This window comes from Cellulosimicrobium sp. G4 BAM 1002 (genome assembly GCF_057126935.1).
Window position 1 is genome coordinate 1,939,378 of sequence record NZ_CP182109.1, and the last position, 57,671, is coordinate 1,997,048.

At 74.6% G+C, this 57,671-nt stretch carries 50 protein-coding genes and 1 pseudogene (2 of these 51 only partly in view); 32 read left to right on the forward strand and 19 right to left on the reverse strand.

Annotated elements, in window-relative coordinates; translation table 11 throughout:
- Positions 1-404, forward strand: the end of a protein-coding gene (locus ACMXGY_RS08715) for a GNAT family N-acetyltransferase (protein WP_483776445.1). Its footprint begins 550 nt before the window's first position; the window shows 404 of its 954 coding nt (coding positions 551-954); the start codon falls outside the window, past its left edge; the stop codon is at positions 402-404.
- Between the two features lie 18 nt (positions 405-422).
- On the opposite strand, the gene ACMXGY_RS08720 is transcribed toward ACMXGY_RS08715, so the two are convergent.
- A complete protein-coding gene (locus ACMXGY_RS08720; protein WP_483776446.1) occupies positions 423-1,358 on the reverse strand; it encodes an Fpg/Nei family DNA glycosylase in 936 nt (311 codons plus the stop codon).
- A 33-nt stretch (positions 1,359-1,391) separates the two neighbouring features.
- Between ACMXGY_RS08720 and ACMXGY_RS08725 the strand changes: the two genes are divergently transcribed.
- Positions 1,392-3,266 carry a proline--tRNA ligase gene (locus ACMXGY_RS08725; protein ID WP_483776447.1) on the forward strand — a complete coding sequence of 625 codons (1,875 nt, stop codon included), beginning with the start codon at positions 1,392-1,394 and terminating at the stop codon, positions 3,264-3,266.
- A 28-nt stretch (positions 3,267-3,294) separates the two neighbouring features.
- Here the strand turns inward: ACMXGY_RS08725 and ACMXGY_RS08730 are convergent, their stop codons facing one another.
- The gene (locus ACMXGY_RS08730) at positions 3,295-4,422 is read right to left on the reverse strand and encodes a DUF4439 domain-containing protein (RefSeq protein WP_483776448.1); all 1,128 of its coding nucleotides are present in this window, start codon (positions 4,420-4,422) and stop codon (positions 3,295-3,297) included.
- Between the two features lie 148 nt (positions 4,423-4,570).
- Between ACMXGY_RS08730 and rimP the strand changes: the two genes are divergently transcribed.
- The 5 genes from rimP to rbfA all read left to right on the forward strand — a co-directional run bounded on the left by rimP (position 4,571) and on the right by rbfA (position 10,433).
- Positions 4,571-5,164, forward strand: coding sequence for a ribosome maturation factor RimP (gene rimP, locus ACMXGY_RS08735; RefSeq protein ID WP_483776449.1), 594 nt, complete (start codon positions 4,571-4,573; stop codon positions 5,162-5,164).
- Positions 5,164-6,228, forward strand: a complete 1,065-nt coding sequence (gene nusA / locus ACMXGY_RS08740) for a transcription termination factor NusA (RefSeq protein ID WP_483776450.1) — start codon at positions 5,164-5,166, stop codon at positions 6,226-6,228. Before rimP ends, nusA begins: the two co-directional genes overlap by 1 nt.
- Positions 6,229-6,321: 93 nt before the next feature.
- Positions 6,322-6,633 (forward strand): YlxR family protein, encoded by a 312-nt coding sequence (locus ACMXGY_RS08745; RefSeq protein ID WP_483776451.1) that lies wholly within the window; start codon positions 6,322-6,324, stop codon positions 6,631-6,633.
- Positions 6,634-6,794: 161 nt separating this feature from the next.
- Entirely contained in the window at positions 6,795-9,668 is a 2,874-nt protein-coding gene (gene infB / locus ACMXGY_RS08750) for a translation initiation factor IF-2 (RefSeq protein WP_483776452.1), read from the forward strand.
- Positions 9,669-9,962: 294 nt separating this feature from the next.
- On the forward strand, positions 9,963-10,433 hold the full coding sequence (rbfA, locus tag ACMXGY_RS08755) for a 30S ribosome-binding factor RbfA (protein WP_483776453.1): 471 nt from the start codon (positions 9,963-9,965) through the stop codon (positions 10,431-10,433).
- 73 nt (positions 10,434-10,506) lie between these two features.
- Here the strand turns inward: rbfA and ACMXGY_RS08760 are convergent, their stop codons facing one another.
- A complete protein-coding gene (locus tag ACMXGY_RS08760; RefSeq protein ID WP_483776454.1) occupies positions 10,507-11,979 on the reverse strand; it encodes a DHA2 family efflux MFS transporter permease subunit in 1,473 nt (490 codons plus the stop codon).
- 75 nt (positions 11,980-12,054) lie between these two features.
- Between ACMXGY_RS08760 and ACMXGY_RS08765 the strand changes: the two genes are divergently transcribed.
- The 5 genes from ACMXGY_RS08765 (at position 12,055) to ACMXGY_RS08785 (ending at position 17,024) form a co-directional block, all read left to right on the forward strand.
- Entirely contained in the window at positions 12,055-12,651 is a 597-nt protein-coding gene (locus ACMXGY_RS08765) for a TetR/AcrR family transcriptional regulator (protein WP_483776455.1), read from the forward strand.
- Complete coding sequence (truB, locus tag ACMXGY_RS08770) at positions 12,648-13,634, forward strand: tRNA pseudouridine(55) synthase TruB (RefSeq protein ID WP_483776456.1); 987 nt, start codon at positions 12,648-12,650, stop codon at positions 13,632-13,634. The genes ACMXGY_RS08765 and truB overlap by 4 nt, the downstream gene beginning before the upstream one ends.
- A 135-nt stretch (positions 13,635-13,769) precedes the next feature.
- Positions 13,770-14,801: a bifunctional riboflavin kinase/FAD synthetase gene (locus tag ACMXGY_RS08775; protein WP_483776457.1), complete on the forward strand. Its 1,032-nt coding sequence runs from the start codon at positions 13,770-13,772 to the stop codon at positions 14,799-14,801.
- Between the two features lie 3 nt (positions 14,802-14,804).
- The gene (locus ACMXGY_RS08780) at positions 14,805-15,497 is read left to right on the forward strand and encodes an ABC transporter ATP-binding protein (protein ID WP_483776458.1); all 693 of its coding nucleotides are present in this window, start codon (positions 14,805-14,807) and stop codon (positions 15,495-15,497) included.
- Complete coding sequence (locus tag ACMXGY_RS08785; RefSeq protein WP_483776459.1) at positions 15,498-17,024, forward strand: DUF6297 family protein; 1,527 nt, start codon at positions 15,498-15,500, stop codon at positions 17,022-17,024.
- Between the two features lie 15 nt (positions 17,025-17,039).
- Here ACMXGY_RS08785 and ACMXGY_RS08790 read toward each other — a convergent pair whose 3' ends face one another.
- Positions 17,040-17,783 carry an ABC transporter ATP-binding protein gene (locus ACMXGY_RS08790; protein ID WP_483776460.1) on the reverse strand — a complete coding sequence of 248 codons (744 nt, stop codon included), beginning with the start codon at positions 17,781-17,783 and terminating at the stop codon, positions 17,040-17,042.
- Positions 17,784-17,884: 101 nt separating this feature from the next.
- Positions 17,885-19,003, reverse strand: coding sequence for an ABC transporter permease (locus ACMXGY_RS08795; protein WP_483776461.1), 1,119 nt, complete (start codon positions 19,001-19,003; stop codon positions 17,885-17,887).
- 174 nt (positions 19,004-19,177) lie between these two features.
- On the opposite strand from ACMXGY_RS08795, the gene ACMXGY_RS08800 reads away from it, so the two are divergent.
- From ACMXGY_RS08800 to ACMXGY_RS08835, 8 genes are all read left to right on the forward strand, one after another.
- The gene (locus ACMXGY_RS08800; protein WP_483776462.1) at positions 19,178-20,455 is read left to right on the forward strand and encodes a sensor histidine kinase; all 1,278 of its coding nucleotides are present in this window, start codon (positions 19,178-19,180) and stop codon (positions 20,453-20,455) included.
- Entirely contained in the window at positions 20,452-21,090 is a 639-nt protein-coding gene (locus ACMXGY_RS08805) for a response regulator transcription factor (RefSeq protein ID WP_483776463.1), read from the forward strand. Before ACMXGY_RS08800 ends, ACMXGY_RS08805 begins: the two co-directional genes overlap by 4 nt.
- A 209-nt stretch (positions 21,091-21,299) precedes the next feature.
- Positions 21,300-23,255 (forward strand): peroxidase family protein, encoded by a 1,956-nt coding sequence (locus ACMXGY_RS08810; RefSeq protein ID WP_483776464.1) that lies wholly within the window; start codon positions 21,300-21,302, stop codon positions 23,253-23,255.
- A 163-nt stretch (positions 23,256-23,418) separates the two neighbouring features.
- Positions 23,419-23,688 carry a 30S ribosomal protein S15 gene (rpsO, locus tag ACMXGY_RS08815; protein ID WP_483776465.1) on the forward strand — a complete coding sequence of 90 codons (270 nt, stop codon included), beginning with the start codon at positions 23,419-23,421 and terminating at the stop codon, positions 23,686-23,688.
- Between the two features lie 297 nt (positions 23,689-23,985).
- A complete protein-coding gene (locus ACMXGY_RS08820; RefSeq protein ID WP_483776466.1) occupies positions 23,986-26,232 on the forward strand; it encodes a polyribonucleotide nucleotidyltransferase in 2,247 nt (748 codons plus the stop codon).
- Position 26,233: 1 nt separating this feature from the next.
- A complete protein-coding gene (locus ACMXGY_RS08825) occupies positions 26,234-27,565 on the forward strand; it encodes a M16 family metallopeptidase (RefSeq protein WP_483776467.1) in 1,332 nt (443 codons plus the stop codon).
- Between the two features lie 161 nt (positions 27,566-27,726).
- Entirely contained in the window at positions 27,727-28,470 is a 744-nt protein-coding gene (gene dapB / locus ACMXGY_RS08830) for a 4-hydroxy-tetrahydrodipicolinate reductase (RefSeq protein ID WP_483776825.1), read from the forward strand.
- Positions 28,467-28,973 carry a hypothetical protein gene (locus ACMXGY_RS08835; RefSeq protein WP_483776468.1) on the forward strand — a complete coding sequence of 169 codons (507 nt, stop codon included), beginning with the start codon at positions 28,467-28,469 and terminating at the stop codon, positions 28,971-28,973. The genes dapB and ACMXGY_RS08835 overlap by 4 nt, the downstream gene beginning before the upstream one ends.
- A 49-nt stretch (positions 28,974-29,022) precedes the next feature.
- Here the strand turns inward: ACMXGY_RS08835 and ACMXGY_RS08840 are convergent, their stop codons facing one another.
- The 6 genes from ACMXGY_RS08840 to ACMXGY_RS08865 all read right to left on the reverse strand — a co-directional run bounded on the left by ACMXGY_RS08840 (position 29,023) and on the right by ACMXGY_RS08865 (position 33,537).
- Positions 29,023-29,481: a hypothetical protein gene (locus ACMXGY_RS08840; RefSeq protein ID WP_483776469.1), complete on the reverse strand. Its 459-nt coding sequence runs from the start codon at positions 29,479-29,481 to the stop codon at positions 29,023-29,025.
- 120 nt (positions 29,482-29,601) lie between these two features.
- The gene (locus ACMXGY_RS08845; protein WP_483776470.1) at positions 29,602-30,111 is read right to left on the reverse strand and encodes an N-acetyltransferase family protein; all 510 of its coding nucleotides are present in this window, start codon (positions 30,109-30,111) and stop codon (positions 29,602-29,604) included.
- A gap of 57 nt (positions 30,112-30,168) precedes the next feature.
- Positions 30,169-30,489 carry an AzlD domain-containing protein gene (locus ACMXGY_RS08850; RefSeq protein WP_483776471.1) on the reverse strand — a complete coding sequence of 107 codons (321 nt, stop codon included), beginning with the start codon at positions 30,487-30,489 and terminating at the stop codon, positions 30,169-30,171.
- Entirely contained in the window at positions 30,489-31,307 is an 819-nt protein-coding gene (locus tag ACMXGY_RS08855) for an AzlC family ABC transporter permease (protein ID WP_483776472.1), read from the reverse strand. The genes ACMXGY_RS08850 and ACMXGY_RS08855 overlap by 1 nt, the downstream gene beginning before the upstream one ends.
- Positions 31,304-31,957 carry a TIGR00645 family protein gene (locus tag ACMXGY_RS08860; RefSeq protein WP_483776473.1) on the reverse strand — a complete coding sequence of 218 codons (654 nt, stop codon included), beginning with the start codon at positions 31,955-31,957 and terminating at the stop codon, positions 31,304-31,306. Before ACMXGY_RS08860 ends, ACMXGY_RS08855 begins: the two co-directional genes overlap by 4 nt.
- 95 nt (positions 31,958-32,052) lie before the next feature.
- On the reverse strand, positions 32,053-33,537 hold the full coding sequence (locus ACMXGY_RS08865) for an NAD-dependent succinate-semialdehyde dehydrogenase (protein ID WP_483776474.1): 1,485 nt from the start codon (positions 33,535-33,537) through the stop codon (positions 32,053-32,055).
- 96 nt (positions 33,538-33,633) lie between these two features.
- Here ACMXGY_RS08865 and dapA point away from each other — a divergent pair, with 96 nt between their 5' ends.
- Together dapA and ACMXGY_RS08875 are read left to right on the forward strand one after the other, a co-directional pair.
- The gene (dapA, locus tag ACMXGY_RS08870) at positions 33,634-34,566 is read left to right on the forward strand and encodes a 4-hydroxy-tetrahydrodipicolinate synthase (RefSeq protein ID WP_483776475.1); all 933 of its coding nucleotides are present in this window, start codon (positions 33,634-33,636) and stop codon (positions 34,564-34,566) included.
- 50 nt (positions 34,567-34,616) lie between these two features.
- The gene (locus ACMXGY_RS08875) at positions 34,617-36,302 is read left to right on the forward strand and encodes a ribonuclease J (RefSeq protein WP_483776476.1); all 1,686 of its coding nucleotides are present in this window, start codon (positions 34,617-34,619) and stop codon (positions 36,300-36,302) included.
- 56 nt (positions 36,303-36,358) lie between these two features.
- On the opposite strand, the gene ACMXGY_RS08880 is transcribed toward ACMXGY_RS08875, so the two are convergent.
- Positions 36,359-36,943, reverse strand: a complete 585-nt coding sequence (locus ACMXGY_RS08880; RefSeq protein WP_483776477.1) for a TetR/AcrR family transcriptional regulator — start codon at positions 36,941-36,943, stop codon at positions 36,359-36,361.
- A gap of 111 nt (positions 36,944-37,054) precedes the next feature.
- Here ACMXGY_RS08880 and ACMXGY_RS08885 point away from each other — a divergent pair, with 111 nt between their 5' ends.
- Positions 37,055-37,465 (forward strand): hypothetical protein, encoded by a 411-nt coding sequence (locus ACMXGY_RS08885; protein WP_483776478.1) that lies wholly within the window; start codon positions 37,055-37,057, stop codon positions 37,463-37,465.
- A 56-nt stretch (positions 37,466-37,521) separates the two neighbouring features.
- Here ACMXGY_RS08885 and ACMXGY_RS08890 read toward each other — a convergent pair whose 3' ends face one another.
- Positions 37,522-38,403 (reverse strand): MBL fold metallo-hydrolase, encoded by an 882-nt coding sequence (locus ACMXGY_RS08890; protein WP_483776479.1) that lies wholly within the window; start codon positions 38,401-38,403, stop codon positions 37,522-37,524.
- 141 nt (positions 38,404-38,544) lie between these two features.
- Here ACMXGY_RS08890 and ACMXGY_RS08895 point away from each other — a divergent pair, with 141 nt between their 5' ends.
- Positions 38,545-41,379: an FtsK/SpoIIIE family DNA translocase gene (locus ACMXGY_RS08895; RefSeq protein WP_483776480.1), complete on the forward strand. Its 2,835-nt coding sequence runs from the start codon at positions 38,545-38,547 to the stop codon at positions 41,377-41,379.
- 403 nt (positions 41,380-41,782) lie between these two features.
- On the opposite strand, the pseudogene ACMXGY_RS08900 reads toward ACMXGY_RS08895, so the two are convergent.
- Positions 41,783-42,205 (reverse strand): annotated as a pseudogene (locus tag ACMXGY_RS08900) (CapA family protein); the annotation flags it as partial.
- A gap of 26 nt (positions 42,206-42,231) precedes the next feature.
- Here ACMXGY_RS08900 and pgsA point away from each other — a divergent pair.
- From pgsA to ACMXGY_RS08915, 3 genes are all read left to right on the forward strand, one after another.
- Complete coding sequence (gene pgsA, locus ACMXGY_RS08905; protein WP_483776481.1) at positions 42,232-42,861, forward strand: CDP-diacylglycerol--glycerol-3-phosphate 3-phosphatidyltransferase; 630 nt, start codon at positions 42,232-42,234, stop codon at positions 42,859-42,861.
- Entirely contained in the window at positions 42,858-43,358 is a 501-nt protein-coding gene (locus tag ACMXGY_RS08910) for a CinA family protein (RefSeq protein ID WP_483776482.1), read from the forward strand. Before pgsA ends, ACMXGY_RS08910 begins: the two co-directional genes overlap by 4 nt.
- A gap of 377 nt (positions 43,359-43,735) precedes the next feature.
- A complete protein-coding gene (locus tag ACMXGY_RS08915; RefSeq protein WP_483776483.1) occupies positions 43,736-44,077 on the forward strand; it encodes a helix-turn-helix domain-containing protein in 342 nt (113 codons plus the stop codon).
- A gap of 34 nt (positions 44,078-44,111) precedes the next feature.
- Here the strand turns inward: ACMXGY_RS08915 and ACMXGY_RS08920 are convergent, their stop codons facing one another.
- Together ACMXGY_RS08920 and ACMXGY_RS08925 are read right to left on the reverse strand one after the other, a co-directional pair.
- Positions 44,112-44,951, reverse strand: coding sequence for a DNA-formamidopyrimidine glycosylase family protein (locus ACMXGY_RS08920; protein ID WP_483776484.1), 840 nt, complete (start codon positions 44,949-44,951; stop codon positions 44,112-44,114).
- A gap of 41 nt (positions 44,952-44,992) precedes the next feature.
- Positions 44,993-49,957, reverse strand: a complete 4,965-nt coding sequence (locus ACMXGY_RS08925; RefSeq protein ID WP_483776485.1) for an Lhr family helicase — start codon at positions 49,955-49,957, stop codon at positions 44,993-44,995.
- A 130-nt stretch (positions 49,958-50,087) separates the two neighbouring features.
- On the opposite strand from ACMXGY_RS08925, the gene ACMXGY_RS08930 reads away from it, so the two are divergent.
- The 5 genes from ACMXGY_RS08930 (at position 50,088) to ACMXGY_RS08950 (ending at position 55,354) form a co-directional block, all read left to right on the forward strand.
- Positions 50,088-50,321, forward strand: coding sequence for a DUF3046 domain-containing protein (locus ACMXGY_RS08930; protein ID WP_483776486.1), 234 nt, complete (start codon positions 50,088-50,090; stop codon positions 50,319-50,321).
- A 28-nt stretch (positions 50,322-50,349) separates the two neighbouring features.
- Complete coding sequence (locus ACMXGY_RS08935; RefSeq protein WP_483776487.1) at positions 50,350-52,512, forward strand: alkaline phosphatase family protein; 2,163 nt, start codon at positions 50,350-50,352, stop codon at positions 52,510-52,512.
- On the forward strand, positions 52,509-53,375 hold the full coding sequence (locus tag ACMXGY_RS08940; RefSeq protein WP_483776488.1) for an MBL fold metallo-hydrolase: 867 nt from the start codon (positions 52,509-52,511) through the stop codon (positions 53,373-53,375). The genes ACMXGY_RS08935 and ACMXGY_RS08940 overlap by 4 nt, the downstream gene beginning before the upstream one ends.
- Before the next feature lie 231 nt (positions 53,376-53,606).
- Positions 53,607-54,728, forward strand: coding sequence for a recombinase RecA (gene recA, locus ACMXGY_RS08945; protein WP_483776489.1), 1,122 nt, complete (start codon positions 53,607-53,609; stop codon positions 54,726-54,728).
- Positions 54,729-54,907: 179 nt separating this feature from the next.
- The gene (locus tag ACMXGY_RS08950; protein WP_483776826.1) at positions 54,908-55,354 is read left to right on the forward strand and encodes a regulatory protein RecX; all 447 of its coding nucleotides are present in this window, start codon (positions 54,908-54,910) and stop codon (positions 55,352-55,354) included.
- Positions 55,355-55,358: 4 nt separating this feature from the next.
- On the opposite strand, the gene ACMXGY_RS08955 is transcribed toward ACMXGY_RS08950, so the two are convergent.
- From ACMXGY_RS08955 to ACMXGY_RS08965, 3 genes are all read right to left on the reverse strand, one after another.
- Positions 55,359-56,246 carry an amino acid ABC transporter permease gene (locus tag ACMXGY_RS08955; RefSeq protein ID WP_483776490.1) on the reverse strand — a complete coding sequence of 296 codons (888 nt, stop codon included), beginning with the start codon at positions 56,244-56,246 and terminating at the stop codon, positions 55,359-55,361.
- Positions 56,243-56,932: an amino acid ABC transporter permease gene (locus ACMXGY_RS08960; protein ID WP_483776491.1), complete on the reverse strand. Its 690-nt coding sequence runs from the start codon at positions 56,930-56,932 to the stop codon at positions 56,243-56,245. Before ACMXGY_RS08960 ends, ACMXGY_RS08955 begins: the two co-directional genes overlap by 4 nt.
- 95 nt (positions 56,933-57,027) lie before the next feature.
- On the reverse strand, positions 57,028-57,671 hold the 3' portion of the coding sequence (locus ACMXGY_RS08965; RefSeq protein ID WP_483776492.1) for a glutamate ABC transporter substrate-binding protein. Its footprint extends 229 nt past the window's final position; the window shows 644 of its 873 coding nt (coding positions 230-873); its start codon lies beyond the right edge, outside the window; the stop codon is at positions 57,028-57,030.

Genomic DNA, 57,671 nt, shown 5'->3' on the forward strand with positions numbered 1-57,671 from the left:
TCACCGAGGAGGTCGGCTACTCACCGGTGGAGGGCGGAGGGCGCGCGTACGAGGAGCGCGTCCGGTCCCTCGTCCTGGCGGGCCGCTCGTTCGTCCGTCTGGCGGGCGAGCGTGACGGCGCGCCGCACGTCGTCTTCAAGGCCGAGCTCGGCGCGGTCACACCGCTCGTGGCGCAGGTGCAGGGTGTGTGGGTGGACCCGCGCTATCGCGGTCGGGGTCTCGCCGCACCGGGCATGGCCGCCGTCGTGCAGCTCGCACGCGCGGGGGTGCCGACCGAGGCGGGACGGCGACCCGCGCCGCCCGTCGTCTCGCTCTACGTCAACGACTACAACACGCGGGCGCTCGCGACGTACCGCCGCGTCGGGTTCGAGCAGGTCGGGACGTACGCCACGGTGCTCTTCTGACGGTCGTCCCGACGCGCGTCACTTGAGCAGGCGCGACATCCGGCGGTCGGCGAGCACCTGCCCGCCCGTCTGGCACGTCGCGCAGTACTGCAGGCTCCGGTCGGCGAAGCTCACCTCGCGCACCGTGTCGCCGCACACGGGGCACGGCAGGCCGGTGCGGCCGTGCACGCGCATGCCCGAGCGCTTGGCGTCCTTGAGCTCGGCGGCAGGCCTGCCCGACGACGCGGCGACCGCCTCGGCGAGCACCTCGCCGACGGCGGCGTGCACCCGGGCGACCTCGTCCGGCGTGAACGAGCGCGTGAGCTTGAACGGGCTCGTGCGCGCGGCGTGCAGGATCTCGTCCGAGTAGGCGTTGCCGATCCCCGCGATCGACGACTGGTCGCGCAGGAGCCCCTTGACCTGCTGGTTGCGCGCGGCCATGAGGTCGGCGAGCACGGCGGGCGTGAAGGCGGGGTCGAGCGGCTCGACGCCGAGCGTCTCGATCGCCCGGACCTCCGCGGGGTCGCGCACGACGTGCACCGCGAGCCGCTTGCGCGTCCCCGCCTCGGTGAGGTCGAACCCGGAGCCGTCGTCGAAGCGCACGCGCAGCGCGAGCACGGCGATCCGCCCGCCCCCGCTGCCCCCGAGCCGCGGCTTGACGGGCGTCGTCGGCGCCTTCTCCGACCACCGCAGCCACCCCGCGCGGGCGAGGTGGAACACGAGGTGCAGCTCGGCGTCGTCGGGACCGCCCGGCACGGCGTCCATGCCGGCGCCCGACGGGCGGGCAAGCACCAGGTCGAGCCACTTGCCGTGGCGTCGTGCCCCCGCGACCTCGCGGCCGACGAGCGCCGTGACGGGCGGGTCGAACGTCTTGAGCGCGGAGATCTGGGCCACGTCCGCGGCGACGACCGTGCGGCCCGTCGTGCGGTCGTCGAGGAACCGCACGAGGGCCTCGACCTCGGGGAGCTCGGGCATGGGGACATCCTCCCCGCCGGTAAGGTGTGCCGCATGTCTTCCGTCACGTCCGGCGCGCGCGCCGCGGGCTCTGCCCGCGTCCGGGGCGCCGACCTCCTGCGCCTGTCCACCCTGTTCGTCCGGACGCTGCGCGAGGACCCGGCCGACGCCGAGGTCGCGAGCCACCGGCTCCTCGTGCGGGCCGGGTACATCCGCCGCGCGGCGCCCGGCATCTACACGTGGCTCCCGCTCGGCCTGCGCGTGCTGCGCAAGGTCGAGGCCGTGGTCCGTGAGGAGATGGCCTCCGCGGGCGCGCAGGAGGTGCACTTCCCGGCGCTGCTGCCCAAGGAGCCGTACGAGGCGACGGGCCGCTGGACGGAGTACGGCCCCAACATCTTCCGGCTCAAGGACCGCAAGGACGGCGACTACCTCCTCGCGCCGACGCACGAGGAGATGTTCACCCTCCTCGTCAAGGACCTGTACTCGTCGTACAAGGACCTGCCGCTGACGATCTACCAGATCCAGACGAAGTACCGCGACGAGGCGCGCCCGCGCGCCGGGCTCATCCGCGGTCGCGAGTTCGTCATGAAGGACGCCTACTCCTTCGACACGACGGACGAGGGTCTCGCGCGCTCGTACGAGGCGCAGCGCGCGGCCTACCAGCGCATCTTCGACCGGCTCGGGCTCGAGTACGTCGTCGTCGCCGCGACGTCGGGTGCGATGGGCGGGTCGCGGTCGGAGGAGTTCCTCACCCCGACGGCTATCGGCGAGGACACCTTCGTGCGCTCGCCCGGCGGGTACGCGGCGAACGTCGAGGCGGTCGTCACGCCGGTCCCGGAGGCGCTGGACTACGCCGACGCCCCGGCCGCGCACGTCGAGGACACCCCCGACACCCCGACGATCGCGACCCTCGTGGACGTCGCGAACGCGCGCTTCCCGCGGCCCGACCGGTCGTGGACGGCGGCGGACACGCTGAAGAACGTCGTGCTCGCCCTGACGCACCCGGACGGGCGGCGCGAGGTCGTCGTCGTCGGGCTGCCGGGCGACCGCGAGGTCGACCTCAAGCGCGTCGGCGCTGCCTTCGAGCCTGCCGAGGTCGAGCCCGCGACCGAGGCCGACATCGCGGCGCACCCCGAGCTCGTCAAGGGGTACATCGGCCCCCAGGTCCTCGGACCGAACGCGCGTCGGGAGGCACCGGTCGACCCGGCCGCGGAGGACGCGGCCGAGCCCGAGCGGCACTCGGTGCGCTACCTGCTCGACCCGCGCGTCGTCGCCGGCACGCGCTGGATCACGGGCGCGAACGAGCAGGGCAAGCACGTGTTCGACCTCGTCGCCGAGCGCGACTTCTCGGCGGACGGGACGGTCGAGGCCGCCGAGGTGCGCGCGGGCGACCCCGCGCCCGACGGCTCCGGCCCGCTCGAGCTCGCGCGCGGCATCGAGATCGGCCACATCTTCGCCCTCGGCCGCAAGTACGCGCAGGCCCTGGGCCTCACCGTGCTCGACGAGAACGGCAAGCAGGTCGTCGTGACGATGGGCTCGTACGGCATCGGCGTCACGCGCGTGCTCGCGGCGCTCGCGGAGGCGAACCACGACGACGCCGGCCTCGCATGGCCGGCGCACGTCGCGCCCGCGCACGTGCACGTCGTCGCGACGGGCAAGGACGCGGCGGTGTTCGAGGAGGCGGAGCGTCTCGCGACCGAGCTGACCGCCCGGGGCGTCGAGGTGATCTACGACGACCGTCCCAAGGTGTCGCCCGGCGTGAAGTTCAAGGACGCCGAGCTGCTAGGGGTGCCGCTGCTGCTCGTCGTTGGCCGCGGTCTCGCCGACGGCGTCGTCGAGGTGCGCCCGCGCACCGGCGAGGCGGTCCAGGTCGCCGTGGCGGACGCCGTCGAGCAGGTCGCAGCCCGGGTCGCCGACCTGCTGGGCTGAGGGCGCGGGACCTGCGGAGCGGGCCGCCTCAGCCGGCGGCCTGCTCCGGCAGCCCGGGGAAGGCGACGGGCGGCTCGCCCCACGCGACGGCGCTCGCCCACGAGTCCGTGAGGTGGGCGATCGCCGGCGCGCGCGACGACGGGGCGGCGGTCGCGACCAGGCTCGCGTACGACCGGGCGAGCTCGGACTCGAGGCGACGCGCGAGCGTCGGCACGTCCGCGTCGTCGGGCAGGACGTACGCCGCGCGGCGCGGGTCCTGGTCCGTGCCGTCCGTCCCGGCGGCGAGCGCCCACGCCTGCGCGCGGTCGCGGTGCTGCGCGGCGCGCGCGACGGCCGCCGTGCGGACGTCGCCCTCGGACCGCGCCGCACCGACCTCGTACGCGTAGCCCGCCGCATCCTCGGCCTCCACGAGCGTCGCGAGGTCGGCCGCGCCGACGCCGGACGGTGCCTGCTCGACCGGGGACGCCGTCGTCGTGAGACCGGCGGCTGCGGCCGAGCCGGTGGCTGCCGCGAGGCGCTGCGCCGAGAGGTTCTCGGAGACGGCGACGGAGGCGAGGAGCCGGGCCAGGGGCGCGTCGGGGGAGACGTCGGCCGAGGCGCTCGTGCGCTGCGAGGCGGCGACGAGCGCCGCGACCACGTCCTCGGTCGTCGCAGGTGCCGACGGGTCGTCGAGCGGGTCGTCCGCGCCGGTGGTCGGCGTCGGGTCGCCGTCGCCGGTCTCGCCCGCGTCACCTGCGGCGTCCTCCGTGACGGCTCCCTCACCGGGCGGCTGCGTGGTGACCGTCACGTCGGGAGCCGGGGTGGCCGGGTCCGGGAGCCCGGAGTCGTAGACGCCGCCGAGCTCCTCCACGTGGCGGACGGCGAACGCACCCGCCTCGTCGAGGACCGCGAGCGTAGCCAGGTCGGTGACCGTCGGAGTGACCTCCGCCACGAGGTCGGCGACCTGGAGCGCGTCGTCCACGGCGCGCGACCGCAGGATCTCGACCGTGTCGGGCGACGGTTCTGTGGGTGGCGGCGTCTCGAGGCGCACCCCGCACCCCGCGGCGACGGCGCACGCAGCGAGCACGGCGACCACCGCGCGCGCACGGTGCGGGACCGTGCGTGCGCGCGCTGAGCCGGGGGCCGCGGTGGCCGGCGCGGTCGCGTGGGGAGTCATCGGGGGCGATGATGTCACGTCCGGGGCGCCCGAGTCGTTAGGCTGGTCCTCGGTCGAACGTCCCGACGGCCAGATCGTCGGGTCCACCAGCACAACAACACACCGGTCGTCTCCGTACCCGGCGTGGGATGCGGACAGGAGCTGAGTCATGGCAGGGCAGACAGGCGGTCAGTCCGGCGGCACGGGGGCGCTCCAGGAGAGCGTCCGGCAGGGCATCGAGCCCGTCGTCCGGGACGCCGGCTTGTACCTCGAGGACGTCACGGTGTCGCGCGCGGGTGCGCGCTCGGTCGTGCGGGTCGTGCTCGACCTCCCGGAGGACGCGGAGGGCAGCCTCGACCTCGACACGGTGGCCGAGGCCTCGCGGTCGGTGTCGACGGCGCTGGACGCGGTGGACGCCCTGCACGGCGCCTACACCCTCGAGGTCTCGACGCCGGGTACCGACCGTCCGCTCACCGAGCCGCGCCACTTCAAGCGCGCCCGCGGCCGTGTCGTGCGCCTCGTGCTCGCCGACGGCGGGACCGTCGAGGGGCGCCTGCGCGCCGTCGACGACGCGCTCCACCTGGACGTGCAGGGGCCGCGTGGCGCGACGCAGGAGCGCAGCGTGCCCCTCGCCGACGTGGTGCGCGGTCAGGTGCAGGTCGAGCTGAAGCGCGCCCTCGAGGCCGACCTGCCGGAGCTCGACGACGCGGGTTCGACCGACGACCAGACCGGCGGCACGGCCGCCCACGACGAGGAGGACTGATGGACGTCGACATGAGCGCGCTGCGGCTGCTGGAGCGCGAGAAGGACATCAGCCTCGACGTCCTCGTCGCCGCGATCGAGCAGGCGCTGCTCTCCGCCTACCACCGCACCCCCGACGCGTACACGAAGGCGCGCGTCGAGCTCGACCGCAAGACGGGGCACGTCACCGTCTGGGCGCGCGAGGAGCTGCCGGCACCGGAGACCGACGACGAGGACGCCCCGCGCGGACCCGTCGAGCACGGCCCGGAGTTCGACCACACGCCCGCGGACTTCGGACGCATCGCGACCTCGACCGCGCGTCAGGTCATCGTCCAGCGCCTGCGCGACGCCGAGGACGACCAGATCCTCGGCACGTTCCGCGGCAAGGAGGGCGAGGTCCTCGCGGGGGTCATCCAGCAGGGCCGCGACCCACGCGTCGTGCTCGTGGACGTCGGCGGCACCGAGGCCGTGCTCCCGCCGCACGAGCAGGTTCCCACCGAGGAGTACGTCCACGGCGAGCGGCTGCGCGCCTACGTGCTCGAGGTCGCCCGGGGAATGAAGGGCGCCCAGATCACGTTGAGCCGGACGCACCCGAACCTCGTGCGCAAGCTCTTCGAGCTCGAGGTCCCGGAGGTCGCGGACGGTTCCGTGGAGATCACCGCCATCGCCCGCGAGGCGGGGCACCGCACGAAGGTCGCGGTCCGGTCGACCGTCCCGGGGCTCGGCGCGAAGGGTGCGTGCATCGGCCCGATGGGATCGCGCGTGCGCGCCGTGATGGCCGAGCTGCACGGGGAGAAGATCGACATCGTCGACCACAGCGACGACCCCGCCCGGCTCGTGGCCAACGCCCTCTCGCCGGCCCGGGTGTCGTCCGTCACGATCGTGGACCCGGACGCGCGCGCCGCGCGCGTCGTGGTCCCCGACTTCCAGCTGTCGCTCGCCATCGGCAAGGAGGGGCAGAACGCCCGCCTCGCCGCCAAGCTCACGGGCTGGCGCATCGACATCCGCTCGGACGAGGGCGGGGAGCCCGCCCCTCGCCCCGAGGACGACGGCGCGTCGGCAGGTCGGCGTCCTGCCGAGAGCTGAGGTCGGCGCGTGGGACGGTCACGCACGACGGGCCAGCACGGTAGACTGTCCCCGACTGGGCCGCGAGCCCGCGTCTCGACCATGCCCCCGGACATGACGACCCGCCCCGATCCCTCGGAAGCGGGTCCGGTCCGCACGTGCGTCGGGTGCCGGGAGCGCGACCTCAGGTCCGTCCTCCTCCGTCTGGTCGTCGACCGGTCCGGCACGAGCACCGACGAGCCCCGGCTCGTGCTCGACGTCGGGCGGTCGCTGCCGGGCCGTGGCGCCTGGCTCCACGCGGCACCGCGGTGTCTCGAGGCGGCGGAACGTCGGCGGTCGATACCGCGGGCACTGCACGTCGCAGGCCCGTTCGACCTCGCCGAGGTCCGCGCCGCGATCGAGGCCCGGCAGGAACCGCACGCATGAGCCACGCATGACGACCCCGTGCCCGCACGGAGTCGCACCAGCACGACACGTCGACAAGGAAGCGGGTTAGAAGCCGATGGGCACCCGATGAGTACCCAGCGATGAGCACCCAGCACTAACGACGGTCCTCCCTGTCCGGGGCGGGCCGAGACAGGAGAGTTGTGGCAAAGGTCCGCGTCTACGAGCTCGCGAAGGAGCTCGGGGTGGAGAGCAAGACCATCATGACCAAGCTGACGGAGCTCGGTGAGTTCGTCCGCTCGGCATCCTCGACCATCGAGCCACCGGTGGTCCGCAAGCTGCGCGACGCCTTCCCCGCCGGGGGCGGCGGCGCGAGCAAGCCCGCCGCGGCGCCGAGCGCCGCGCGTCCGGCAGCACCGAAGCCGGCACCCAAGCCGGCCACCGCGCCGGAGGCCGCGGCCGCCCCGGCGGCCGAGGCTGCGCCGTCCGCACCGCAGCCGGCCGCTCCCGCGGCCGAGCCGAAGGCAGCCGCGCCCGCACCGAAGGCGGCCGCACCTGCGCCGAAGGCACCGGCACCGAAGGCCCCCGCGCCCTCGCCGGCACCCGCGCAGAAGCCGACCGCCTCGCCCAAGCCGAGCGGCGGCACCAACGCGCCCGCGCCCCGGCCCGGTGGCCAGGGCGCTCGTCCCGGCGCGTCGCGTCCGGGAAACAACCCGTTCGCCCCGAGCCAGGGCATGCCGCGCCAGGGCGGTCCTCGCCCCGGCGCCCCGCGCCCCGGCAACAACCCGTTCGCCCCGAGCCAGGGCATGCCCCGGCCGGGCTCGCGTCCCGAGCGCACCGACGGCGCCCCCGCGGCGGCGTCGGGCGAGCGCCCGGGCGGCCCCCGTCCCGGCGGGCCGCGTCCGGCACCGCGTCCGGGCGGGCCTCGTCCCAACCCGGGCATGATGCCCGGCCGCACCTCGATCGGTCGTCCCGGTGAGCGTCCCGCCCCGGGCGGTGGTCGTCCCGGTGGCGGCGGTGGTCGCGGTGGTGGCGGCGGGTTCGCCGGTCGCCCCGGTGGCGGCGGCGGTGCACCCGGTGGTGGCGGCGGCTTCGCCGGTCGCCCTGGTGGCGGCGGTCGTGGTGGTGCCGGTCGTGGTTCGACGCAGGGCGCCTTCGGGCGCGCCGGCGGCCGTCCCGTCCGGGGGCGCAAGTCGAAGCGCGCGAAGCGCCAGGAGTTCGAGCAGATGCAGGCGCCGTCGCTCGGCGGCGTGCAGGTTCCCCGCGGGAACGGCTCGACCGTCGTGCGGCTGCGTCACGGCTCGTCCCTGAACGACTTCGCCGACAAGATCGACGCGAACCCCGCGAGCCTCGTCACGGTGCTCTTCCACCTCGGTGAGATGGCGACCGCGACGCAGTCCCTCGACGAGGACACGTTCGGCACGCTCGCGTCGGAGCTCGGCTACGTCATCGAGATGGTCTCGGCCGAGGAGGAGGACCGCGAGCTGCTCGGGTCCTTCGACATCGACCTGGACGCCGAGCTCGAGGGCGAGGGCGACGACGAGCTGCAGGCCCGTCCGCCGGTCGTCACCGTCATGGGTCACGTCGACCACGGAAAGACCAAGCTGCTCGACGCCATCCGCCAGACGGACGTCGTCGCGGGCGAGGCCGGCGGCATCACCCAGCACATCGGTGCCTACCAGGTGCGCCACGAGCACGAGGGCAACGACCGCGCCATCACCTTCATCGACACCCCGGGTCACGAGGCGTTCACCGCCATGCGTGCCCGTGGTGCCCAGGTGACGGACATCGCGATCCTCGTCGTGGCCGCCGACGACGGCGTCATGCCGCAGACCATCGAGGCGCTCAACCACGCCCAGGCGGCCAACGTGCCGATCGTGGTCGCGGTGAACAAGGTGGACAAGGAGGGGGCCAACCCCGCCAAGATCCGCCAGCAGCTCACGGAGTACAACCTCGTGGCCGAGGAGTACGGCGGCGACACCATGTTCGTGGACGTGTCCGCGAAGCAGAACATGGGCATCGACGACCTGCTCGAGGCCGTCCTCCTCACGGCGGACGCCTCGCTCGACCTGCGGGCCAACCCCGACAAGGACGCCCGTGGTGTCGCCATCGAGGCCAACCTGGACAAGGGCCGCGGCGCCGTCGCGACCGTCCTCGTCCAGTCCGGCACGCTGCGCGTCGGTGACGCGATCGTCGCCGGCACGGCCCACGGCCGCGTCCGCGCGATGTTCGACGAGCACGGCGCCGCCGTGACCGAGGCGGGCCCGGCTCGCCCGGTCCTCGTCCTGGGTCTCGCGTCGGTGCCGAGCGCAGGCGACACGTTCCTCGTGGCACCCGACGAGCGCACCGCCCGTCAGATCGCCGAGAAGCGCGAGGCCGCCGAGCGCGCAGCCCTCCTGGCCAAGCGCCGCAAGCGCATCAGCCTCGAGGACTTCACGCAGGCGCTCCAGCAGGGCAAGGTCGAGACGCTCAACCTCGTCCTCAAGGGCGACGTGTCCGGTGCCGTCGAGGCCCTCGAGGACGCGCTGCTCAAGATCGACGTGGGCGACGAGGTCGAGCTGCGCGTCATCCACCGCGGTGTGGGTGCGATCACGCAGAACGACGTCAACCTCGCGACGGTCGACAACGCGATCATCATCGGCTTCAACGTGAAGTACGGCGAGCGCGTCGAGGACCTCGCGGAGCGCGAGGGTGTGGACGTCCGCTTCTACTCGATCATCTACCAGGCGATCGAGGACGTGGAGGCCGCGCTCAAGGGCATGCTCAAGCCCGAGTTCGAAGAGGCCCAGCTGGGCACCGCGGAGATCCGCGAGATCTTCCGGTCCTCGAAGTTCGGCAACATCGCCGGTTCGATCGTCCGCTCGGGCGAGATCCGTCGCAACGCCAAGGCACGCGTCCTGCGCAACGGCAAGGTCGTGGGGGACAACCTCACGGTCGAGTCGCTCAAGCGGTTCAAGGACGACGCCACCGAGGTCCGCGAGGGCTTCGAGTGCGGCATCGGTCTGGGGTCGTTCAACGACCTCGAGATCGGCGACACGATCGAGACGTTCGAGATGCGGGAGAAGCCGCGTTCCTGACGTGACGTGACCGGGGGCGGGCCTGTCGGCTCGCCCCCGGTCGTCGTCTCGGGGAGTCACCACGGGCGCACCCCCGCGAGGGCGGCGGCGGGTCACCATCCGCCGCTCGTTCCTCGCGGCTCCCGCCAGACCCACCACGACCCGCCGCCACCCTCGCGGCGGCACGCCCTTGCCATCTCGCCTGCGGCCTGCCTGGGGTCGCCCTCTCCGGGCGCCCCGCTCGGCGGAGGTCGCCGTCCGGCGTACGGTCGTCGGGGAGCGAAGCCGGTACGTCCGGCACGAAAGGAAGAAGCCATGGTCGATCACCCTCGGGCGAGGAAGCTCGCCGACCGGATCAAGGTCATCGTCGCGCAGATGCTCGACACGCGGATCAAGGACCCTCGTCTCGGGTTCGTCACGGTGACGGACGTGCGCGTGACCGGTGACCTGCAGAACGCGTCCGTGTTCTACACGGTGTACGGGACGGACGAGGAGCGGGCCGGGACCGCTGCGGCGCTCGAGAGCGCCAAGGGCGTCATCCGGTCCGAGGTGGGCAAGCAGACGGGCATCCGGCTCACGCCCACCATCGAGTTCCACCTCGACTCGGTCCCCGAGACCGCCGCGCACCTCGACGCCGCGCTCCTCGAGGCGCAGCGCCGGGACGCCGAGCTCGCCGCGCTGCGCGAGGGCAAGGCCTACGCCGGCGACGCCGACCCGTACCGCACGGCGGACGACGGCGAGGACGCCGGGGACGACGACGGCGCCGCGGAGACCGCGCGCGCCTGACGGCTCACCACGACGGCCGGCGCCGGACGCTCCACGCGTCCGGCGCCGGCCGTCGTCGTGCAAGGCCGTGGTCTCAGCGGCCGGAACCGCGTGGGAGGAACAGGGCGGAGAAGGTCGCGAGCCCGAGCACGGACGCGCCGACCGCGAGGGCCGGCACGAGCCCGGTCGCGAAGTCGTCGGGGGTCAGCGCGCCGCCCGCGGCGAGGAAGACCGCGGTGAGGACCGCGACGCCGAGCGCCACGCCGATCTCGCGGACCGTCGCGTTGACGCCGCTGGCCGTCGCATGGTCGGCCTCGGGCGCGCCGGACAAGACTGCGGTGGCGACGGGAGCGAACGTGAGGCCCATCCCCACGCCGGCGAGGACGAACGCGGGCACGAGCGCTGCGTACCCGTCGGGGTCGGCGTCGACGAGCACCGCCATCCACGCGAGCGCGGCCGTCTGGAGGGCGAGGCCGGTGACGACGAGCGGCCGCACGCCCGTGCGGGACGCGAGCACGCCCGCGAGCGGAGCGACGACCATGGGCGCTGCCGTCCAGGGGAGCGTCCGCACCCCGGCCTCGAGCGGGGAGTAGCCCTGGCCGACCTGCAGGAACTGCGTCAGCAGGAACACGGCGCCGAACATGCCCACGGCGAACGCGAGGCTCGCGGCGTTGGCCGCGCTGAAGCTGCGCGAGCGGAAGAGCCGCAGGGGCACGAGGGGGTGCCGTGCGCGCGACTCGTGCCACACGAACGCCACGAGGAGCAGAGCGGCGCCGGTCAGCATCGCGACGGTGCCCACGGAGCCCCAGCCGCGGCGCTCGGCGTCGACGACGCCCCACACGCCGAGCAGGACGCCACCGGCGGCGAGCACCAGCCCGGGCACGTCGAACGGCTGGCGCCGACCGTAGGACTCGCGCAGCGCGCGCAGGACGAGAGGGACGGCGACGAGCGCGACGGGGACGTTGAGCCAGAAGATGGCCTGCCAGCTCAGCCCTTCCACGACGGCACCGCCGACGAGCGGTCCGAGCGCGATGCCGAGGCCCGAGACGCCTCCCCACACCCCGATCGCGAGTGCTCGGCGCGAGGCGGGCACGGCGGCGACGAGCAGCGTGAGCGAGAGGGGGAAGATCGCCGCGGCGCCGGCGCCCTGCACGGCGCGGGCCGCGACGAGCGTCTCGGGGGTGCCGGCGAGCGCCGCCGCGACCGACGCGAGCGTGAAGAGGGCGACCCCGCCGACGAACACGCGCCGCCTTCCGAAGCGGTCCCCGAGGGCGGCGGCGGGGAGCATCAGGGTCGCGAACGCGAGCGTGTACGCGTTGACGAACCACTGGAGCTGCTCGACCGTCGGGCTCAGCTCGGCGGAGATCACCGGCAGGGCGCCGGTCATGACGAGGTTGTCGAGCGTCGCCATGAACATCGGCAGCGACGCGGCGACGAGCGCGAGGGCGACGGGGGTGCGCCGGATCGGGCGATGGCCGGCCGGGGGACCCGGGTCGGGTGGCGCGCCCGGCGCGGCGGCGACGTGCGGCGCCGGGGCGGGCGGATCGGTCGCGGTGGAGAGGGTCATGGCAGCTCCGCTCTAGTAAGCATGGATTGATTACTACCTGAACGACGCTAGTAATCGGCTGATAACCTGTCAAGCGTGAACTCCGACCTCCCCGCCAGACGGCTGAGCCGCGACGAACGCCGTGAGCAGATCCTCGACGCGGCCACCGCCGTCTTCGCCGAGGGCGGGTACGCGGGGACCAGCACGGACCAGGTCGCCCGGGCCGCGGGCGTCTCCCAGCCCTACGTCGTGCGCCTGTTCGGGACGAAGGAGGAGCTCTTCCGGGAGGCGTTCGAGCGCATCGCCGGTGAGATCGTCGCGCTCCTGGAGTCCGTCCCCCCGGGCCCGGACGCGAAGGCCGAGATGGCGGCCGCCTACACGCGCCTCATCGCCGACCCGGACCAGCTCCGCGTCCTCATGCACGGGTTCGTGCTCGGCTCGGACCCGGTCCTCGGCGCACGGGCCCGCGAGGTGCTCGGGCGGGCGTTCGACGTGTACCGGCAGCGCACGGGCGCGACGGACGAGGAGGCGCGGGACTTCGTCGCCCAGGGCATGCTCCTGAACACGCTCTTCGCCGTCCAGGCGCCGGCCCACGCGGACGAGGACCCGGCCGTGGCACTCCTCGTGGAGTGCACGATGGGCAACGTGGTGCAGGCCCCGTCCGCCGCGACCGACGAGGGGGACGCGCGATGAGCCCTCGTGCCGCCGCGGCCGACAGGCCCGCCACGCCTCGGCGCCCGACGGCGCCCGACGGACTGGTCGTTGTCGACAAGCCGGGCGGATGGACGAGCCACGACGTCGTTGGCCGGACGCGCCGGCTGGCGGGGACGCGCAAGGTGGGCCACGCCGGGACGCTCGACCCCCTGGCGACGGGTGTGCTCGTGCTCGGCGTCGGGCGGGCGACGAAGCTCCTCACGTACGTCGTCGGGGCCGACAAGGACTACGACGCGACGATCCGCCTCGGCGTCGCGACGACGACCGACGACGCCGAGGGCGAGGCGGTCAGCCGGGCGGACGCGTCCGGCGTCGGCCGCGACGCGCTGCGCGCGGAGGTCGCCCGGCTGACGGGGGAGATCCTCCAGGTGCCGAGCACGGTGAGCGCGATCAAGGTCGACGGGAAGCGGGCCTACGCGCTCGCCCGCGCGGGCGAGGACGTCGCGCTGGCCGCGCGACCCGCCGTCGTCTCGCGGTTCGAGGTGCTCGACGTGCGAGCCGTCGCCCCCGGGACGGCCGGCCTGCCCGACGACGTCCTGCCCGCCCTCGACCTCGACGTCGCGGTGACCGTGTCGTCCGGGACGTACGTGCGCGCGCTCGCGCGCGACCTCGGTGCGGCGCTGGGTGTCGGCGGCCACCTGACGGCGCTGCGGCGTACGCGCGTCGGTGGCTACGGGCTCGACGTCGCGTCGACCCTCGACGAGCTCGAGGCCCAGGCGGACCGTGACGGGACTCTCGCGACCCTGCCGCTCGCGCAGGCGGCCCGGGCGACGTTCCCGGTGCGCGAGCTCACGACCGCCGAGGCCACGGCGCTCTCGTACGGCCAGTGGGTCGACGCGAGCGGCGCCCCGGGAACGACGGCCGCGCTCGCCCCGACCGGCGAGCTCGTCGCCCTCGTCGAGGACACGCGGCGCGGCGGCAAGGACCTCGCGCGCCCGGTCCTCGTCCTCGCGCCGGCCTGACGGCCCGGCCGCGCGTCCGACCGCGGCTCGCCCCGGTTCGCCCCGGTTCGGCGTCGGGAGCGCGTCGTGGCAGGCTTGTCCAGCGCGCCGCCCAGCCGGCGGCGCCCACCACCCCCTTCACGGAGGAGTTCTCGCGTGCACCTGTGGACGGACCTGAGCCAGGTCCCGCCGGGGTTCGGCCCGTCGGTCGTGACGATCGGCAACTTCGACGGCGTGCACCGCGGTCATGCGCAGGTGCTGGGCCGGATCGTCGAGCTCGCGCGGGCTCGTGGGGCGCAGGCGGTCGCGGTGACGTTCCACCCGCACCCGGCCCACGTGCACCGGCCGGAGAGCGCGCCCGAGCTCCTCACCGGGATCGCCGACCGTGTCGAGCTCCTCGCCGGCACCAGACTCGACGCCGTCCTCCTGGTGGAGTACACGCTCGACTTCGCGCGGCAGACCCCCGAGGAGTTCGTGCGGACCTACCTCGTCGACGGCCTGCGCGCGGGCACGGTCGTCGTGGGGCATGACGTGCGCTTCGGGCGCGACAACGCGGGCACGCTCGCGACGATGGTCGAGCTCGGCGACCGGTACGGCTTCGAGGTCGTCGCGATCGACGACGTCGGCCAGCACCAGGGCGTGCCCGTCACCGAGGAGACCGGCGCCGGCGACCACCAGGCCCGCTGGTCGTCCACCGGGGTGCGCGCCCTGCTCGGGAGCGGCGACGTGCGGGAGGCGGCGCGCATCCTCGGCCGTGCCCACCGCGTGCGCGGCACGGTCGTGCACGGCGACGCGCGGGGGCGCGACCTCGGGTTCCCCACGGCGAACCTCGGCGGCATCACCGGGATGGTCCCCGCGGACGGCGTGTACGCGGGGTGGTTGGTGCGCCCGGACCTGCGGGACGCGGATCCCGGTCACCCGGACGTGCGCCTGCCGGCTGCGATCTCCATCGGCACCAACCCGACGTTCGACGGGGTGGAGCGCCGCGTGGAGGCGTACGTCCTGGACCGCGCCGACCTCGACCTCTACGACGAGGAGGTCGTCCTCGAGCTCGTCGAGCGGCTGCGCCCGACGCTGCGCTTCGACGGGATCGAGCCCCTGGTCGCGCAGATGCACGACGACGTGGCGCGCGCCCGCGAGATCCTCGGCGGTCCGGATGACGCGCACGTCGTCGCACCGGGGGCCTGAGCCGTGGCGGCTGCTGAGCCGGTCCTCGAGGCGCGCTCGCTGCTCGTCGGCTACGCGGACGTGCCGGTGTGCGCGCCCGTCGACCTCACGGTGCTCCCCGGTGAGCTCGTCGTGGTCATCGGCGCCAACGGCAGCGGCAAGTCCACGCTCCTGCGGACCCTGCTCGGGCTCCAGCCGCCGCTCGGTGGGTCCGTGCGGGCCTTCGGACGTGAGGTCGACGAGCGCGAGCGCGAGCTCCGCGCCCGGGTGGCGGGCGTGCTCGACGACGACGCGTACTTCCCTGGCCTGACCGTGCGCGAGCACCTGGTCCTCGTCGCGCGCGGGCACGGCGTCCCCGGCGCCGGGAAGGTCGCGGACGAGCTCCTCGAGCGGTTCGGGATCACGGCCCAGGCGGCCTCGCTGCCGTCGGCCCTGTCGTCGGGGCAGCGCCGCCGGTTCCTGCTCGCCTCGGGGTTCGTGCGGCCGCGCGACCTGCTCGTCCTGGACGAGCCCGAGCAGCGCCTCGACCCGGGGATGCGCGAGCGTCTCGCCGGCCTGCTGGTCGACGACGCGGCGAGCGGCGTCGCCGTCGTCCTCGCGACGCACGACCCCGAGCTCGTCGCGCGCACCGGGGCGCGTGGGCTCCTCGTGGCGGACGACGCGTGCGTCGCCCTCGAGCCCGCCGCGGCGCGGGACGCCCTGGCGGCGGTGCGCTGAGTGCGGCTGCGGACGGACCCCGACGAGCAGCTCACGGGCCGGGAGCTGCGCCGGCTGACCGCACGCGTCGCGGCGTCGCGTGCCGACGCGGGCCCGGGCGAGGTCGTGGTGGACGTCGCGTACGCCGTCGTGTCCGTCGCCCTTGCCGTCGTCTGGGTCGTCGGGATCGCCTCGATGCTCCGCGAGACGCTCGCCGCACCCGCCTCGACCGCCACCGACGCCGTCCTCGGGCCGGGGGCCGTCCAGGCGCTCGGCGCGACGGCCTTCCTCGCGTTCCTCGTGGGCACGGCGGTCCGTCTGGGTCCGGTGGGGGCGGGCAGCGCGGGGGTGCGGTGGTGGGTCCCGACGCCCGCCGACCGCCGGGGCCTCGTCGCGCCGTCGTTCGTGCGCGCGCTGCTGCTCGGTGGCGTCGTCGGCGCGGTCGGGGTCGGAGCGGTGTCGTTCGCCTCCGGGGTCGACGCGGGCGACGCGGCCGGTGCCGCGCTCTCCGGCGGGGCGATCGGCCTGCTGCTCGTGGCGGTCGCCGGCCTCGTCCAGGCGCAGGGCCGGACCGCGGCGCTGCTCGCCCGAGCGAGCGACGTCGTCGTGGCCGGCGTCCCCGTGGTCGGCGTCGTGCTCGTCGTCGCAGGCAGGGCCGGGGCGGGCGCGCTCGGCGTCGCGCCGGCGGTCGCGCTCGTCGTCCTCGCCGCCGCGGCCGTCCTCGTGACCTGGTGGTGGCGTCGGCTCGAGAGGCTCGGAGCGCAGGTCCTGCGGTCGCAGAGCGCCGTGGCCGACCAGGTGGGCGGCGCGGTGTTCTCGTTCGACACCCGCGAGCTCGGGCGCGCGCTGCGCGCAGCGTCCGCCGCCCGGTTGCGGGTCCGACGGCCGACCGGGTTCGCGGGGGTCCGCGGCCCGGTGGCTGCGATCGTCGCCGCGGACGTCACCCTCCTGCGGCGCAGCACGTCCGCCCTCGCGCAGCTCGTCGGGCTCGCGGCCCTGACCGTCGTCGCGCAGCAGGTGCCCGTGCTCGGAGCCGGGTTCGGCCTCCTCGTCGTCCTCGTCGCCGCAGGGTTCGGCGCGGCCGTCCTGGGTGCGGAGGGTGCTCGGACGGCGGAGATGGCGCCGGTCGTGGACGGTCTGCTGCCGCTCGGTGCGCGCTGGACCCGGCTCGCCCGGACCGCGGTGCCCGCCGTCACGGCCGCCGCGTGCCTCGCCGTGGGGCTCGCCCCGCTCGTCGCCGCGACGGGCGACCTGCGATGGCTCGCCCTCGCGGTGCTCACCGGCACGGTCCAGGGCGCCGCGGCGGTCCGCTCGGCCTACCGTGAGCCGCCGAACTGGGCCGGTCCGCTCCTCGCCACGCCGGCCGGCGGTCTGCCGACCGGCGCCGCGGCGGTGTTCCGCAAGGGACCGGACGTCGCCGTCCTCGGCGCCGTCCCGCTGGGCGTCGCGCTCCTCCTCGGCACGGCGGGGTGGGTCGCCGTCGGCGCCCAGGCGCTCACGGCGGTCGTCGCGGTCGCCGTCGCGACGCACGTGCGCGGACCGCGCTGACGCCCCCGGCGCGGGTCAGCGCGCGGACGACGGCGCCCGGACCCGCCCGTCGACCAGGTGCACCCGGGCGTCCACCGGGTCGAGCGTCGCCTCGTCGTGCGTGACGAGCAGCGCAGCAGCGCCGAGCTCGCGCGCGAGGCGCGCCACGAGTGCGACCACCTGGACGCCGCGGTCGTGGTCGAGCGCGGACGTCGGCTCGTCGACGAGCAGGACCTGCGGGTCGTTCATGAGAGCCCGGGCGATCGCGACGCGCTGCCGCTGACCGCCGGACAGGTGCTCGGGTCGGCGGTGCGCACGGTCCGCGACGCCCACGGCGTCGAGCAGCGCGAGCGCGTGCTCGCGTCGCGCCGAGGGCGACCCGCCACGGACGTGGGTCATGAGCTCGAGCTGCTCCAGGACCGTGAGCGACGGGACGAGCTGCGGCTGCTGGAACACGATGCCGATGCGGTCCCGCCGCAGCCGGGCGGCCCGCTCCGCGGCGCGCCGCACCGCACGCCGGCCGGCACGTACCCGGGGGATGGCGCCGTCCCTCGCGGGCAGGGGCGCGTTGACGACCTCCGCACCGATCCGGACGACGCCCGAGGTCGGCCGGGTGAGCGTCGCGGCGACTGCGAGCACGCTCGACTTCCCGGCGCCCGACGGGCCGAGGAGGGCCGTCGTGGTCCCCGCCGGGACGACGATCGAGACGTCGTCGACGGCGACGAGCACCCCGTCGCCGTCGGGGTAGGTGAGGCGGATGCGGTCGAGCGTGAGGTCCATCGAAGCTCCTCGGTGCGGGTGCGGGTGCGGGTGCGGGTGCGGGTGCGGGTACGGGGTGTCGTGTGGTTGCCGGTGCGGCCGGGCGCGCGGGGCGGTCCGGCTCAGCGCGCGGCGAGCGCGGCGTGGGGATCGACGCGCGCGACGCGCGTCACGGCGAGCACGGCTCCGAGACCGCCGAGGACGACGAGCACGAGAGCCGGGACGACGGTCGTCGAGGCGTCGACGACGACCGGCATGACGCGGGCGGCGAGCGACCCCGACGCCGCCGCGAGCGCCGTCCCGGTCCCGACGCCGAGGACCAGCACGACGGCGGCCTGGCCGATCGCGTCGCGCAGCAGGTAGCGCCGGGAGGCGCCGAGCGCGCGCAGGACCGCGACGTCCCCCGCGCGCTGGATCGTCCAGACGGTGAAGAACGCGCCGACGACGAGCGCGGAGATGGCGAGCAGGAACGCCTGCATGATCGTCAGCGAGAGGTTCTCGGCCGCGAACGACGAGATCGCGGAGCGTGCGTCGCTCGGGGTCACCGAGACCGTGCCGAGCCGGTCGTCGACGGTGGCGAGCGCCTCCTGCGTGGGCGCGGCGTCGGCGTCGAGGCGCAGCGCGACGACGGTCGCGCCGGCGTCCTCGCCCGGCACGCCGCGCGCGCCGACGGACTGCCAGTCGTCGAGGGCGACCCACACGACCGGGGTGTGCGCGTACTCGGCGTCGACGTCGGCGACCGAGGTCACGCCGAGGTCGAGCGGGCCCACCGCGAGCCGGTCGCCGACACCGGCCCCCAGCGCCTCGGCGGCGCCGCGCGAGAGCACGACGGCGCCGGGTGCCACACCGCCGTCCTCGACGCCGGGCACGAGGCCCGATCCTGGTTGCACGCCGAACGCCGTGACGGCTGTGGCAGCCCGGCCCTCGGCGCCCTCCGCGCTCGCGCGCACGGTCGCGACGCCGAGCGGCTCCGCCGACGCCACCCCCGGGACGGCCACCCACCCGTCCCACTGCTCCGCGGAGACCTCCGACTCGGTGAACGACGGCGCGGCGCCCGCGGCGGGCGGCGCGAAGGCGATCCGGTCGACGGGAAGGTCCGTGACGGCGGACGTGCTCGCGCGGGCGAGCCCGGCGGTGAGGCCGGCGAGGAAGCTGACGAGGAACGTGATGAGGACGACCACCACGGTCACGAGGGCGAACCGCCCGCGGGCGTGGCGCAGGTCGCGCAGCGCGACGAACATGAGACCTCCGGATCGAGGGGTGGCGGCAGGTCTGCCGCGGCGTCCCGTCCACGGTCCCTCGCTCTGCGACGCGGCGGATCGCCGTCGCGGACGGTCCTGCGGCGCCACGGGGTGGAGCCGGGGATCGACCGTTCGGACGATGCCCGGACGACGGGCGCTGGCTAGGGTGACGGCGTGACCCCCGCCGAGCCGATCCCCGTGCCAGCCACGCGGTGGCTGCGGAGAGGCCTGGACGTCCTGCTGGCGGGGCTGCTCGTGGTCGTGGTGGTGCCCCTCGTCGTCGGGCCGCTGTGGCGCCTCGTCGCCGCGGCCCTGCTCGCCGTCGCCCTCCTCGCGCTGTACGCGCTCGGCAGGCGGCGCGTGCGGGTCCCGACGGACGTCGACGCGCCGCGCGGTGCCTGGTGGCCCGCGGGAGCGTGGGTGACCGGGTTGGTGGTCCTCTGGGTGGCGCTGTGCCTCGTCACGTGGACCGCGGTGTGGGTGGCCTTCCCCCTGATGTTCGTCGCGATGCACGTGCTCGGCCCACGCCGCGGGCCGCTCGTCGTCGGGGTCCTCGTCCTCCTCGTCGTCACGGTCATGGGGGCGCACACCGCGGCCGTCGCGCTCCCGTACGTGCTCGGTCCCGCGATCGGCGGCGCCGTCGCGGTGGTCGTCGTGCTCGCGCTCGAGGCCGTGGTCCGGGAGTCCCAGGCACGCAGGCGGGCGTCCGACGAGCTGGCGCGCACGCGCGACGAGCTCGCGGTCGCGGAACGGGAACGTGCCGTGGCGGCGGAGCGCGAGCGTCTGGCCCGGGAGATCCACGACACGCTCGCGCAGGGGTTCTCGTCCATCGAGCTGCTCCTGCGCGCGGCGGACCGCGCCGTCGCCGAGGGCGACACCGAGGCCGCGCGTCGCTACGTCGACGAGTCCAGGGAGGTCGCCCGGTACAACCTCGCCGAGGCACGGCGTGTCGTGCGCGCGCTCGCTCCGGCCGACCTCGCGGCATCGAACCTCGTCGAGGCCCTGCGGAGGGTCGCGGCGCGCACCTCGGGCGACGGGCTGTCCGTGGACGTCCGCGTGAGCGGAGAGGCCGTCCCGCTGCCCACCGACGTCGAGGCCGCCCTGCTGCGTGTCGCGCAGTCGGCGCTCGGCAACGTCCGGCAGCACGCGCGCGCCGCCGTCGCGACCGTCACCGTGAGCTTCCTCGGCGGCGGCCCGCACGGGGGAGAGGCGGTCGCGCTCGACGTCGTCGACGACGGCCGGGGCTTCGAGCCGGACGGCACCGGGCGCCCCGGCGACGTCCGCGCCCTCGTCGGGGGCCGCGGTGCCGTCGACGGCGCAGGCTTCGGCCTGCCGGCGATGCGCTCGCGCCTCGCGGAGCTCGGGGGCACGCTGGCCGTGGAGTCGGTTCCCGGGGCCGGGACGGCCGTGGCCGCCTGGCTTCCGCTGGACGGGCCGGAGGAGGACGCATGAGCGTGCGCGAGGTGGACGTCGTGCTCGCCGACGACCACCCGGTCGTGCGCGCGGGGCTGCGTGCGGTCCTCGAGGCCGAGCCGGACGTACGCGTCGTCGCCGAGGTCGGGTCTGCCGAGGAGCTGCTCGACGCGCTCCGCGCCGGGCTGCGAGCCGACGTCGTCCTCCTCGACCTGCAGTTCGGTCCCGGGAGGCTCGGCGGCGGAGCGGCGGTGCGCGAGATCGTCGCCGCCGGAGGCCCGGCCGTGCTCGTGGTGACGACCTACGACGCGGACGCCGACATCCTCGCCGCGGTCGAGGCGGGTGCGCGCGGATACCTGCTCAAGGACGCACCGACCGAGGAGCTCACGGCCGCGGTGCGGGCGGCGGCCGCGGGCGAGGTGGCGCTCGGCCCCGCGGTGCAGCGCCGCCTGCTCGGGCGGCTGCGCAGCCCCGCCACGGTGCTCACCGCGCGCGAGCTCGAGGTGCTCGCCCTCGTCGCCGACGGCCGCACCAACGACGAGATCGCCGGCGCGCTCTTCCTCTCCCGCGCGACGGTGAAGACGCACCTCGTGCACGTCTACGACAAGCTCGGCGCGTCGTCGCGTACCGCGGCGGTGGCCGAGGCCCGACGACGGGGCCTGCTGCGCGCCTAGGCACGATGTCACGGGTGCCCCGCCGACGACTCCCTCCTGGCGTGTGGCGCGCCGTCGTCGACGACGCGCCGTCGCGGCCACGACGGTCCCCGAGCGTTCCGCCCGGGACCGGTCGCACGCGTCGCCGACCAGGCCATCCTCGCGGCCGGTCGTCGGCGCGGCCCGCTCCGGCGGGCCTCCCACCGCACCTCGCACAGAGAGGCAGAGCCATGGAGGCTCAGCAGAACCTGGCGGCATCCGTCGCCGAGGGCGTGGTCGACGACGTCGCTCCCGACGCGGTCGACCAGGCGTCCACCCCGATCGGCCGCACCGTGCGGAGCGTCGGGCACGGGTCGGCCGTCGCTGCGGACGCCGACGCGGCGGACGCGGGGACGGACGTGGACCCCGCGTCGTCGAACGCACCGCTCCTGCCCGCCGCGGACGCCGCCGTCGCGCGCGACCACCTGCTCCACCGCTACGACTCCACGACGGCGTTCGACTACCTGTTCCCGGAGCTCGCCGGGCGCTTCCCGTCCTTCCACCTCCCGGTGGGCGACGGGGCCTCGACCCGCACCGTCGGGGCGCTCCTCGACCTCGGCGCGTCGATGGTCGCGCGACCGCAGGCCGTGCCGGGCCAGGCTCCGCGGGACCTCAACTCCCGCGTCCCCGCCGTCTACACGTACTGGGGCCAGTTCATCGACCACGACATCACGCTCAACACCAACGGGCCCGACAAGGACGACGACGGCGAGGGCAGCGACCAGGCGCTGGGAGACGTGGACGCGGTCCCGTTCACGGTCTTCGACCCGAAGGTCGTCGTCCGCTCGCTGCACAACGGACGGCACCCGGCGCTCAACCTCGACTCGCTCTACGGCAGCGGCCCGGTCTTCGAGGGTGAGCCCGGGCACGGCACCACCCGCAGCGAGGCGTCGTTCGTGCCGGGGTCGGCGAAGCTCCGGCTCGGCCGCATCTCGACCGAGGCGCTCGCCATCCCGGGCGGGCCGACGTTCGAGCTCGTGGCCCCGGGGGGCGACGCGCAGCGCGACCTGCCGCGCGACGAGAACGGGGCACCGCTGATCCCGGACGGGCGCAACGACGAGAACCTCGTCGTGGCCCAGTTCCACCTCGCGATGATCCGCTTCCACAACGCGGTCGTCGACTGGGTGACCGAGTTCGAGCCATGGGCGCGGCACGCCGACGGCGAGCGCGGCGTCTACGAGCGTGCCAGCCAGCTCGTGCGCTGGCACTACCAGTGGCTCGTCGTCAACGACTACCTGCGCACGCTCACCAAGCCGGGCGTCCTGGACGCGGTGCTGCTGCGCGACACGTCCTTCTTCCGGCCCCGGTACCCGATCTCGATGCCGCTCGAGTTCGCCGTCGCGGCGTTCCGGTTCGGCCACTCGATGATCCGGGACACCTACGACTACAACGTCAACTTCACGGGCCCGCCGCCCGCCAACGCGAGCCTGGTCCAGCTGTTCGAGTTCACCGGGAACGGCGGGAGCCTGTTCCCGGGGCCGTCGGGAGGGCCGACCCTCCCGTCGAACTGGCCCATCGAGTGGGCGCGGTTCGTGGACAAGGGCGACCCGTCGCCGTTCCGGGCGGCCGAGAAGATCGACACGTTCCTCGCGCCGAGCCTCGGCACGCTCGTCAAGGAGGGCGTGCTCCCGCCGGAGCCGCCTGTCCACACGCCGCAGCAGCTCGTCGCCAGCGCGCTGCAGAAGCAGCTCGCGCAGCGCAACCTCCTGCGGGGGTACATGCTCGCGCTGCCGACCGGGGAGGCGGTGGCGGGCGCTCTCGGCGTCACCCCGCTCACCCGCGACCAGCTCGAGTCCCGCGCGAGCGACGACGTGAAGGCGGCGCTCGGTGCGCTCCGCGAGGGTGACCTCGGGGGCACGCCGTTGTGGTACTACGTCCTCAAGGAGGCAGAGCTCCAGGGCAACGGCAGCTTCCTCGGCGAGGTCGGCAGCCGGGTGCTCGCGGAGACGTTCGTGTACCTGCTGCGCCAGGACGACACGTCGTACGTCCGCACGAGCAACCACTGGACCCCTGCCCAGGGCGTCCACTTCGAGGACGGGTCGCTCGTCCTCACGCTCCCCGACGTCCTGCGGTTCGCGGGCGTCCTGCCCGACGACGCGGGCGAGTTCCGCGGCGGAGGGACGGCCGGGCACGACGGGCAGGCCTGACCGGCACCTGGCCGGAACGCACCTCCGACGGCGCGGGTCGCTCCCCGGGGCGGCCCGCGCCGTCGCGCTGGTAGGATGGGTGCGCCGTCTGACCGGCCGCGGATCCAGAGAGCCCGGGAGCTACGTCCCGGCGCACCGCGCAACGAACCTACGAAGGAGAGCCGTGCCCCTCGACACTGCCACCAAGCAGCGCATCATGTCCGAGTACGCGACGAGCGAGGGCGACACCGGTTCGCCCGAGGTCCAGATCGCGATGCTGACGCAGCGCATCAAGGACCTCACCGAGCACCTCAAGGAGCACAAGCACGACCACCACAGCCGTCGTGGTCTGCTCCTCCTCGTCGGCCAGCGTCGCCGTCTCCTCGGCTACCTGCAGAAGGTCGACATCAACCGCTACCGCAGCCTCATCGAGCGCCTCGGTCTGCGTCGTTGACACACCCGTGCCAGCCCGGTCCCTGCAGGGGCCGGGCTGGTCTGGTGTGATGTAGCTGTCACAACCGCATACCACTCACCACCGCGCCGCCGGCCTCTCGTTCGGTCCTCGGTAGTGGCTCACGGACCCCCACGGTCGCCGTCCCCGGACGGCCCGGTGCGGGAACCGCCGTGGACCTCGATCGAAGACCGCCGAGCGTCGAGTGCGACCGGAGCCCCTGCGCCACGCGTGCCGGGGCACGGACCGGAACCCTCGACAGGGCTACCCGGGCGGCGCTTCGAGAAAGGGAGGGCACCCGTGGAGGGTCCCGAGATCCAGTTCGCCGAGGCCACGATCGACAACGGTCGCTTCGGCACCCGCACCGTCCGGTTCGAGACCGGGCGCCTCGCCCGTCAGGCCGCGGGCTCCGTCGCCGCGTACCTCGACGACGAGACCATGCTCCTGTCGGCCACCACGGCCGGCAAGCACCCCAAGGAGCAGTTCGACTTCTTCCCCCTCACGGTGGACGTCGAGGAGCGCATGTACGCCGCGGGCCGCATCCCCGGCTCGTTCTTCCGCCGCGAGGGCCGTCCCTCGACGGACGCGATCCTCGCGTGCCGCCTCATCGACCGCCCGCTGCGTCCGCTGTTCGTCAAGGGCCTGCGCAACGAGGTCCAGGTCGTCGTGACCGTCCTCGCGCTGCACCCGGACGACGCGTACGACACGCTCGCGATCAACGCCGCGTCGCTGTCCACGCAGATCTCCGGCCTGCCGTTCTCCGGCCCGATCGGCGCCGTGCGCATCGCGCTCGTCGACGGCCAGTGGGTCGCGTTCCCCAAGTACTCCGACAAGGAGCGCGCGGTCTTCGACATGGTCGTGGCCGGCCGCGCCGTGGTCGGTGCCGACGGCTCGCCCGACGTAGCTATCGCGATGATCGAGGCCGAGGCCACCGACGGTGCCTGGGGCCTCGTCAAGGACGAGGGCGTCGCCGCGCCGACCGAGGAGGTCGTGGCCGAGGGCATCGAGGCGGCCAAGCCGTTCATCAAGGCCCTGTGCGACGCGCAGTCGGCGCTCGCGGCCCAGGCCGCGAAGCCCGTCAAGGAGTTCCCGGTCTTCCTGGACTACCAGGACGACGCGTTCGCCGCGGTCGAGGCCGAGGTCTCGGCCGACCTGCGCGACGCGCTCGCCATCGCGGACAAGCAGGACCGCGAGAACCGTCTCGACGAGATCAAGAACGAGATGGTCGGCAAGCTCCAGGCCGGGTTCGACGGCCGCGAGAAGGAGCTCTCCGCCGCGTACCGCTCGCTCCAGAAGAAGCTCGTGCGCCAGCGCGTGCTCACCGAGGGCGTGCGCATCGACGGCCGTGGGCTGGCGGACATCCGCACGCTCTCGGCCGAGGTCGAGGTCCTGCCGCGCGTGCACGGCTCCGCGCTGTTCGAGCGTGGCGAGACGCAGATCCTGGGCGTCACGACGCTCAACATGCTCCGCATGGAGCAGCAGATCGACTCGCTCGGTCCGGAGACGCGCAAGCGCTACATGCACAACTACAACTTCCCGCCCTACTCGACGGGCGAGACCGGCCGCGTGGGCAGCCCGAAGCGCCGCGAGATCGGCCACGGCGCGCTCGCCGAGCGCGCGCTCGTGCCGGTGCTCCCGAGCCGCGAGGAGTTCCCGTACGCGATCCGTCAGGTGTCCGAGGCCCTCGGCTCCAACGGGTCGACGTCCATGGGCTCCGTGTGCGCCTCGACGCTCTCGCTCCTCAACGCGGGCGTGCCGCTGCGCGCTCCCGTCGCGGGCATCGCGATGGGCCTCATCTCCGACACGGTGGACGGGGAGACGCGCTACGCGGCCCTCACCGACATCCTCGGGGCCGAGGACGCGTTCGGCGACATGGACTTCAAGGTGGCCGGTACCCGTGAGTTCGTCACGGCCATCCAGCTCGACACCAAGCTCGACGGCATCCCCGCCTCGGTGCTCGCCGGTGCGCTGACCCAGGCGCGCGACGCGCGCCTGACGATCCTCGACGTCCTCGCCGAGGCCATCGACGTGCCGGACGAGATGTCCCCGAACGCCCCGCGCGTCATCTCCGTGAAGGTGCCGGTCGACAAGATCGGCGAGGTCATCGGCCCCAAGGGCAAGATGATCAACCAGATCCAGGAGGAGACGGGCGCGGACATCTCCATCGAGGACGACGGCACCGTGTACATCGGCGCCACCGACGGCCCGTCGGCCGAGGCCGCCCGCGCGGCGATCAACGCGATCGCCAACCCGCACGTCCCCGAGATCGGCGAGCGCTTCGTCGGCACCGTCGTCAAGACGACGTCGTTCGGCGCGTTCATCTCGCTCTCCCCGGGCAAGGACGGTCTGCTGCACATCAGCCAGATCCGCAAGCTCGTGGGCGGCAAGCGCGTCGAGAACGTCGAGGACGTGCTGTCGATCGGCCAGAAGGTCCAGGTCGAGATCGGCGAGATCGACCCGCGCGGCAAGCTCTCGCTGCACGCCGTGGTCGAGGAGGACGCCGCGGCGGACGCCGAGGCTCCCGCGACCGAGGGTGCGGACGCCTGACGTGCCCTGGGACCTCCCGCTCGTCCCGGCCGGCAGCGCCGGGGCCGAGCTGACCGCCGGGCAGGACGGCGCGACCATCCGTCGCTCCGTCCTGCCCGGCGGGGTCCGCGTGCTCACCGAGTCCATGCCGGGCCTGCGCTCGGCGACGGTGGGCGCGTGGGTCGGCGTCGGCTCGCGTGACGAGACCGACGGCCACTTCGGCTCGACGCACTTCCTCGAGCACCTGCTCTTCAAGGGCACGGCGCGGCGCTCGGCCATGGACATCGCCGAGGCGTTCGACGCCGTCGGCGGCGAGGCCAACGCCGCGACGGGCAAGGAGCACACGTGCTACTACGCGCGCGTGCTCGACGCCGACCTGCCCATGGCGGTCGACGTCATCTCCGACATGGTGACGTCCGCGCGGCTCGATCCCGACGAGCTCGAGACCGAGCGCGGCGTGATCCTCGAAGAGCTCGCGATGAACGACGACGACCCGTCGGACGTCGTCCACGAGGAGTTCGCGACCGCCGTCCTCGGCGGGCACGCGCTCGGCCGCCCCATCGGCGGCACCCCCGACACGATCAACGCCGTGCCGCGCGAGGCCGTCTGGGAGCACTACCGCTGGCACTACCGGCCGGAGACTCTCGTCGTCGCCGCCGCCGGGGGCGTCGACCACGACACGCTCGTGGCCCAGGTGGCCCAGGCGCTGCACGACGGAGGCTGGTCGCTCGACGCGTCCGCCGCTCCCCGCGCGCGCCGCGACCCGGGCGACCCGGCGCTGGCCGGCGTCGGGACGACGGCCGTCGAGCTCACGGTGCACCGCGCCGTGGAGCAGGCGAACGTCGTCATCGGCGGCACCGGGCTGTCCGCCACGGACGACCGGCGCTTCACGCTGTCGGTGCTCAGCGCCGTGCTGGGCGGCGGCATGAGCTCGCGCCTGTTCCAGGAGATCCGCGAGAAGCGCGGCCTCGCGTACTCGACGTACTCCTTCGCGTCGGGTCACGGCGGCATCGGCACCTTCGGCCTCTACGCCGGGTGCGCGCCGTCGAAGGTCGACGAGGTGACCGCGCTCCTGCACGCCGAGCTGGACCGGCTCGCGGACGACGGCATCACCGGCGCCGAGCTCGACCGCAGCATCGGCCAGCTCTCGGGCGGCATGGTCCTCGGCCTCGAGGACTCCGGCTCGCGCATGAGCCGGCTCGGCAAGGCCGAGCTGGTCTACGGCGAGCTCCTGAGCGTCGAGGAGTCGCTCGACGCGATCCGCTCGGTCACGGCCGACGACGTGCAGAAGCTGGCCGGCGAGCTCGCCTCGCGCGCGCGGTCGGTCGTGCGCGTCGGACCGTTCGGCGACTGACACCGGCTTCGTCCGGCAGCGGCGGCCGTCCTCCTCCGGGAGGGCGGCCGCCGTCGTCGCGCGACGATAGGGTGACGGGCGTGAACGAGCAGAACACCACCGCACCCGGCACGACCCTGACCTCGGCGGGCGCCGCCTCCCGCGACCGGTTGAAGGTGGCCGTGCTCGGCGCCGCGGGCCGCATGGGCTCGACCGTGTGCGCGGCGGTCGACGGCGCCGCGGACCTCGAGCTCGTCGCCCGCCTGGACGCCGGTGACGAGGTGTCCGCCGCGACGCTCGGCGGTGCCGACGTGGCGGTCGACTTCACGGTGCCGTCGGCGACCGAGGGCAACGTGCACGCGCTGGTCGACGCGGGGGTGCACGCCGTCGTCGGGACGACGGGCTGGACGGACGAGAGCCGTGGCCGCGTCACCGAGCACCTCGCGCGCGTCGCCGCGGACGGCGGCCCCGCCCTCGGCGTGCTCATCGCCCCGAACTTCGGCCTGTCGGCCGTCCTCGCGATGACGTTCGCCGCGAAGGCCGCGCGCTACTTCGAGTCGGCCGAGGTCATCGAGCTCCACCACCCGGCCAAGGTGGATGCGCCGTCGGGCACCGCCCGGCACACGGCGGCGGCGATCGCTGCCGCGCGCGCCGACGCGGGCCTCGCGCCGAGCCCCGATGCGACCGAGTCGGGCTGGGAGGCGCGAGGCGCCGACATCGACGGCGTCCGCGTGCACGCGGTCCGCCTGCGCGGCCTCGTCGCGCACGAGGAGATCCTGTTCGGCAACGAGGGGGAGCAGCTCGTGATCCGCCAGGACTCGTTCGACCGCGTCTCGTTCATGCCCGGCGTCCTCCTGGCGGTCCGCGAGGTCGTCGCGCGCCCGGGCCTGACGGTCGGGCTCGAGAACGTCCTGGACCTCGCGTGAGCACCACGGGCGGCGCAGGCGCCGACGGCCCGGCCGCTCGCCGTCCCCGCGGCGGGCGCCCCTGGAAGGCGATCGTCGGCGCGCTCCTCGTCACGCTCCTGCTGGCGCTGTACGTGTGGCAGGTCGCGGGCCGTTCGGCGGCGCTCATCCGCACGGGGGAGCCCGTCGCGGTCGCGATCGGCGCGGGAGTGCTCCTCCTGCCGGTGCTCGTGGTCGGGCTCGTCGGCCGGGAGTTCCTCCTGGCAGGGACGGTGCAGCGCATGGCGGACGACCTCGCCACGCGTGGCCGGCTCCCCGTCGACGACCTGCCGCGCTCGCCGGGCGGGCGCATCGACCGCGAGGCCGCGGACGCCGCCTTCGGTCCCTACCGCGACGCCGTCGACGCCGACCCGCAGAGCTGGGAGGCGTGGTACCACCTCGCGTTCGCCTACGACGCGGCGCGCGACCGCAAGCGCGCGCGGGAGGCCCTGCGCAAGGCGGCGGCGCTCTACCGCGCGGCCTGACGCAACTGCTCCCCGCGCTCACGGGCCGTGACGGGAGCGTCACCGGTCGTCAGAGGCTCGTCCAGCAGTACAGGCGGTGACCCGCGTCGTCGGCCCGCACGCACAGCGCGGCCAACCGGTGCAGTGCTGCTGCGAGCGCCGCGGGATCCGACCCCGCGAGCTCGTCCGTGGCCGCCCACCGTACGGCGACGTCATCGAGCCTCGTCCGGCTCGTCATGGCGAGCGCCGCGACCAGCTCGTCCGACACCGACACGACCCACGGGCCTTCATCGCCCGCCGTCGCGACGAGCGACCCGTGCCGCGGATGCCTCGTCACCTCGGCGTACGGGCGCTCCTCGAGCAGGCTGACGAGCGTGCCGAGCACCACGAACGGGTCGATGCCCGGGAGGTCGACGGCGGGAATCCGCGCACGCATCGTCGCGGGGTCGATCATCCCCGGTCCGCCGACGGCGACGCTCGCCGCGCGCGCGTCGTCGTCGGCGGCGAAGTAGTCCGTCAGGAGCCCCATGCCGGTCGATCCTGGCAGGGGAGCGCCTGCGACGGGTCACGGGCGTGTCACGACCGTGTGACGAGTTCCGCCCGCCGGTGCTCGGAGGCGACGGCGCGCGGGTGGAGCGACCCGTGCGGTTCAGATCTCGGCGGACCACCGGTGCTCGACGACGTCGCGCAGCCCGGTCGCGAGCGTGCGCGTGCGGCCGTCGGGGCCGAGGCCCGAGCCCGCGAGGAAGGTCTCGCGCGCGTCGTCGCCGTCGAGGACCCACGTGACGACCTCGTCCGCGCCGTCGCGGCGCAGGCGGTCGACCGCGGCGGCGAGCAGGCGCGACCCGTGACCGCCGCGCTGGTGGCGCGGTTCGACCTCGAGCGCGAGGACCTGCCCCGGGGCGACGGCGGCGAACCCGACGACGTCGGGGCCCGCGCACGCGACGAGCACGGCGAACCCCGGGCCCGGCGGGGACGAGATCGCGGCGGCCCACTGCTCGCGCATGCGGACGGTGTCGAGCGCGTCGAGCACCTCCTCGCCGAGGACCTCGCCGTGCGAGGACCGCCACGCCCCGACCTGGATCGCCGTCATGGCGACGTCGTCACCGGGCACGGCAGGGCGGACGGAGACGTCGGCGGTCTCGCGGAAGAGGCTCACGTGACCACCCTACGAGACCCCGCGGGCCGCGCCGGCCGCCGACCGTCGGCGCCGGCGTCAGCCCCAGCCAAGGGCGCGCAGGCCGGCGGCCGTGACGGCGGCGAGGACAACGACCACGATGAACGGGGCGCGCAGCGCGAGCGCGACCGCCGCGACGCCGAGCGCGGGCAGCCGCGCGTCGACGACGAGCGCCTGGCCGTCCCCGACGGTCTGCACGGCGACGAGCGCCGCCAGGAGCGCGGCGGTGACGAGCGCCGCCGTACGTGCCACGCGCTCGTCGGCCAGCCAGTGCTCGGGCACGAGGTGCCCGGCGAGCTTGAGCGCGAAGCACACGGCGGACGCCACGAGCACGACGACCCAGATGGTCGCGGACGTCATCACGACGACTCCTCTCCGGGCCGGGGCCCGTCCGCCTCGCTGGAGCCCGGTCCGCCAGTCCCGCGCGCCCGACGTCGCGCGTCCACGGCCCCGACGAGGATCGCGACGGCGGCCGCCGCGAGCACCGGGACCCCGCCGGGGGCGATCGGGATGAGGGCGACGGCGACCACGACGGCCGCCGCGGCGGTGAGCTGCATGACGCGCGACGCGAGGCGCGGCCAGAGGAGGGCGAGGAACGCGGCCGCCGCGGCGGCGTCGAGCCCCCACGCGCGCGGGTCGCCGAGCGCGTCGCCCGCGAGCGCCCCGACGAGCGTCATGGCGTTCCACAGCACGAAGATGCCGACGCCGGTCCACCAGAACCCCGCGCGTACGGCGCGGCGCGAGCGCTGCGCCGTCGCGACCGCCGTCGACTCGTCGATGGTGAACTGCGCGGCGACGACCTTGTGCCACGAGCGCAGCGCGAGGAGCGGGCCGAGCTGGGCCCCGTACAGCGCGTTGCGGACCCCGAGGAACCCTGCCGTGGTGATCGCCGCAGCGGGCGCGCCGCCCGCACCCACCACGCCGATGAGCGCGAACTGCGACCCGCCCGAGAACATCAGGAGGCTCAGCGCCATGGTCTGGGCGAGGTCGAGACCGGCGACGACGGACAGGGCACCGAACGAGATCCCGTAGAGGCCCGTCGCGACGGACACGGACACGGCCTGGCGGACCGCGGCGCGGACCTCCTCCTCGACCGCGTGCTCGACGGCGCCCGCGACGTCCGCCCGCTCGGGAGCGACGGCGGCGTCGGGGTGCGGGGCGTCGTCGGGCCGGCTCATGCGTGCGGGTCTGCCGGGCCCTCACCCGCGGCGGCGGCGTTGGCCGCGCGCTGGTGCGCGGTGAGCGACATGCGGTCGATGGCCGCGAGCGCGAGGGCCGAGACGACGAACGCGAGGTGGATGATCGTCTGCCACATCATCTGGGTGGCCGTGTAGTTCTGGCTGTCGATGAAGGTGCGCAGCAGGTGGATCGACGAGATGCCGATGATCGACATCGCGAGCTTGGTCTTGAGCACGTTCGCGTTGACGTGGCTCAGCCACTCGGGCTGGTCGGGGTGGTCGTCGAGCCGGATGCGGGACACGAACGTCTCGTAGCCGCCGACGATGACCATGATGAGCAGGTTCGAGATCATCACGACGTCCACGAGCCCGAGGACCGCGAGCATGATCTCCTCGGCGCCGAACACGTGGGCGACCATCTCGTGCGTGTCCGGGTCCTCGACCACGTGCTCGCCGGTGAACCCGCCGACGATGAGGTGCCACAGCTCCTTGAGGAACTGCCAGACGTAGACGACCTGCGCCACGATGAGGCCGAAGTAGAGCGGGGCCTGGAGCCAGCGGGACGCGAAGATCATGTACCCGACGGTCGTCACGCGGGCGTTGGGCGAGGGGACGTTCGGGCTGATGACGGGCGCGGGCGTCGAGGGCACGGGCGTGGGCTCTCCGGGAGTCGGTGGCGGGGAGCGTCAGGCTACCAACGCCGTGTGACGCCCGGGGTCGACCGCCAACAGGCGTCGTCGGGGCCTCACAGGGCGACGTACACCGTCTCGAGGTACTCCTCGAGCCCCGCCTCGCCGCCCTCGCGACCGAGGCCCGACTGCTTCACGCCGCCGAAGGGAGCGCTCGCGTCGGAGACCAGGCCGCGGTTGATGCCAATCATCCCCGCCTCGACCTCCTCGGACACGCGCACCGCGCGGTCGAGCGACGTCGTGTACGCGTAGGCGGCGAGCCCGTACTCGGTCGCGTTCGCGAGCGCCAGCCCCTCGTCGTCGTCACCGAACGCGACGACCGGCGCGACCGGACCGAAGATCTCCTCCGTGACGACCCGGGCGTCGGGGTCCACGCCCGACAGCACCGTCGGCGCGTAGAAGTGCCCGACGTCGCGCGGCCGGGTCGCACCCGTGAGGACCTGCGCCCCGCCGTCGGACGCCGCGTCGACGAGCTCGGCGACCTTGTCGACCGCCTTCGCCTCGATCAGGGGACCGACCTGAACGCCCTCGTCCGCACCCGGGCCGACGCGCTGGTCCGCGAACGCGGCGGCGAGCCGCTGCGCGAACTCGCGCGCGACGGCGTCGTGCACGAGGAAGCGGTTGGCCGCGACGCACGACTGCCCGGCGTTGCGCAGCTTCGCGACGAGCGCGCCCTCGACGGCCGCGTCGAGGTCGGCGTCGGCGAAGACGAGGAACGGCGCGTTGCCCCCGAGCTCCATCGACGTGCGCAGCACCTGGGGCGCGGCCTTCTCGAGGAGAGTGCGCCCCACCGCGGTCGAGCCCGTGAAGGAGAGCTTGCGCAGGCGGGGGTCCGCGAGCAGCGGCTCGGTGACGTCGGCGGCGCGCGACGACGGGACGACGTTGACCACGCCGGTCGGCAGGCCGCGGTCCGCGAGCTCGGAGCGGATCACCTCGGCGACGAGCGCGGTCGTGAGCGGCGTGAGCCGGGCGGGCTTGATGACCACCGTGCAGCCGGCCGCGAGCGCCGGGCCGATCTTGCGCGTCGCCATCGCGATGGGGAAGTTCCAGGGGGTGACGAGCAGCGCGGGCCCGACAGGGCGGCGGAAGACGAGCTGGCGGTTGCCGCCCGCCGGGGCCGTGCGCACCAGCCCCTCGGCACGCACCGCCTGCTCGGCGTACCAGCGGAGGAAGTCCGCGCCGTAGAGGACCTCGGCGCGCGCCTCCGCGTGCGGCTTGCCGCACTCGGCCGTGATGAGCGCGGCGACGTCGTCGGCGCGCGCGACGACGCGCTCGTACACCGCGCGCAGCACCTCGCCGCGCTCGCGCGGGGGCGTCGCGCGCCACGCGGGCGCCGCGCGGTGCGCGGCGTCGAGAGCCCGCAGCGCGTCCGCGGGGCTCGCGTCCGCGACGTCGAAGAGCGACTCCTCGGTCGCCGGGTCCTCGACCTCGAAGGTGCGTCCCCCCTCGGCCTGGCCCCAGTGGCCGTCGACGAGCAGCCCCGTGGGCACGTGCGCGACCAGCGCGGGGGAGAGGCTCGACGTCGAGGCGGGGCGGGACATGCTCCGAGTATCGCCCTGCCGTTCGGCGCGCCGCACCCGGGGCGGTGCGGCCGGACGGGAACGGTGGTGGGCCGCGCTGCACGGTAGTTTGTGCACATGGTCCTTCCCGCCACCCCCGCGCGCCCGTTCGGTGCCGTCCTCACGGCCATGGTCACCCCGATGACGCCCGACGGCGCCGTGGACCTCGAGGCGGCGGCCCGGCTCGCGAAGCGGCTCGTGGACGACGGGAACGACGGTCTCGTGCTGAGCGGGACGACGGGGGAGTCCCCGACGACCCACGCACCCGAGAAGCAGGACCTCGTGCGCGTCGTCGTCGAGGCCGTGGGGCACCGTGCGGCGGTCCTGGCCGGCGCGGGCTCCAACGACACGGACCACGCGCTGCGGATGGCCGAGCAGGCGGCGGAGGCAGGGGCCGACGGGCTCCTCGTCGTGTCGCCGTACTACTCGCGCCCGAGCCAGGAGGGCCTGTACCGGCACTTCGCGACGATCGCCGACGCGACCGAGCTGCCCGTCATGCTCTACGACGTGCCGGGACGCACGGGCGTGCGCATCGCGCCCGAGACCTACGCGCGCGTCGCCGCGCACGAGCGGATCGTCGCGACGAAGGACGCGACGGGCGACGTGTACGCGGCCGCGAAGCTCGCGGCGTCGACCGGCCTCGCGTTCTACAGCGGCGACGACGCGCTGCTCCTGCCGTTCCTCGCGCACGGCGCGGCCGGCATCGTGTCCGTCTCCGCGCACGCCGTCGGGCCTCAGTTCGCCGAGGCTGTGCGACGTTTCGACGCGGGCGACCACGCCGGCGCGCTCGAGGTGTTCCTCACCACAACCCCCGTCATCGACGCGCTCAACGGCGCCGGCTTCCAGGCCGTCATGGCCAAGGCCGCCGTCGAGCTGCTCGGCGTGACCGACAACCGCCATCTTCGCCTGCCCAACGTCGCCGCGAGCGAGGAGGACGTCGCCCTCCTGCGCGACGCGCTCGCCGCGGCGGGCGTCCTCGAGGCGGCCGACGCGGGCGCGACCACGAACTAGCGAGAGGCACGGTCTCTCGACCATCCGGCTCAGCCACGACAGGAGGCCCCGTGAGCCATCCCCATCCCGAACTTTCCCTGCCTCCCGAGCTCCCCGCCGGAGGGCTGCGCATCGTCGCCCTCGGCGGGCTCGGCGAGGTCGGCCGCAACATGGCCGTCCTCGAGTACGACGGGCGCCTGCTCGTCATCGACTGCGGCGTGCTCTTCCCGGAGGACAACCAGCCGGGTGTCGACCTGATCCTCCCGGACTTCGACTACATCGCGGACCGGCTGGACGACATCGAGGCGATCGTCCTCACGCACGGCCATGAGGACCACATCGGCGCCGTGCCGTACCTCCTGCGCCTGCGCCGCGACATCCCGCTCGTGGGGTCGCAGCTCACGCTCGCGTTCGTCGAGGCGAAGCTCAAGGAGCACCGCATCGCACCCGTGACCCTCGCGGTCAAGGAGGGGCAGGTCGAGCAGCTCGGCGTGTTCGGGTGCGAGTTCGTCGCGGTGAACCACTCGATCCCCGACGCGCTCGCGGTCGCGGTGACCACCGGCGCGGGCACGGTGCTGCACACCGGCGACTTCAAGATGGACCAGCTCCCGCTCGACGGGCGCATCACGGACCTGCGCGCGTTCTCCCGCCTCGGCGAGCGGGGCGTGGACCTCTTCATGGTCGACTCGACCAACGCCGAGGTCCCCGGCTTCGTCACGCCCGAGGTCGAGATCGGCCCGGTGCTCGACAACGTGTTCGCCGCGTCCGAGAAGCGCATCATCGTCGCGTCGTTCTCCTCGCACGTGCACCGCGTGCAGCAGGTCCTCAACGCCGCGCACCACCACGGCCGGCGCGTCGCGCTCGTCGGGCGGTCCATGGTCCGCAACATGACGATCGCCTCCGAGCTGGGGTACCTCCACGTGCCCGAGGGCGTGCTCATCGACCTCAAGAAGGTCGACTCGCTGCGCGACGACGAGATCGTCCTCATGTGCACGGGCTCCCAGGGCGAGCCGATGGCGGCCCTGTCGCGCATGGCCAACGGCGACCACAAGGTCCAGGTCGGGCACGGCGACACCGTGATCCTCGCGTCGTCGCTCATCCCGGGCAACGAGAACGCCGTCTTCCGCATCATCAACGGCCTGACGCGGCTCGGCGCGAGGGTCGTGCACGGCGGCAACGCCAAGGTGCACGTGTCCGGGCACGCCAGCGCGGGCGAGCTCCTGTACTGCTACAACGTGCTCAAGCCGAAGAACGTCATGCCCGTGCACGGCGAGGTGCGGCACCTCGTCGCCAACGCGGCGCTCGCGGTCCGGACGGGCGTGCCGGCCGACCGCGTCGTGCTCGCCGAGGACGGCGTCGTCGTCGACCTCGTCGACGGCCGGGCGTCCGTCGTGGGGGCCGTGCCGTGCGGGTACGTGTACGTCGACGGGTCGAGCGTCGGGGAGATCACCGACGCCGAGCTCAAGGACCGGCGCATCCTCGGCGAGGAGGGCTTCGTCTCCGTGTTCGCCGTCGTGGACTCCGCGACGGGCAAGGTCCTCGCCGGCCCGCAGATCCTCGCGCGCGGGTTCGCCGAGGACGACAAGGTGTTCGACGACATCCGTCCCGAGGTCGTCCAGGCGCTCGAGGACGCGATCGCCGGCGGCGCCACGGACACGCACCAGCTCCAGCAGATCATGCGACGGGTCATCGGCCGGTGGGTCTCGGGCCGCCTGCGCCGCCGCCCGATGATCGTCCCGGTGGTCGTCGAGGCGTAGCAGCGTCGCTCGTAGCGCGAGGTGCCCCGCCGTCCGGCGGGGCACCTCGCGTTCGTCTATGCCCGGAGGAGCGCGGGCCCGACGGTGCGCAGCGCGCCGTCGTAGCGTGCCGCGCGCGTCGGCTCGTCGCCGGGGACCAGCTCGGCCAGCTCGAGCGACACGAGCCCGTGGACGAGTCCCCACAGGGCGAGCGCCGTGTCCTCGACCCACGCTCCGTCGGCGCCCCGCGCGACGCGCGCGACCGCGTCGCGCAGCACGCGGAACGTCGGCTCCTCCGCCGCGTGGGTGCGGTCCGCGCCGGGCCGGACCCCACGCGTGAACATCACCGCGTAGAAGTGCGGGTCCGCGAGCGCGAAGGCGCGGTACGCGCCTCCGAGGGTGGCGAGGTCGGCGGCCGGGTCGTCCGTGCGCACGGCCGCGCCGAGGTGCTCGGCGAAACGCCGGAAGCCCTCGGCGGAGACCGCCGCGACGAGGTCCTCGCGGCTGCCGAAGAGCGCGTACACGGCCGACGGGCTCGTGCCGGCCGCGGCGGCCACCGAGCGGACCGTCACGGCGTCCTCCCCGCGGTCGGAGATGGCGCGCGACGCGACGTCGAGGAGCCGGTCGCGCAGGGCGTCGTCGTGCAGTCGGGGGCGGGCCACGGACCGAGTCTAAAGGCCTTGACCTCGGTTTGCGAACGGTGTTCTATAACAGTGTTCGTAAACTCGTTCGCGCTCCGGCGAGCGAAGTGCCCGCCGTTCTCGGAGGTCCCCGTGCTCGAGCTCACCGACGCCGCCCGCATCACCGCGGGCATCGTCCTCCTCACCGTCGTCGGCATCGAGTCCGGCGGCGCGTTCCTCGTCAAGGTCGTGACGCGACGCGTGCCCGCGACCGGGTTCCAGACGTCGTTCTTCCGCGCCGGGCACGCCCACGCCGGGGTGCTCGTGATCCTGGGTCTGGTCTGCGTGCTGCTCGCGGAGGCCACGGACCTCAGCGGGTTCTGGCGCTGGCTGGCGGCGACCGGAGTCCTCGTCGCGGCGGTCCTGCTGCCCGCGGGGTTCTTCCTATCCGCGATCGGGTCCGGTCGGGAGGCGCCGAACCGCGCCGTCGTGCTCCTGCCGGCCGGCGGGGTGATGCTCGCCGCGGGAGTCGTGACGCTCGCGATCGGGCTGTTCCTCGCCTGAGCGGAACAGTTGCCGACATCACCGGGTGCCCCTCGCAGAGATCACCGCCTGCCGCGTCAGCCGCCTCGGAGGGCGGCGAGCTGTTCGTCGTGCCAGGTGGCGACGTACCCACGGAGTCGTGCGTCGTCGACGTCGGCCCCGGGCGAGGTGACGGCGCGCTCGAGGGCGTCGAGGTAGGCGCGGTCGGCAGCGAACCGCTCGGCGAGCGCGCTGCGTCCCACGGCCGGGCTCCCGTGGCCCGGGACGAGAACGTCCACGCCTCGGGCGGCGAGCTCGAGCGCGTCGAGCGCGCCGCGGTACGTCCGGACGGGGCTGCGGGACTCTGTGTCCACCAGCGGCACCTCGACGTCGGACAGCATGTCGCCGGCGAGCAGCGCGCCCCGCACGACGAGCGCGGCGTGCCCCGGGGCGTGCGCGTCGTGCGTGACGACCGTGACGGCGTCCCCGCCCGGCGGCACGTCCGGCCACGGCAGCCGGGTCGCCCCGCGGGGGAGCGGTGTCAGTGCGCCGACGAGCGCGGGGTCGTGGCCCGGGGCCGCCGCGTGCGCCGAGGCCAGCACGTCCGCGGCCCGACGGCGGAGATCGGCCACGGCGCGGGCCGTCGCCCAGCGCGGTACGTCCTCGAGCGAGCGCGTCCACAGCACGTGGTCCCAGTGAGGGTGCGTGGCGAACCCGGCACGCACCCGCCAGCCACGCGACCGGATCGTGGTGGCGAGCGCCTCGACCTCCGCGACGGTCACGGCCGGGTCGACGACGAGAGCGTCTGCGTCGGCGTCGACGACCACCGTCGACGTCGTGGTCCAGATCGTCGAAGTCGCGACCCAGATGCCGTTCGCCACCTCGACGAGCCCCCGACCGGCCACGTCGGGCGGCGCACCGCGCGTCGTGCCGCTCGTCGACGGTGCGGCCGGCGACCGGCTCTGCTCGGCGGCGCTCAACGGTGCCTCCCGTGTCGTGCGTGCGGTGTCGTGAGCTCGGCGTAGTGCGTGCGGTCGTGGGTGCCCACGGACGGGGAACCCGCAGGACACGCGCCCGGGGTGCGCGTCCGTGTCGTCCCCCACGGGTAGGTTAGGACCACTATGGCGACCCGCACGTCCCCGCAGGCACGTCGGACCGCGAGCAACCGCAAACCCGCGCCACGCACGGCGGCGCGCGGCGGTTCGTCCTCGGCCCGCGGCGCGTCGCGCGCCGGCACCGGCCGGTCGTCGTCCTCGAGCAAGCGGGCTCCGTCCCGGCGTCCTGCTGCTCCGCCGTGGCCCGTCCGCGCGGTGCGGGGTGTCTGGCTGGGCGCGGCGCACGGCGTGGGAGCGGTCGTGCGCACCATCGGAAAGGGAGCGAGAGAGCTGGACCCGGCACATCGGCGCGACGGCGTCGCGTTCTTCCTGATCGCCCTGGCGGTCGTCGTCGCCGCGCGCGAGTGGTGGGGCATCCAGGGCAACTTCGGGGACGTGGTGCACGCCGTCGTGGCGGGCACCTTCGGGCTCGCGGGCGTGGCCGTACCCGTCCTGCTCCTGTGGCTCGCCGTGCGGATCATGCGCCACCCCGAGCGCGCGCAGGCGAACTCGCGCGTCGCGATCGGCCTCACTCTCATCGTGGTGTCCGTGTGCTCCCTGGTGCACGTCGCCGAGGATCTGCCGGCCCCGCGCGACGGCTTCGCGGCGGTCCAGGACGCCGGCGGGATCATCGGCTACCTCGCTGCGACGCCCGTGACGACCGGGCTGACGGAGTGGTTCGCGGTCCCGATCTTCCTGCTGCTCGGGTTCTTCGGCCTCCTCGTCGTCACCGCGACCCCGGTGCACCGCATCCCGAGCCGGCTCCGCGGCCTGTACGACACGCTCACGGGCAACCACCACGCCGCCGACGAGGCGACCGACGCGGACGGGCTCCCGCTCGCCGAGGGCGTCTCGCGTCACGACGGGACCGACGAGCCGGTCCCCGGCCGTCGACCGCGCAAGCCCCGCAAGACGAAGGCGCAGCGGGCCGCCGAGGCCGCTGAGATCGAGAAGCCCGAGGGCGGGTTCGCCGGCGACGAGGCGTTCGAGACCGCCGCGTTCCTCGACTACGAGGACGGGGCGCCACGCGGCCGTGGCAAGGGCAGGAGAGGCGGCGACGAGCCGCCCGCCGGGACGGCACCCACCGAGGCCGTCCCCGCCGTCGCGCCAGGCGGGGCCCAGGACACGGCGGCCGCCGCGATGGCCGCGGTGGCGCCCGCTGCGGGCGACGGGGGCGGCAGCGTCCCGCCACCGCCGCCGAGCAGCCCGCTGCCGCGGGGCGTGCAGCCGATGCTCGAGGGCGACACGGTCTACCTGCTCCCGAACGAGGACTCGCTCGTCAAGGGCGCGCCGCACAAGGTGCGCTCGGCCGCGAACGACCGCGTCGTCGAGGCGCTCACGCAGACGTTCGAGCAGTTCGAGGTCGACGCCAAGGTCACCGGCTTCACGCGCGGGCCGACAGTCACGCGCTACGAGGTCGAGGTCGGCCCCAAGGTCAAGGTCGAGCGCATCACGTCGCTGTCCAACAACATCGCGTACGCCGTCGCCAGCGCCGACGTGCGGATCCTCGCGCCGATCCCCGGCAAGTCCGCGATCGGCATCGAGATCCCCAACACCGACCGCGAGACCGTCGTCCTCGGCGACGTGCTCCGCTCGTCCGCCGCCCGGCGCACCGAGCACCCCATGGTCATGGGCGTGGGCAAGGACGTCGAGGGCGGGTACGTCGTCGCGAACCTCGCGAAGATGCCGCACATCCTCGTCGCCGGCGCCACGGGCGCGGGCAAGTCGAGCTTCATCAACTCGATGATCACCTCGATCCTCATGCGCTCGACCCCCGAGCAGGTCCGCCTCGTGCTCGTCGACCCCAAGCGGGTCGAGCTGACGATCTACGAGGGCATCCCGCACCTCATCACGCCGATCATCACCAACCCCAAGAAGGCCGCCGAGGCGCTCGACTGGGTCGTGCGCGAGATGGACGCCCGCTACGACGACCTCGCCGCCTTCGGATACAAGCACATCGACGACTTCAACGCCGCGGTGCGCTCGGGCAAGGTCAAGCCGCTGCCCGGCTCGGAGCGCAAGATCGCGCCGTACCCGTACCTGCTCGTGGTCGTCGACGAGCTCGCGGACCTCATGATGGTCGCCCCGCGCGACGTCGAGGCGTCGATCCAGCGCATCACGCAGCTCGCGCGCGCCGCGGGAATCCACCTCGTGCTCGCGACCCAGCGACCGTCGGTCGACGTCGTCACCGGGCTCATCAAGGCCAACGTGCCGTCCCGGCTCGCGTTCGCGACGTCGTCGCTCGCGGACTCGCGCGTCGTGCTGGACCAGCCGGGCGCCGAGAAGCTCATCGGCCAGGGCGACGCCCTGTTCCTCCCGATGGGCGCCGCCAAGCCGATGCGCGTGCAGGGTGCCTGGGTGTCCGAGTCCGAGGTCCACTCGGTCGTCGAGCACGTCAAGGCCCAGCTCAAGCCGGTCTACCGCGAGGACGTCACCCAGGTGGCGGCGAAGAAGCAGATCGACGAGGACATCGGCGACGACCTCGACCTGCTCCTGCAGGCGGCGGAGCTCGTCGTCACGTCGCAGTTCGGCTCGACGTCGATGCTGCAGCGCAAGCTGCGCGTCGGCTTCGCCAAGGCCGGTCGGCTCATGGACCTCCTGGAGGCCCGGGAGATCGTGGGCCCGTCCGAGGGCTCCAAGGCGCGCGAGGTGCTCGTCAGCCCCGAAGAGCTGCCCTCGGCTCTCGCGCTCATCCGTGGCGAACCGGCGCAGGAGGTGTTCGACGGTCAGTCGGAGCCCGCCACGCCGACCGCCGCGGCAGCGCCGGCGACGCGCGACTACTCCGACGGCACCGACGGGCACATGCCGCCCGTCGCCGCCGACTACCACGACGGCGCGGACGTCGAGCAGGGCTGGCGCTGAGCCCTCCGGGCTCAGGCGAGCGGGACGACGGCGGTCGTGGTGCGGGGACGACCGCCGGCACCGGGCCCGTGGGGACGGGCGGGGCGGACCGCTCGGGGGCTTCGGTACCTGCCGCGGCGCGGACGTGTTCGAGGCGTTCCTGCAGCTGTGCGCCCGAGAGGGAGCCGGTGGACGGGTCGGCGACCGCGTCCACGAGCGCACGGACCCGGTGGTCGGCGACGCGGTCGACCGTGACCGGCGTCCACTCGACCCCGGTCACCCGTGCGGGGCCGTCGGCGGGCTTGACCGCCGTGGCCGTGAGGAGCAGACCCGAGTCGGTCCAGGGGTCGCAGCAGTCGCCGTCCTGGTGGGAGACGTAGTTGCCCAGCCCGTACGCGATCCACACCCCCTGGCCGTCCGGGCCTCCGGGCAGGCGCGTCACGGGCTGCGGGACGTGTGGGTGGTGACCGATGACGAGGTCCACCGTTCCTGAGGCAAGGAGCCGCCGCCCGACCTCGAGCTGGAGCTCGTCCGGCTCCGACGTGTACTCGAGCAGCGTGACCGACCACGGTGCGTCGGCCGGGACCGGTAGGCCGTTCGTGCCGTACGTCGCCGAGAGGTGTGGTTGGACGCCGTCGCGCAGCCGTCCCAGCCCTGCTCGGCGAGACCGCGCGCGAGCTCGACCGGCGCGCCGTAGAGCGGGTACCCGGTCGGCCCTCGGGCTCGACGACGAGGGCCTCGTCGACCCCGGGAGCGACGGGCGCGGCGGGCGCGGCGACGCCGGCGGCCGGCTCGGTGCGGTGCGCCCGTGGTGCGGCACGCGGGGGAGGGTACCGTAGCCGGGCACGTGCGCGGACCGCCTACGCTGGAGCCGTGGTCACCGCCGTCCCCTCCCCGTGGAACTCCGCGAACATCGTCACGATGGTGCGGATCCTCCTCGTCCCCTTCTTCGCGTGGGCGCTCCTCGTCGACGGCGGGGACTCCACGACGTGGAGGCTCGTCGCGACGGGCGTGTTCGTCCTCGCGGCGTCGTCCGACCGGCTCGACGGCTACCTCGCGCGCCGGTACGACCTCGTGACCGACCTCGGCAAGCTCCTCGACCCGATCGCCGACAAGCTCCTCATCGGGACGGCCCTCGTCCTGCTGGCGTGGCCGCTGGGGGAGCTGCCCTGGTGGGTGCCCGTGGTGATCCTGGCGCGCGAGCTCGGCGTGACGCTCCTGCGCTTCGCGGTCCTCAGGTACGCGGTCATGCCGGCCTCGCGGGGAGGCAAGCTCAAGACGGTGCTGCAGTCGGTCGCGATCACCCTCTTCCTCCTCCCGCTGTCGCAGCTGCCCGGGTGGATCGAGGTCGTGGCCTGGGTGGTCCTGGGTGCGGCGATCGTCGTCACGGTCGTGACCGGCGTCGAGTACGGGTACCAGGGCTGGCGGCTGCGCCGGGACGCGATCCGCGCGGCACGGTCCGCCCGGGCCGACGACCTGGCGGGCGAGGCGCCGGTCGCGTGACCGCCGAGCCTGTGCCGGAGTCGTCGCCGGCCGCCGCGCTGCTCGACCGGCTCGTCGCACGAGGGTGGACGCTCGCGACCGCGGAGTCCCTGACAGGCGGCCTGCTGTGCGCGACGATCGTCGACGTGCCGGGCGCCTCCCGTGCCCTGCGTGGATCGGTCGTCGCGTACGCGACGGACGTCAAGGGGAGCGTCCTCGGCGTCGACGCCGCCCTGCTCGCCGAGCAGGGTGCCGTGCACCGCGAGGTCGCGCGGCAGATGGCTCTCGGTGCGCGCCGCGTGCTCGGCGCGGACGTGGGGCTCGCGACCACGGGCGTCGCGGGCCCGGACCCGCAGGACGGGCACGCGCCGGGGACCGTGTTCGTCGCCGTGAGCACCCCGGACGCGACCGAGGTCCGTGCGTCGCACATCGTGGGCGACCGCGCCGCGGTACGAGGAGGCACGGTGGGCGTCGCCCTGGAGCTCGCGCTGACGCTGGTCGGCACGACCCGCGGGTGATCGCGGCGTCCGGTAGCGGGTGAACTCGCGGGTGATCTCCGGGTCGTCGCGTCCGCCGTCCGCGCGCACCGCGTGGAGGGCTCGTGAACATGCCGAGCACCGCGTCCTGGACGGGCACGGACGGGAACAACGCCCCACGTCGGCGCGTTGCACAGCACGTGATCGCCAACAGGACCGTCAGCAGACCGGTCGGCGTCCCGCAGGCTCGTCCCGGCAGTCGTACCGGGGACGTGAGCGGACCGCCCTCGGGGTACGGTAGGACGACCCCCGCACGCGGGGCAGCAGTGAACAGGAAGACCGGTACGACCAGTACGCGCACCCACGGGGGAGCCGCTCCGGCTCCCGGGGGCGCACGGGACACGGAAGGGGGTCGCCAGATGATTGTTCTTCGACGAGAGATCGGGGACGTGCTGCGAGACGCTCGCCAGCGGCAGGGGCGCACCCTGCGAGAGGTGTCCTCCGCCGCACGGGTCTCGTTGGGCTACCTCAGCGAGGTCGAACGCGGTCAGAAGGAAGCGTCGTCCGAGCTCCTCGGTTCGATCTGCGAGGCGCTCGACATCCCGATGTCGCTGGTGCTGCGCGAGGTCAGCGACCGGGTGGCCGTGGCCGAGGGCCTCCTCATCCCGGACACCATCCCGGCGGACTTCGCGACGGCCGTCCTCGGGCGTCAGAGCTCCGAGGGGACCACGCGGCGCGAGGACCTGCAGCCCGTCGGCTGACCGCGCCGGGACGGTCGTGGCAGGGTCGCCACCGTCACCCGTCGTGGATCGGCCGCTGGCACGAGGGACAGTAGAAGATCGGACGTTGGTACGGCAGCTCGTTGGCCGTGCCCTCGGCGACAGGCGTGCCGCACTCGTGGCACGCCTTTCGTGTGCGCCCGTGCACGTGCCGTACGACGCCGGCCCGCGGGTCGAAGCCGTGCGTCACGGTCCGCTGCATGAGTCCGCGGGCGGTGAGCAGCACAGCCTCCAGGTCGTCGATCTCGCGGACCGGCGTCCAGGGCCAGAGCCGCAGCGCGAACAAGGACTCGGCCGTGTAGATGGTGCCGATGCCCGCGACGAGGTGCTGGTCGAGCAAGGCCTCCGCGATCGGCACGCCGCTCCCTGCCCGCTCGGGGCGGTGACGTGGTCCCGAGCCGCCGACGGCGTCGTCGGCGCGCAGCCGGGCGACCGCCTCGGCGAGGCCCGTCTCCGGGAAGTCGTCGGCCAGGACGTCCGGTCCGAGCGGTCCGGTGATCGTCGACTCGTCGCCCGTGCGCAGCACGTGGAGCATGCCGATCCGGTTCCCGATCGCGGTCCACCACGCGTTCGCGAGCACGACCCGGACGAACGGCTCGGCGCCGCGCGCCTCGCGCGCGCCCGTGCGGGCGATCCGCCACGACCCCTCCATGCGCAGATGGGTGTGCAGCGACCGCCCGTCGTCGAGCCGCGTGAACAGGTGCTTGCCGTACGGGACGTTCGCGACGACGGTGCGCCCGGCGAGGCCCGCCTCGGCGGCGCTCGGCCAGCGCAGCTCTGCGCGTACGAGCTCGCGGCCGGCCAGCGCCTCGTCGAGGCGGGCCGCCGTGAGCCGGACGACGTCACCCTCGGGCACCGTGGGGCTCCTCGTCGACAGGACGCGTCATGGGCGGCTCGTCACGCTGCCCGCAGGCCGCTCGGGGTCGGCCGGAACCCCGCGTCCAGCAGGGCGCGCACAGCACCGTCGGCAGAGGTCGTGGCCACACCCGCGCCGGCGAGCGCCTCGACGCCGTCCACGCGCTGCACCACGACCTTCCCGAGCCGGCCCGCGCGGACGGCGCGCACGAGCTCCGCGCTCGCCTCGGCGAGCCGCGGGCCGTCGACGAACGACAGCACCGAGCGGCCGCCTCGCTCGACGTAGAGCGCGAGGTCGCCGTCGGAGAGCACGACGACGGCGCCCGCCTTGCGACCCGGTCGGTGGCCCCGAGCCGTGTCGCCCTCGGCGAGGACGCGCGCCGGCCACGGCAGCGCGGCGCCGTACGGGTTCGCGGGGTCGGTCGCCGCGAGGAGGAGGGACCCCGGCCGAGGAGCGCCGCGCGACCCTCGCGCCCCCGCGTCGAGGGCACCGGAGGTCCCGGACGTCGCGCGGAGGAGCTCTCCGCCGCCCGACGGACCGTCGGGCGCGGCCTCGAGCGCGCGGTCGCGGTCCTGCGCGTCGGTGCGGAGCTGGTCGACGGCGCCCGGGAGCGCGAACTGCGACCCGCCGAGGTGCTCGACGAAGTAGCCGCGGCGGGCCGCCCCCGTCGCCTCGAGCTCGGTGAGCACGCGGTAGACCGGACGGAACGACCCGGCGACGCCCTCGGCCGGCGCGACGGCGCGCGTGAGGACACCGTGGCGGTCGAGCAGGACGCGCGCGAGGGCGTGCGCCCGGCGGGTCGGGTCCTGCTCCCGGTCGGGGAGCGCCGACCACCGGCCCCCGCCCCCGCGCATCGTCGTCTCCGGGGACACGCGCGGGCGCATCCCGGCGAACCGCGACCGACCCAGAGGGCGCGGGCGAGCGGGTGCGCGGGGCGCCCGGTGCACCCCACCGGTCGTGCCGAGCCGGCTGCGCAGCGCTCCCAGCCCGTCGTTCGTCACGTACCCCGACCACACGAGGTCCCACAGAGCGTCGAGCGTCGCCGGGACCTCGGCGTCGGCGCGCTCGGCGAGCGCCGGCAGGAAGAAGCCTCCGGACCCGCGGAGCAGGTCCAGGAGAGCCGCGTGGAGCCCGTCTGCGGGCAGATCGCCGGGATCGGGCAGGGTGAGCGGGGCCCACTCGGCGAGGTGCAGGCTCACGAGGCCGTCCCCGCCGCCGGAGCCGGGCAGGGCGTTGTGCCCGCACCAGACGACCTCACCGGTCGTCGTGAGCTCGTCGAGCATCGTCGGCTCGTAGTCGGTCACGCGGGCGGGGAGCACGAGGGTCTCGAGCGCGGACGCGGGCACCGCCGCGCCGGAGAGCTGTTCGACGACGCGCAGCACGCCGTCCAGGCCGCGCAGCGTCCCGAGGCCCTGCCAGCGCGGCAGGAAGACGCCGAGCGTCTCGGCCGGCACGGGTTCCACCTCGGCGCGCAGGGCGGCGAGCGAGCGACGGCGCAGCACGCGCAGCACCTCGGCGTCGCACCAGTCGTCGCCCGTCCCGCCGATCGACTCCGGGCGCAGCCGACCGCGGACGACGAGGCGCGACGCCTCGAACCGCTCGAGCACGCCCAGCACGACGGCGACGCCCAGACCGAGGCGCGTCGCGACGTCGTGCGCCGTGAACGGGCCGTGCGTCCGCGCGTGGCGCCGCACGAGGTCGCCGAGCGGGTCGGGGACCGGTTCGGTGAACACCTCGGGGATGCCCACGGGCAGGGCCACGCCGAGGGCGTCGCGCAACCGGCCGGCGTCCTCGACGACGGCCCACTGCTGCGCGCGCTCGGGCGGCACGCCCGCGAGCCGCACGCGGATCACGCGGCGCGCGGCCTCGAGCTCGCGCAGCCACTCCGGGGCGGCGGCGCGCACCTCCTCCCGCGTGCGCTCGGCGGCCTCTTCCTCGGTGAGGGGCCCCTGCCGCCGCAGGACGTCCCACAGGTCCTCGGCGTGCCGGGCCCGCCGGTCGGGAGCGAGCGCGCCGAGCTCGGCCTCGGTGCGCTCGATCTGCTCCGGGTCGAGCAGGTCCGCGAGCTGGGCCGTGACGCCGTCGCCGCCGAGGAGCTCCGCGAGGAGCGTGGGGTCGAGCGAGAGCGCGGCCGCACGGCGCTCGGCCAGCGGGGCGTCGCCGTCGTAGAGGAACTGGGCGGTGTACCCGAACAGCAGCGACTGCGCGAAGGGCGACGGCGTCGGGGTCGTCACCTCGACGAGGCGCACGCGGCCCGCGGCGAGGTCGCGCATGAGCTCGGTGAGCGCCGCGACGTCGAAGTCGTCCTGGAGGCACTCGCGCGCGGCCTCGAGCACGACGGGGAACTCCGGGTACTGCGACGCGACCGACAGGAGCTGGGCCGAGCGCTGGCGCTGCTGCCAGAGCGGCTGCCGCCGGTCCGGACGGCGCCGCGGCAGGAGCAGCGCGCGCGCCGCGGCCTCGCGGAAGCGCGAGGCGAACATGACGGACCCGCCGAGCTCGTCGCGCACCGCCTCGAGCACGTCGTCGGGATCGAGCAGCAGGTCCTCCACCGGCACGACCGGGGCGTCCGTGCCGAGCCCGCCGGCTCCGCCGTCGTTGGACCCGTCGAGCCACGAGTCGCCGGTGTCGGGCAGGCGCAGCACGATGCCGTCGTCGGCGTGCATCGCCGCGGCGTCCACGCCGTACCGCTCGCGCAGGCGCGCGGCGAGCACGAGCGCCCACGGCGCGTGCACCTTCGCGCCGTAGGGCGAGTGCACGACGACGCGCCAGTCGCCGAGCTCGTCGCGGAACCTCTCGACGACGACCGTGCGGTCGTCGGGGACGCGGCCGGTCGCCGTGCGCTGCTCCGTGAGGTACGCGAGCAGGTTGTCGGTGGCCCACGCGTCGAGGCCGGCGTCCCCGAGACGCTCGGCGGCCGCCGCCGGGTCGCGGGCCGCGAGCGTGTCCGTCTCGCGCACCCACGCGCCGAGCGCGCGGCCGAGCTCGGCCGGTCGGCCGGGGGAGTCGCCCTTCCAGAAGGGCAGCCGGCCGGGGATCCCGGGCGCGGGCGTCACGAGCACGCGGTCGGGCGTGATGTCCTCGATGCGCCACGTGCTCGACCCGAGGGTGAAGGTGTCACCCACGCGCGACTCGTAGACCATCTCCTCGTCGAGCTCGCCCACGCGCTTGCCGCCCCGCGGGGCGCGCCCGCCCGCGGTGTCGGGGTCGCCCGCGACCGCGCCCGTGCCGGGGTCGGTCGCGAGGAAGACGCCGTACAGGCCGCGGTCGGGGATCGTCCCACCGCTCGTGGCGGCCAGCCGGAGCGCGCCCGGGCGGCCGGTGAGCCGGCCCGACGCGCGGTCCCACACGATGCGCGCGCGCAGCTCGCCGAAGTCCTCGCTCGGGTAGCGCCCCGCGAGCATGTCGAGCACCGCGTGCAGCGACGCGTCGCCGAGGTGCGCGTACGGCGCGCTGCGCCGCACGACCGTCGCGAGCTCGGCCACCGTCCACTCGTCGACCGCGACCATCGCCACGACCTGCTGTGCGAGCACGTCGAGCGGGTTCGCGAGCACATGCAGCTCCTCGATGCCGCCCGTGCGCATGCGCTCGGCGACGACCGCCGAGGGGATGAGGTCGCCGCGGTGCGTCGGGAACACGACCCCGTGCGACACCGCGCCCACCTGGTGGCCCGCGCGGCCGATGCGCTGCAGACCCGAGGCGACCGACGGCGGAGCGCCCACCTGCACGACCAGGTCGACCGCGCCCATGTCGATGCCGAGCTCGAGGCTCGACGTCGCGACGACGGCGGGCAGCCGCCCGTCCTTGAGCTCGGTCTCCGTGCGCGTACGCTCCGCGCGGCTCATCGACCCGTGGTGGGCGCGCGCGATGACGGGTTCGACCCCCGAGCTCGCGCCGGACTGCGCCTGCACCTGTGCCGCGGTGACCGTGCCCGGGTCGAGGACCTCCTCGCCCTGGCGCTCCGCCCAGAGCTCGTTCATGCGGGCGGTGAGGCGCTCGGCGCCGCGGCGCGAGTTCGTGAACACGAGCGTCGAGCGGTGGTCGGCGACGAGGTCGACCACGCGTTCCTCCACGTGCGGCCACACCGACGGTCGGGGCGGGCGCGGCCCGGAGCCGGTGGACGGACGCGACGTCGCCGGTCCCGAGAGGTCCGGCTCGCCCGGCGGGAGCGGTGGGAGCCCGGCGTCGGCGCCCGGGCGCGTGCCGCCGTCGGGCAGGACGGCGGACGCCGCCAGGTCCGCGAGGTCCGGGACCGGGACGACGACGTCCACCTCGATCCGCTTGCTCGCGGGCGGCTGCACGACGACGACCTCACGCCCGCCGTCGGCCTCCGGGCGGTGCCCGCCGAGGAACGCCGCGACCGCGTCGACCGGGCGGACCGTCGCGGACAGCCCGACGCGCTGGGCGGGCGGCCGTTCCTGGGACTCGAGGAGCGCGTCGAGCCGCTCGAGCGACACCGCGAGGTGCGCGCCGCGCTTGGTCCCGGCGACGGCGTGGATCTCGTCGACGATCACGGTCTCCACGCCCGCGAGGCCCGCGCGCGCCTGCGACGTGAGGACGAGGAACAGCGACTCCGGCGTCGTGATGAGGATGTCCGGGGGGTGCGTCGCAAGACGACGACGCTCGCTCGTCGGCGTGTCCCCGGTGCGCGTGCCCACGACGACGTCCGGTACGTCGAGACCGAGGCGCACGGCAGCCTGCCGGATGCCCGCGAGGGGCGAGCGCAGGTTGCGCTCGACGTCTGCCGCGAGCGCCTTGAGCGGCGACACGTACAGCACCCGGCAGCGCTGCTCGCGCTCGGGCACGGGCTCGGCCATGATCCGGTCGAGCGACCAGAGGAACGCCGCGAGCGTCTTGCCGGACCCCGTCGGCGCGACGACGAGCGCGTGCCGGTCGCCCGACACCGCGTCCCACGCGCCCGCCTGCGCCGGCGTCGGCGCGTCGAACGCGCCGGAGAACCACGCGCGCGTGGGCGCCGCGAAGCGCTCGAGGGGGCCGGTGGTCACCCGCCCATTGTCGCGACCGCCACCCACACGCGCCCGGGAACGGGCGGCGCACGCTCCACAGGGCGGGACGACGGGGGCGACGGGTGACCGTGCGTGCGTCGCACGGGCGCGGGCGTGGCAGGCTGGGGCGGTGCGCTACCGCGAGTTCTGGCAGCTGGTCGACGAGGTCTTCGGCGACGCCTACGGGCGCACCCTCGCGCGCGACCAGGTGATCACGGCGCTCGGGGACCGTACCGCGGCCCAGGCGATCGAGGACGGCGTCGAGCCGCGCGTCGTGTGGCACGCGCTGTGCGACGCGCTCGACGTCCCCGACGCGCGGCGGTGGGGCCGCGACGAGCACCGCCAGGCGCCGCCCGCGCGCTGACCCGACGGCGATCCACCATGATGGCCGCATGGCCTCCCCGTCGCGTGCGCCCCGTGTCAGCGCGGCGGACGTGCGCGGAGCCGCGTGGTCCCTCGTGTCGACCGCCGCCGGGCTGGGCCTGGCGATCGCGGTGGTCCCCGGCGTCGAGGTCGCGAGCCTGTGGGCGCTCGTCCTCGCGGCGCTCGCGGTGGCGGTCGGGGACGTGCTCGTGCGTCCCGCGCTGCGACGTCTCGCGCACCGGTTCGGCGTGGTGGGTGCGCTCGTGTCCGGCGTCCTCGCGCAGCTCGCGGTCGCGTGGGCGGCGCTGACGTACCTGCCCGGGTTCCGGAGCGGCTCCTGGGTCGACGTGCTCGCCGTGCTCGTGCTCGCGGCCGTGCTCATGGCCCTCGGCCGGTGGCTCGTGGGCGCGAGCGACAACGAGTACGTCCTCGGAGACCTGCTGCGGCGTGCGCGGCGCCAGGCGGGGGTGCGGGGCAGGTCCGCGAGTGCGGCCGGGACGGACGCGGAGCGCCCCGCGGGCCTGCTCGTCGTCCTGCTCGACGGCGTCGCGCGGCCCACGCTCGACTACGCCCTCCAGGCAGGGCTCGCCCCGACGCTCGCGCGCTGGCTCGGCAGCGGCAGCCACCACCTCACGACGTGGTGGGCGCGCGTGCCCGCGACGACCCCTGCCTCGACGATCGGGCTCCTGCACGGCTCGACCGAGCACGTCCCGGCGTTCCGCTGGTGGTCGCGCGAGCTCGGCCGGCTCGTCGTGACGAACCGGCCCGCCGACGCGGCGGCCGTCGAGGCGCGCGCGAGCGACGGCGGCGGGCTGCTCGCGGGCGGCGGCGTCGCGGTCTCGACGATGTTCTCCGGCGACGCCGCCACGAGCCTGCTCGTCATGAGCCGCGCGACGTCGGGGCTCGGGCCGGGCCAGATGTTCGTGCGCTTCTTCGCGAGCCCGTTCGTGCTCGTGCGCGCGGTCGTCGTCGCGCTGGGTGAGCTGTTCAAGGAGCTCTACCAGGGGTGGCAGCAGGCCGTGCGCGGGGTCGAGCCGCGGGTCTCGCGCCTCGGCTGGTACCCCGTCCTGCGCGCCGCGACGAACGTCGTGCTGCGCGACCTCAACACGACGCTCGTCGCCGAGCAGCTCGTGCGCGGCGCGCCGGTCGTGTGCGTCGACCTCGTGGACTACGACGAGATCGCGCACCACGCCGGCCCGCTGCGCCCCGAGTCGCTGCGCGCCCTCGAGGGGCTCGACCGCGTCGTCGGGCTGTGGGAGCAGGTCGCCGCGGCCGCGCCCCGACGCTACGACGTCGTCGTGCTGTCCGACCACGGCCAGTCGCTGGGGTCGACCTTCGAGCAGGTCGTGGGCCGCCCCTTCCTGGACGAGGTCCGCCGACTCATGGCGCTCGACGACCCCGCGCCCGCACGTGGTGAGCGGTCCGCGCGGGCCGAGGGACGGCGTCGGGCCACGGCGCCGGACAGCGAGGAGTGGGGGCCCGCGAACACCGCGCTCAACGCCCTGCGCCCCGGCGAGGACCGCGCGGGGAGCGGACGGATGCTCGTCGGGCCGGACCGGACCGAGCGCACGCCGCACGCAGAGGAGCCGCACGCCGTCGTGCCCGAGCTGCCCGAGGTCGCGGTCGTCGGCTCGGGCAACCTCGGGATGGTCTGGTTCCCCCGTTCGCCGCGCCGGCTCACGGGGAGCGAGGTGCGCGAGCGGTGGCCGGCGCTCGTCCCGGGGCTGCTCGCGTGCCCGGCCGTCGGCGTCGTGGTGACGCGCGGTGCGGACGGGTCCCTCGTCGCGCACGGTCGGGCCGGGCGCCACGACCTCGCCACGGGCCGGGTGGACGGCGACGACCCGCTCGCGCCGTACGGGTCCCGCGCGGCGGCCGACCTGCTGCGGGTCGCGCGACTCGAGGACGCGGGCGACCTCGTGCTCGTCTCGCGCGTCGACGACGTCGGGATGGTGCACGCGTTCGAGGGCCTCGTCGGGTCGCACGGCGGCCTCGGCGGCGCGCAGAACGAGGCCGTCCTCGTCCACCCCGCGCACCTCGTCCTGCCCGACGGCGAGCTCGAGGACGTCGACGGCGAGCCGGTGCTCGTGGGCGCGGAGGCCGTGCACCGGCGGCTCGTGGCCTGGCTGGAGGACCTCGGTGTCCGCCCGCGCACGGGTGCCGCGGACGGCGCGCGACGGGGTGGCGAGGCGTGAGCGCGACGGCGGGTGGAACGCCCGGGGTGACCGTGACGTGGCTCGGGCACTCGACGGTGGTCGTGGACGTCGTCGCCCCGGGCGGCGGCGCCCGCCTCGTCACGGACCCGCTCCTGCACCGCCACGCGGGCCTCCTGCGCCGCCGCGGCGACCGTCCCGCCGAGACCTGGCGGGGGAGCGACGCCGTGCTGCTGTCGCACCTGCACCACGACCACGCCGAGCTGCGCTCGCTGCGCCTCCTCGGAGACGTCCCCGTGCTCACCGCGCCCGCGAACGCGCGGTGGCTGCGCGGCCGGGGGCTCCGCGGCGTCGGGCTCGACGACGCGTGGCACCCGGTGGGCGACGCGACCGCTGGCGTCGCCGTCCGGCTCGTCCCCGCGGTGCACGGGCACCGACCGATGCCGCACCGGCCCAACGCGGCGAACGGGCACCTCGTGCGGGTCGGCACGGACCTGGCGTCCGGACTGCGGGTGTGGGCGGTCGGCGACACCGAGCACTACCCCGGCATGGTCCACCTGCCCGGCCTGGCGGGCGGTCCGGTCGACGTCGCGCTCGTCCCCGTGTCGGGGTGGGGGCCGCGGTTGTCGGGCGGGCACCTCGGCCCGGTGCAGGCGGCGCGGGTCTGCGCCGAGGTGGGGGTCCGGGTCGCGATCCCCGTGCACTGGGGGACGCTGCACGCCCCGGGCGGACGCGACCTGCCCCGGGGGTGGATGGACCACGCCGGCGCCGCGTTCGAGGCGGCGGTGCGCCGCGAGGCACCGGCCACGCGCGCCGTGGTGCTCCGGCCGGGGGAGTCGTGGTCGTCGCGTCCGACGCACGACCGCGGCGTGCCCGAGTCGCGGGACACGCCGGACGCATCCTGACGCGAGTCGAACACGTGTTCGGCTAGAGTTGTGCACAGCCGCTCGTCGCGGCGGGCCCGCACGGGGTCCGGAGCGACGATCCACAGGGGTCGCGGTGCGTGTCGGTGGCTGCCCGTACTGTCGGGCCCGACGAGAACGACAGACCTGAATCGGCCGGGGTCGCGGACCCCGACGCACAAGAGCACGGCGATCCGGCACGCACCGGGCGCCCCGTCCACGAAGGTGACCGACATGCCCGCACCCGCAGACCGCGACAAGGCGCTCGAGGCCGCACTCGCCCAGATCGACCGGAGCTTCGGCAAGGGCTCCGTCATGCGACTCGGCGAAGAGGGCCGCGCGCCCGTCGACGTCATCCCCACCGGATCCATCGCGCTCGACATCGCGCTCGGCATCGGCGGCCTGCCGCGCGGGCGCGTCATCGAGGTGTACGGGCCGGAGTCCTCCGGCAAGACGACCGTCGCGCTGCACGCCGTCGCGAGCGCTCAGCGGGCCGGGGGCATCGCCGCGTTCATCGACGCCGAGCACGCGCTCGACCCCGACTACGCGAAGAAGCTCGGCGTGGACACCGATGCGCTGCTCGTCTCCCAGCCCGACACGGGGGAGCAGGCGCTCGAGATCGCGGACATGCTCATCCGCTCCGGCGCGCTCGACATCATCGTCATCGACTCGGTCGCGGCGCTCGTGCCCAAGGCCGAGATCGAGGGCGAGATGGGTGACAGCCACGTCGGCCTCCAGGCACGCCTCATGTCGCAGGCGCTGCGCAAGATCACCGGTGCGCTGAGCTCGTCGGGCACCACCGCGATCTTCATCAACCAGCTCCGCGAGAAGATCGGCGTCATGTTCGGCTCGCCCGAGACGACGACCGGTGGCAAGGCGCTGAAGTTCTACGCCTCCGTCCGTCTCGACATCCGGCGCATCGAGACCCTCAAGGAGGGCACCGACGCGGTCGGCAACCGGACGCGCGTGAAGGTCGTCAAGAATAAGATGGCCCCGCCGTTCAAGCAGGCCGAGTTCGACATCCTGTACGGCGTCGGCATCTCCCGCGAGGGCGGCCTCATCGACATGGGTGTCGAGCACGGGTTCGTGCGCAAGTCCGGCTCGTGGTTCACCTACGGCAGCGACCAGCTCGGCCAGGGCAAGGAGAACGCGCGCTCGTTCCTGCGCGACAACCCGGACCTTGCGAACGAGCTCGAGAAGAAGATCAAGGAGAAGCTGGGCGTGGGCGCCAAGGTCGACGCGCCGGCCGACCCGACCGCCGGGACGACGGTCGCCGGGGGTGCGGACGCGGCCGTCCCGGCTCCGGCCGCGGGCAAGGCTCCCGCGGCCGCCAAGGGGAAGAAGTCGCCGTTCTGACCGGCCCCGAGCACGCCGAGCCCGAGGACGTCACGTCCAGGGACGAGCACGAGACCGGGCGCCGCGCGGGCCGCAAGGCCACCGCGCGGCGCCCGCGCCCGTCCCTGCCCGAGCTGATCGAGCGGGGCGAGATCTCCGACGCCGAGCTCGCCGAGCGTGCACGGGAGACAGCCCTGCGGATCCTCACTGCTGCCCCGAAGAGCCGGGCCGAGCTCGCGCAGTCGCTCGCTCGCAAGGGCTACCCGGAGCACGTCGTGCTGCCGCTCCTCGACCGGTTCGAGCACGTCGGTCTCGTCGACGACGCGGCCTACGCGGAGATGCTCGTGCGCACGCGGCACTCCGAGCGTGGGCTCTCGCGCCGCGCGATCTCCGCCGAGCTGCGCCGTCGCGGCCTCGACCCTGAGGTCAGCGAGTCCGCGCTCGAGCAGGTCGACGACGAGTCCGAGGCCGACGCGGCGCACGACCTCGCGCGCGCTCGCCTCGCTCGGACGCGGGGGCTCGACCGGGACGTGCGGGTGCGTCGCGCCGTCGGCGCCCTCGCACGCAAGGGCTACTCGCCCGGCCTGGCGTTCGAGGTGGTCCGGCGCGTCCTCGACGACGAGGGCGCCGAGCCGTTCGTCGAGTAGCGCGCTACAGGACGGCGTCGGGCTTCGGGCCACCGGCCGTCACGGTCGGGTTGCCGATGCCCGGCCCGGCCTCGGTCGCCCCGGCCGTCCGCCCCTGCAGGAAGCGAGAGAGCCACTGGGCGAGGCTCGTCAGCAGGAAGTTGATGATGATGAAGACGACGGCGGCCACGGCGAGCGACTGCAGGTTGTTGCTGTTGCCGTTGCCGAAGATCTGGGCGGCCCGCAGGAGCTCGGGGTAGACGATGATCTGGCCGAGCGCGGTGTCCTTGAGCACGACGACGAGCTGCGAGACCAGCGCCGGGAGCATGGCGATGAGCGCCTGCGGGAGCTGGATCGAGCGCAGGGTCTGCCCACGGGTGAGCCCGATCGCGAACCCGGCCTCGCCCTGGCCGCGCGGCAGGTTCCCGACCCCCGAACGGACGAGCTCGGCGATGACCGACCCGTTGTAGAGGATCAGGGCCAGGACGACGGCGAGGAACGACGGGTTAGGGACGTCGTTGAAGCCGAACAGCAGCCAGAAGAAGATCATCATGAGCAGCACAGGGACTGCGCGGAAGAACTCGACGACGATCCCGCTGAACCACCGCAGCGGCCGCACGTGCGACAGGCGCCCGGAGCCGAAGAGCAGCCCGAACAGCACAGCGCCGACGATCGCGAAGCCGGCGGCGCGCAGCGTGTTCTGCAGACCCGGCAGGTAGTAGTTCTGCCAGGCGTTGGCCGAGAAGACCGGCCCCCACAGGTCCCAGGAGAGCTGGCCCTTGCGCCCGAGCTCCGCGAGCACGAGCGCCGCGAGCCCGAGGACGACGAGGGCGCCGACGACGTTGCCGATCGCGATGTTGCGCCGGGACCGGGGCCCGGGGGCGTCGAACAGTACGGACTGCTGGGAGCTCATCGACGCACCGCCAGTCGGGTCGAGAGGGACGTGGTCAGGAGCCCGATCGGGATGACGAGGATCACGAATCCGATCGCGAACATGAAGAAGATCGCGAAGATCTCGCTCGAGTTGTTCTCGATCATCTCCCGCATCAGCGTCGAGGTCTCGGTCGAGACGCTCGCCGCGACGGCGACGGTCGAGTTCTTCAGCAGGGCGATGAGCGTGTTGCCCAGCGGCGCGACGGCGCCCCGGAACGCTTGCGGGAGGACGATGAGCCGCGCCGCGGGGAGGAAGGAGAGCCCGATCGCCCGCGCTGCCTCCGCCTGACCGAGCGGGACGGTGTTGACGCCGCTGCGGATGGCCTCGCACACGAAGGCCGCGTGGTAGACGGTGAGCCCGATGACGGCGAACCGGAAGAAGTTGGCCGCGAAGTCGTCGGCGAGGCTGATCTGGAGCTGGGTCCAGATGCCGAGGACCATGAACGTCATGATGATCGTCAGCGGCGTGTTGCGCAGCACGTTGACGTACGCGGCCCCGGCCCACCGCAGGCTCGCGATCGGCGAGATCCGCATGAGGGCGAGGACGGTGCCGAGCACGAGCGAGAGGATCGCGGCCCAGAAGGTCAGCTGGATGTTGACCCAGAACGCGCCGACCACGTCGTACTGCGCGAAGAGCTCGGCCATCTGGGACAGGTAGTCACCCACGGTTCAGTCATCCTCCGGGTGGTGTGCTGCGGTCGGTGACCGCGACGGACGACCGGGGGGAGCGGCGCCGCGCGCCGCTCCCCCCGGGGACACGGTCAGGCGCAGGCGTCGACTGCCGGCGGGTTCTCGCTCGAGTTCGGCGTGTACCCGGTGCCCTCGGTGTTGGCCGTGACGGCCTCCTCCCAGGCGCCGTCCTCGATCATCTTCTCGATCGCGGCGTTGACGTCCTCGCAGACCTCATTGTCCTGGGGCAGGCCCACGCCGTAGCGCTCCGTGGAGAACGGCGCCCCGACGACCTTGACCTTGCCCTGGTTCGCGGGCTGGGCGGCGAGCCCGGCGAGGATGATGTCGTCTGTCGTCACCGCGTCGACCTGGCCCGCCGTGAGCGCGGTGACGCACTCGGCGTACCCCGGGCGCTCGAGGAGCTGGACGCCTGCGGCGTACTCGTCCTTGATCCGCTGGGCCGACGTCGACCCGGTCACCGAGCAGAGGTTCTTGCCCTCGAGCGCCTCGGGACCGGTGATGTCCGTGTTGTCCTCGGCGACGAGCAGGTCCTGGCCTGCGACGAAGTACGGCCCGGCGAACGCGACGGTCTCCTTGCGCTCGTCGGTGATCGAGTACGTCGCGAAGATCATGTCGACCTGGTTGGTCTGCAGCATCGTCTCGCGCTGGGCCGACGGCGCCTCGACCCACTCGATCTGGTCGGGGGTGTATCCGAGCTCGCCCGCCACGTAGGTCG

Excerpts from the sequence above, each read along its gene's own strand:
- ACMXGY_RS08720 (WP_483776446.1), bottom strand. The coding sequence starts at position 1,358 with ATGCCCGAGCTCCCCGAGGTCGAGGCCCTCGTGCGGTTCCTCGACGAC.
- ACMXGY_RS08725 (WP_483776447.1), top strand. The coding sequence starts at position 1,392 with ATGTCTTCCGTCACGTCCGGCGCGCGCGCCGCGGGCTCTGCCCGCGTC.
- ACMXGY_RS08730 (WP_483776448.1), bottom strand. The coding sequence starts at position 4,422 with ATGACTCCCCACGCGACCGCGCCGGCCACCGCGGCCCCCGGCTCAGCG.
- rimP (WP_483776449.1), top strand. The coding sequence starts at position 4,571 with ATGGCAGGGCAGACAGGCGGTCAGTCCGGCGGCACGGGGGCGCTCCAG.
- nusA (WP_483776450.1), top strand. The coding sequence starts at position 5,164 with ATGGACGTCGACATGAGCGCGCTGCGGCTGCTGGAGCGCGAGAAGGAC.
- ACMXGY_RS08745 (WP_483776451.1), top strand. The coding sequence starts at position 6,322 with ATGACGACCCGCCCCGATCCCTCGGAAGCGGGTCCGGTCCGCACGTGC.
- rbfA (WP_483776453.1), top strand. The coding sequence starts at position 9,963 with ATGGTCGATCACCCTCGGGCGAGGAAGCTCGCCGACCGGATCAAGGTC.
- ACMXGY_RS08760 (WP_483776454.1), bottom strand. The coding sequence starts at position 11,979 with ATGACCCTCTCCACCGCGACCGATCCGCCCGCCCCGGCGCCGCACGTC.
- truB (WP_483776456.1), top strand. The coding sequence starts at position 12,648 with ATGAGCCCTCGTGCCGCCGCGGCCGACAGGCCCGCCACGCCTCGGCGC.
- ACMXGY_RS08790 (WP_483776460.1), bottom strand. The coding sequence starts at position 17,783 with ATGGACCTCACGCTCGACCGCATCCGCCTCACCTACCCCGACGGCGAC.
- ACMXGY_RS08795 (WP_483776461.1), bottom strand. The coding sequence starts at position 19,003 with ATGTTCGTCGCGCTGCGCGACCTGCGCCACGCCCGCGGGCGGTTCGCC.
- ACMXGY_RS08805 (WP_483776463.1), top strand. The coding sequence starts at position 20,452 with ATGAGCGTGCGCGAGGTGGACGTCGTGCTCGCCGACGACCACCCGGTC.
- ACMXGY_RS08810 (WP_483776464.1), top strand. The coding sequence starts at position 21,300 with ATGGAGGCTCAGCAGAACCTGGCGGCATCCGTCGCCGAGGGCGTGGTC.
- ACMXGY_RS08840 (WP_483776469.1), bottom strand. The coding sequence starts at position 29,481 with ATGGGGCTCCTGACGGACTACTTCGCCGCCGACGACGACGCGCGCGCG.
- ACMXGY_RS08850 (WP_483776471.1), bottom strand. The coding sequence starts at position 30,489 with ATGACGTCCGCGACCATCTGGGTCGTCGTGCTCGTGGCGTCCGCCGTG.
- ACMXGY_RS08855 (WP_483776472.1), bottom strand. The coding sequence starts at position 31,307 with ATGAGCCGGCCCGACGACGCCCCGCACCCCGACGCCGCCGTCGCTCCC.
- ACMXGY_RS08865 (WP_483776474.1), bottom strand. The coding sequence starts at position 33,537 with ATGTCCCGCCCCGCCTCGACGTCGAGCCTCTCCCCCGCGCTGGTCGCG.
- dapA (WP_483776475.1), top strand. The coding sequence starts at position 33,634 with ATGGTCCTTCCCGCCACCCCCGCGCGCCCGTTCGGTGCCGTCCTCACG.
- ACMXGY_RS08895 (WP_483776480.1), top strand. The coding sequence starts at position 38,545 with ATGGCGACCCGCACGTCCCCGCAGGCACGTCGGACCGCGAGCAACCGC.
- ACMXGY_RS08915 (WP_483776483.1), top strand. The coding sequence starts at position 43,736 with ATGATTGTTCTTCGACGAGAGATCGGGGACGTGCTGCGAGACGCTCGC.
- ACMXGY_RS08935 (WP_483776487.1), top strand. The coding sequence starts at position 50,350 with ATGGCCTCCCCGTCGCGTGCGCCCCGTGTCAGCGCGGCGGACGTGCGC.
- recA (WP_483776489.1), top strand. The coding sequence starts at position 53,607 with ATGCCCGCACCCGCAGACCGCGACAAGGCGCTCGAGGCCGCACTCGCC.
- ACMXGY_RS08955 (WP_483776490.1), bottom strand. The coding sequence starts at position 56,246 with ATGAGCTCCCAGCAGTCCGTACTGTTCGACGCCCCCGGGCCCCGGTCC.